Genomic DNA, 55,110 nt, shown 5'->3' on the forward strand with positions numbered 1-55,110 from the left:
CGTAATCATGGGAGGTATGTGAGATGGATATACCGATACTTTCCCTGCTCATCCTGATTCCCCTGATCGGAGCCATCGCGACTCTGTTCATGGGCGGTGAGAGGCAGAAATACGCGAAGTACGTGGCCGGAGTGTTCTCCGCCATCACGCTGATCCTCTCGCTCTACATCATGTTCGCAACGGACATGGGAGAGCTGTCCGAGTCCTACGCTTGGATCGACACGAGCTACATCGTGATCAACTTCGCACTCGAAGTCGACGGTCTCAGCATCCTGATGGTCTTCCTGACCGCTCTGCTGACTCTGCTGGTGGTCGTCTTCTCCGCAGAGGAGAAGGACAGGCCCAACTACTTCCACACCCTGGTCATGGCAATGGAAGTCGGACTCATGGGAGTCTACCTGGCGGCGGACTACTTCCTGTTCTACGTCATGTGGGAGATCACCCTGATCCCGATGTACTTCATGATCTCGTGGTACGGAGGTCCCAGGAGGCACTATGCCGCCATCAAGTTCCTGATCTACACGCACGTCGCGTCTCTGGTCATGCTGATCGGTATCTTCGCCATGGGATTCGAAGCCGGAACCATGAACGGAGGAGTCGTGGACTTCTCCTTCGACACAATCAACAGTCTGATGCCGCAGACCTCCGAGGCCTTCCAGGCGATCGTCTTCGCCCTGATGTTCTTCGGATTCATGGTCAAGATGCCTTCAGTTCCCTTCCACACATGGCTGCCCGACGCACACGTCGAGGCACCCACAGGAGGTTCCGTCCTTCTGGCCGGTGTCATGCTTAAGATGGGATCCTACGGTATCATCCGCGTCTGCCTCGAGGCCTTCCCTCTGGGAGCCGAGTACTGGCAGTGGCTGATCATCGCGATCGGACTGATCTCCATGGTCTACGGAGCCTACGCCTGTATCGCGCAGACCGATCTCAAGAAGATGGTGGCGTTCTCGTCCATCAGCCACATGGGAATGGTCATGCTCGGTATCGGATGCCTCTCCGACATCGGAATCACGTTCGCCATCTTCCAGATGTTCGCTCACGGACTGATCAGTGCAATGCTGTTCATGGTGTGCGGATTCACCGGACACGCTGTCGGAACCAGAGAGATGCCCCTCCTCGGCGGTCTCGCCGGAAGGATGCCCATGTACGCGACATTCATGATGATCGCATTCATGGCCTCTCTCGGACTGCCCGGTCTCGTCGGATTCTGGGGAGAGTTCCCTCTCGTCTACGGATTCTACGAGTTCATCCAGGCCAACGACATGCTCTGGCTCATCCTGTTCTGCCTGCTGACGCTCATGCTGACCGCAGGTTACTACATCTGGGCCATGCAGAGGACCCTGTTCGGACCCGAGACCACCAAGATCGACCTCGAGCACGTCCACGATGTCAGCAAGTGCGAGGCTGTCGCCCTTGCCGTCCTCGTCGTCCTCGTCGCCCTCTATGGAGTCTGGCCCGACGCCGCCCTCTTGTTCATCGACCCCTACGTCGATGGACTCGTGGCTTCCCTTGCGGAGGTGATCTGATGGTTGACATAACCGGAATCTTCGGAGATTACGCGGCCTTCGCGCCCATAATCATCCTGGCAATCAGCGCCCTGCTGCTTCCCGCAGTGCAGTTCATCGGAAAGAGGCGCACAGCTACCTGGGCCTTCGCCCTGGTGCTGACCGTCATCTCGATGATCGTCAACGGAATCATGCTCACCGACAACTTCGTCGGTGACGCCATGGGCCTGTACGAGTACAACGCGTACACAGGTCTGATGATCCTGCTGTTCCAGATCGTCCTGTTCCTGGCCGTGCTGGTCTCCAACGCCAGCACCGAGACGACCAGGATCCACGTCGGAGCCTACTACGCTCTGCTGACCGGAGCGACCATCGGTATGATGTTCGTTGCCGGATCCTCCGACCTGCTGACCATCTTCGTGGGAGTCGAGCTCACAAGTATCTCGTCCTACGCCCTGGTCACCATGAAGAGGAAGGATGGAAGGGCTGCCGAGGCCGGTGTGAAGTACGTGATCATCGGAGGAATGTCCACTGCTCTGACCATCTACGGTATTTCCATGCTGTATGGTCTGACCGGAACCACCGACATCTCCGCCATCGCCGAGACCACCCAGCTGACCGGAATGAACTGGATGTTCGCAATCGCGCTCATCTGTATGATCGCCGGTTACGGATTCAAGATCGCAGCGGTGCCCTTCCACATGTGGGCACCCGATGTGTACGAGGGAGCCGCCTCCCCCATCTCCATGTTCCTGGCAACTGGATCGAAGAAGATGGGTCTGGGCGTCTTCTTCCAGATCTTCCTGGTGATGTTCGTCGCAGGCAGCGCAACTGCCCAGATCGCCGGTGAGGAGGTCCAGTACCTCTTCGCCATCATCGCCGCGTTCACCATGACCGTCGGTAACATCGTGGCGATCGCCCAGAACAACATCAAGAGGATGCTGGCCTACTCGTCCATCGCTCAGGCAGGATACATCCTGATCGTCATGGCCGTCATGTCCGAGTACGCACTCAGCGCCGGTCTGTTCCACATGTTCACCCACGTGTTCATGAAGGGCGGAGCGTTCCTCATCGTCGGTGCACTCATCTGCGCCGGAATCGGTGAGAAGATCTCCGACTACAAGGGACTGGCAAAGAGGGCCCCGTTCATGGCAGCCGCGATGATGCTGTTCCTGTTCTCGCTGGCCGGAATCCCGCCTCTGGCAGGATTTACCTCGAAGTTCTTCCTGTTCTCCTCCGCCATCGGCGGTGTGGACGGAGTGACTTCCCAGTGGGTCTGGCTGGCCTTCATCGCCATCCTCAACTCGGCCATCTCGCTGTACTACTACGCGAGGGTCGTCAAGGCGATGTACATCGAGAAGGGACCCAGCACCGAGAAGATCAAGGTGCCCAAGATCTTCACTGTCGCCATCGCGATCTGTGTGATCTTCGTCATCGTTCTGGGAGTCTACCCCCAGCTGATCTTCGACTTCTGCGAGACGGCTGCGGCCGCCCTGCTGGGCTGAGAACGATCCAACAAACCTCTTCCCGAAACCTCTTCCCAAACGCTTTCCTTCTCTTCTTCGGATGTGCCAGCGGGCCCATGATATGTTTTAAGTACCGAATGATTATGACAAACCGATGTCTGAGCCGTGGCACTCCTGTATAGACGGGGAACTCGAGAAAGTCGAGGAAATCATGATGAGAGACCTCGAGTCCGAGAATCCCGAACTCACCGAGATGTGTCAGTACGTCGTAGCGTCGGGAGGCAAGCGCCTCAGGCCTGCGCTCTGCATACTCAGCTACGGTGCCGTTGGCGGCGAGGACATGATCACGCCGATCAAGGTCGGTGCCGCTTTCGAGATTATCCACAGTGCCACTCTCATCCACGACGACATAAACGACCAGGGTGAGATCAGGCGCGGCAGGAAGACCCTGCACAAGGAGTACACCATAAGCAAGGCGATTATCGCCGGCGACTACATGTTCGCCATGGGTTTCCGTCTTCTCGCCGCAGAGGCACCTCAGATCGTCTACTACATCGTGGATGCCTCAGCTGCCATGGGTGCGGGCGAGTTCGTCCAGAAGGACTTCGAGCATGCATCCAAGGTCAAGGAGGAGGACTACATCACCATCATCACCGGCAAGACCGCCAAGCTGTTCGAGGCGGCATCCAAGTCCGGTGTCGCCGTCGCCAACGCGGACAGCTCCATGCTGGAGGCCCTTGGGGACTTCTCGTTCAACATAGGTCTTGCTTTCCAGATAGTGGATGACACCCTCGATGTAACAGGGGATCCGCACAGCACAGGCAAGGCGGTGGGGACTGACCTCATCGAGGGAAAACCCACACTCCCTGTGATCTACGCGATGCAGGACAAGGTGCACGGTCCGAGGCTCGTCGAGCTCTTCGAGAAGGTCGACGTCACCATGGACGACGTCAGGGAGGCCCTGGAGCTCATACGTGCGACCGATTCGGTGAAGAGGTGTCTTGCCAGAGCTGAGGAGTATGTCGACCAGGCCATCAGATGTCTCGACCCGGTCCCTGACTCGATCTACAAGAACTCCCTTCTCAGTCTCGCCCACTACATAGTGAGCAGGGACAGGTGATTCCATGGACAGAACAGACGTAGACGTCCTGGTGGTAGGCTCCGGACCCGCCGGAAGCACCACAGCCAGATATGCCGCCATGGGCGGAGCGAGCGTGATGTTCATAGAGAGGCGTCCGGAAGTGGGCGTCCCTGTCAGATGCGGTGAGTTCATGCCGTCCATCGAGGAGATCAAGGGCATGTTCCCGAACTACGTGGATGAGGACTCCCTCTTCGACATCCCCCAGGAACTCCGCTGTCTGGAGACCCACGGCATAAAGCTCGTCGATCCCAAGGGCAAGATCACGCTCCTGGACCATGAGGGCTACACCACGGACAGGGACCGTTTCGACCAGTATCTGGCGAAGATCGCCGTGGAGGAGGGGGCCATCCTGGAGAGGAACTGCCTGTTCAAGGGGATCGAGAACGGTGTCGCCAAGACCAGCCAGGGAGACGTCAGGTACAAGGTGATTGTCGGTGCCGACGGTCCTGGGTCCCGTGTGGCCAGGAGTCTGGGGCTTCCCAGGAACCAGAACCCGTATCCCGCGGTCACCGCACAGGTCAAGGGGGATTTCGAGCCCTACCTCTACATGTTCTTCGGAGACGTCGCACCCGGAGCGTACAGCTGGATCATACCCAAGGACGGGCGCGCCAACATCGGTGTGGGGTTCTCCCCCAAGTTCTCCAACGGCAGCCTGTCCGAGTACTTCGACAGGTTTGCGGAGAAGCGCGGATTCAAGGTTGACATGAAGCTGGAGGGCAAGTATGTCCCCAGCGAGGGTCCCATAGCCAGGACGGTGTCCGGCAACGGGATGGTCGTCGGAGATGCAGCCGGACAGGTCATCTCTGTCAACGGAGGCGGGATACCGCTCGCGATGATCGCCGGGCGCATCTGCGGAAAGGTGGCGGCATCCAACATAGGATCCGGGAGCCCTCTGGCTGATTACGAGACGCAGTGGAGACATGTGCTGGAGAAGCCTCTGAAGACCGCGGCGTTCAACAAGAAGCTCGCCGACACGTTCGCCTTCAGGTCCGAGAAGAGCACGGTCATGTGCATGAACATCCTCGGTCAGAGGAGGATGGGCAACCTCATACGCTGCAAGCGCATCTTCCCGTGATGAAGTCCGCGATAGCTGTCTGTGATGCGAGGATGCCGTCGTCATTTCAGAAGCAGTCGACAGCGGATGTGCGATTGCATTTTGCAACAGTGTTGTCAGGATGTCATTTGCGCCTGCATGCCCTCATCTGCGAGCCACAGATGGGGCATTCGGCCATCTTCTCCTTGTACCACTTCTTGCAGCCGATGCACTGATAGTTCCACTTGACCACTTTCTGTATACCATTCATGCCGACTGGTCTGAAGCCTATGCCCATGATGCGCGCTACGTTCTGGATCGAGTAGTCGTCCGACCATATCGTCCCATCGACGTCGAGGGCGAGCGCCAGCACCGTCATATCGACAGGGGAGAGTCTTCCGAGGTCGCCGCTCTTCCTGGCAGCCTCCTCGACCCTGACCAGGGACTCCTTGGAGCAGTCGGAGACGCGCACCATGTCTCCCCAGAGCGCCAGGCGGGGGTCCTCGTACTTCTCGAGCTCCCTGATGACTCCTGGCGGGCAGACATGCTCCTCATCTGGGAGGGCGTCCATGGAGAAGAATGCGGAGCTGTCGAGGACCAACATGGGAGGTGGATGACGGTACACTTTGATAACCGATGCGGAGGAATCCGATAGGTATTTCACGGATGGTTGCTTCGACCAACCATGTTCAAGGGAGGTACCGCGCTTCTCATCGCGACGATGATCCTGGGTGTCCTGATGGACGGGATAGACGGCAGCATCGTCAACGTGGCGCTCCCTTCGATCGCCCACGGGTTCGGCACCGACACGAGCGTCGTGTCCTGGGTGACGATCAGCTATTTCCTGATGCTCGCCGGGCTACTCCTGCCGTTCGGCAGGATCGCCGACGCGGGGCACATCCGCAAGGTGTTCCTGCTGGGATTCGTCGTCTTCACAGCGGGATCCACCGCCTGCGCCCTGTCCCCTTCCCTCTCGCTTCTCATAGCATCGAGGGTCGTTCAGGGCATCGGGGCGGCAGCCCTGGCCGCCGTGGCACCGATGATATGCGTCAAACTGCTGCCCTCGGAACATCTGGGGAGGTCCCTGGGGATAATGTCCGTGGCATCCGCGCTCGGTTTCGCCCTGGGCCCCGCACTGGGCGGGTTCCTGGTCGGGATGCTGTCATGGCACTGGATATTCCTAATAAACATCCCGATTGGCGTACTGGGGGTCGTCCTCGGTCACCTGTCGCTTCCCAGGGAGGAGACCAGCAAGGTCACAGTGGATCTGAAGGGGACGTTCCTCCTGTTCTCGGGAGTCGGATCGGGCGTAATAGCACTGGAGCGCGTCTCGTATCCCGACGAGAGGATGGTGTGCGTCGTCTTCGCAGTGCTGGCCGTCGTCCTGCTGGCGCTGTTCGCTCTGGAGAGTCTGAGGTCCAGGAACCCGCTTTTTGATGTCAGGTTGTTCAAGATACGCGACCTGGACTTGACTCTCCTCTCATACACCCTGATCAACCTGGTGTACATGGGGGTGCTCTACATCCTGCCCTTCTACATGGATCTGGAGCTCGGGATGACATCTATGCAGAGCGGAGTGATGCTCCTCCTGCCGTCGGTGGTGTCCCTGATACTGAACGTGCCGGTGGGCAACTACTCGGACAAGCATGGGCGCAGGACGTTCGCGATCATCGCGACGGTGTTCGGCATAGCCTACAGCGCGGTCCTGTATGTGATAGAGCCCGAGATGGGTGTGGTGCCGCTGGTCGTGGTCGCCCTCGGCATGGGTCTGGTCTGGGGGTTCTGCGGGGCCGCATCCTCGGGTCGCATAGTGGATTCGCTCGAGCCCAAGGACAAGGCGATCGGGTCCTCTCTGATGACGTTCTTCATGTACATCGGAAGCACGGTGGGGACTGCTCTCTTCGCATCGCTCCTGACATCGGGCGCGGGTGCCGGAGGGGTCCCGATAGAGGACCTGACGTCCGAGGCCTTCATGTCAGGGATGTCCTTCGCGATGCTGTGGGCCGTGATCCTTTCTGTGGTGTCGATGGTTGCGGCGTATGCGGTGGACGAGAGGAAGAGGGAGGCGGCGAACAGGGCGCCTGACAGCTGATACGCGACACAGCGGGCGTCGGGACGTCAACAACAATTATACGTCCAATCCGTCATTCCACACCAGGTGTACCCATGGATGCGATCGGAGTCATCGTCATAATGTTCACGGGACTCTGGCTCTTCCTTCCCGCCATGGTTCCGAACTCCGCGGCTGTAATCTTCGGAGGGAAGACCAAGATCGATTTCGGGAAGTCCTGGAGGGGCAAGAGGATCTTCGGTGACGGGAAGTCCTGGAGAGGATTCTTCGGAGGTGCCCTGTCTGGCATCGTGTTCGGACTGGTCCTGATAGCCATATCGTCCATCTGGGATCCTGTGGACTACTGGGGATACGGACCGTTCTGGGACAACGTCGGCGTCCTCGCATGCCTTGCGTTCGGTGCGGTCCTGGGAGACCTGGGCGGAGCCTTCATAAAGCGCCGTCTGGGCATGGAGAGGGGGCAGAAGGCCCCTGTCCTGGACCAGTACGACTTCGTGATAGGGGCGTTCCTCGTGACCGCGCTGTTCTATCCGGACTGGGTCTACGCCAACTACATCGAGGGCTGGCACATAGCCGCCCTGATCTTCATCATAGTGATCATGTTCGCCATACACAGGGTGGTGAACATCATCGGTTACAGGATGGGGCTCAAGAAGGAGCCCTGGTGATTCCATGAGCGAACTCTCAGAAGCGTTGAAATCATGCGGCGCACTGCAGTTCGGCGAGTTCACACTCGCCTCTGGTGCGAAGAGCGACTACTACATCGACATCAAGAAGGCCAGCACGAACCCCGAGGTGCTGCGTCTCATCGCCAGGCTCATGGCGCAGAAGATGCGCGACGAGGGCATAGAGGCGGACAGAATCGCGGGCGTCGTCCTAGGATCCGTCCCTCTGGCAACAGCACTGGCACTCGAGACGGGCATCCCGTATGTCATGATCCGCAAGGAGAAGAAGGACCACGGAACCGGCAAGCTCATAGAGGGCGACCTCAACGCCGGGGACAGGGTCCTCGTCGTCGAGGACGTTATCACCACCGCCGGCTCCAGCATCAAGGCCATCGGCACCCTCCGCGAAGCGGGCGCCGAGGTGCGCCACGTCATCTCGGTCATCGATCGCGAGGGAGGCGGCGCCGAGAACCTCGCCGAGGCCGGAGTGGACTTCCGTCCGCTGGTTAAGGCCTCCGAACTGGTGAAGAGATGAGGCCCGATCCCGACTGCAGGCTATGCGACCTGCACAGGGGCCGCACGAACATCGTCCTGCCGGACGGCAACCCGTCCCACGGGATCGTGTTCGTGGGAGAGGGCCCTGGCGAGTTTGAGGACCTGGAGGGCCGCCCCTTCGTCGGACGCTCAGGGAAGATCCTGGACGGCATGATGAAGGAGGCGGGGTTCGACAGGACCAAGGTGATGATCACCAACACCGTGAAGTGCAGGCCCCCCAACAACAGGGATCCGATGCCGGAGGAGATGGCGGCGTGCCGTCCGTTCCTGGAGTCGGAGCTCTACGATGCCAGGCTGGTCGTCGGACTGGGGAAGTCAGCCTGTCGCGACCTGATGGGCTACGACGGTCCGATGTCCGAGATCGTGAACATCCCTATGACGATAAGGATCCGGGACAGGGAGATCGTGTTCATACCCACGTACCATCCCGCGGCGACGATATACAACAAGGACTCCCGCGCCGCCCTCCAGGAGACGATGCGTGTCGTCGCGGAGTGGCTCAAATGAGGTTCGGCGGCTTCATGATAGACATGGACGGCACCGTCTACAAGGGCGGCGTGCCGATCCCCGGGGCGAGGGAGTTCGTGTCCTTTCTCAGGGAGAGGGGGATCCCGTTCGTCTTCCTTACCAACAACTCGTCCCACGGTAGGTCGTTCTACCTCGAGAAGCTCACCCGTCTCGGTTTCGACGTGAACCTCGACAACATCCTGACTTCGACGATCGCGACCATCAGGTACCTCCTGACAGAGCGTCCCGGCAGGACCGTGTATCCGGTCGCCGTCCCCGCGGTCGTCGAGGAGCTGCGCGCGGCTGGAATCCCGTTGACGGAGGATGACCCAGACATCGTGGTTCTCACGTTCGACACCACCATAACGTACGAGAAGATCAACAAGGCCTTCCACTTCCTCAACTCGGGGGCGGAGCTCATAGCGACCCATCCGGACGACGTCTGTCCGACCGAGGACTCGTACGACATAGACATCGGGCCGTTCATCAGGATGTTCGAGCAGATGTGCCAGACCAAGGCGACCGTCATCGGCAAGCCCAACAGGCTGATGCTAGAGATGGCAGCAGGAGAGCTCGGGGTTGCCCCCGAGGACACGGTCATGGTCGGCGACAGGCTCACAACGGACATCGAGATGGCCGTCAGTGCGGGCACGCAGTCCATACTGGTGCTCTCGGGGGAGACCGACAGGGAGATGCTCTCGAGATGGGGCAAGAACCCTACGGCGGTCGTCGAATCCGTCGCGGACATCCCCGGCATGGTCGACGGCACGATCTGAAAAACGGCGGGTCCGGATGCGTCTGGCATCCCCCGCCCTTTAAATAAGCGCACGACATACTATTTTAAGTCGTGCGCGCGCCCGAGGTTTGAAGGGGCCTCGGCCAGCGACCGGACAGCACGGCGATGGGATGCAGGGGCGGTGCCCCAGAGGTGTAACGTTTGCATTTGAAAGCGGTCGAGATGGAGAACTTCAAGTCGTTCGGCGGCAAACTGGTGGTGCCGTTGATGGAAGGCTACACAGCTGTCACGGGGCCGAACGGCTCCGGAAAGTCGAACATAACCGATGCGATTCTTTTCGTCCTCGGTCCGAAGAGCTCCAAGGCCGTCCGTGCCGGCAAGCTCACCGACCTGATCTTCGACGGCGGCAAGTCCAAGGGGAAGGCGTCGTTCACGAAGGTCTCTCTGGTCTTCGACAACACGGACCGTCTCATGCCGTGGGACGACGACACCGTCAGGCTCACACGTTACGTCAAACTGTCCGACAACGGCACCGACTACAGCTCGTACTTCTACGTCAACGACCGCAAGTCGACCATGACCGAGTTCGACAGCCTCCTCACCAAGGCGAGGATCAGCGCCGACGGCTACAACCTGGTCCAGCAGGGCGATGTGACCCGCATAGTGCAGATGGGCGCCATCGAGAGGAGGCGCATCATAGACGCCATATCGGGGATAGCGAGCTTCGACGCCGACATCGAGAAGGCCAGGACGGAGAGGCAGGAGGCCGAGACCAACCTGGACAGGATAGGCATCGTCGTGGAGGAGCTCACGCACCAGGTCGACCGTCTGGCTAGGGACCGCGAGGATGCCAGGGCGTACCTGGAGGCGCAGGCGGCCTTGGAGATGGCCAAGGCGCAGTACTCACACAGGAAGCTCCAGATGGAGCAGGCCAAGCAGCAGGGCGTGGCGGACCAGATGTCGAAGCTGGAGTCCCGCATTGACTCCGACAGGGCTGCCAAGGCCGAACTGGAGTCGCAGCGTGCCGACAGGGAGGCGCAGATCTCCGAGAAGGAGGAGGAGATCGCGTCGAAGGTCGGGCCCGAGTACAGGGAGCTGAAGGCCAAGATCGAGCAGGCCAAGATCGACCTCGCCACCAGGAAGGACCGCCGTGAGGCGGCCGAGGCCGACATGGAGGAGCAGAACGGGTTCAAGGCCAGCTTCGAGGAGTCGATCTCGAGGAACAACGCCGAGGTGGTGATGCTGAGGCAGAACCGCGAGGACCTCCTGGTGAAGATGGCTGAGGCCGAGTCCAGGATGGAGGCGGCCAGGAAGGAGGAGGCGGAGGTCTCCGCCGCCATCGCCGACACCGGCGGCGAGCAGAAGGAGCTCCAGAGCGAGCTCGAGAGGGTGGAGGCGGACTTCGATGCATGCTCCGCCGAGCTCAGGTCGTCGCAGGGCAGGCTGGCAAAGGCGGAGGCGGCCTCGGAGGAGGCCCACACCGCGTTCGCGAACCTGGACGAGAGGATACAGAGCATCGATTTCGAGATCAAGGACGCCAAATGGAGCCTGGAGCAGGTGAAGGCCGAGGCCGGTCCGAGCACGGAGGACTTCGGCAACAGGATCCTGGACGCCAAGCGCAGGGAGTCCGAGCTGGAGAAGCAGGAGACCGAACTCGTGTCCGCCTACAGGAGGATTGATGCGGAGTACAACGCCCTCCAGGCGGAGAAGAAGGTTTCCGAGAGGATGAACCGCGGCAGCGCCGCCGTCGAGGCGATCCTGTCGCTGAGGAACCGCGGCGAGATGAGGGGGATACACGGCACCATCCAGGAGCTTGCGACCGTGGACAAGGGCTTCGAGACCGCTCTCTCGGTTGCAGCCGGCGGGAAGATGCAGGCGGTGGTCGTGGACAACGACCAGGTCGCCGCGGACGCCATCGCCTACCTGAAGAAGGAGAAGCTGGGGCGCGTGACGTTCCTCCCGCTGACCAAGATGATGGGCGGCAAGCCCAGGGCGAAGGCGATCATGAGCGTCAAGGACTCCGAGGGATACGCCATAGACCTCATCGACTTCGACCAGAAGTACTACAACGCGTTCTGGTACGTCCTCGGAGACACACTGGTCGTCAGGGACATGGACACCGCCCGCCGCATCATGGGCGGGATCAGGATCGTCACCATGGGCGGGGAGCTCATCGAGGCATCTGGAGCCATGGTCGGAGGAAACCTGAGCCAGCAGAACATGCTGAAGTTCGGCGCAGCCTCCGAGGACAAGCTCGCCGAGGTGGGCGAGAAGCTCAGGAAGGCGGGGGACGCCCTGGAGGACGTCCGTCAGAGGCTCAGGCAGGTGCGCGACGAGATCCGCGGCATAGACGACGAGATGAGGAAGGCGTCCGCGTCGGGCATGGAGCAGAGGGAGCAGATGGCCCAGCTCAAGGGCAGGGTCGCCGAGCTCGAGAAGACACGCTCCTCCGCATCCGCGGAGATGAATGCCGCAAGACAGAGGGTGTCGGATGCAGACGCGGAGCTCGAATCCGCCAGGACGGCGTTCGGGGACGTCTCCGAGAGGCTGTCCGCGCTCACGGACTCGAGGGCGAAGATCAAGTCCCGCATGGCGGAGATCGCCCCTGTGGACCTGCAGAACAGGATCCAGGCCGTGAGGGACAGGATGTACAAGCTCAGGGAGTCCATCTCGGACTATAAGCTCCAGCTCGGCGGCATAGACACGGAGGTCGCGGGATACGGCAAGCAGAACGAGTCCCTCCAGGTGCAGCTGGACTCGGTGAACCGCGCCATAGAGGATGATGCGCGCGTCATCGAGGACAACAAGGCGCTGATGGAGAGGGCCAGGATAGACCTGGACGCGCTCCGCGCCATCGAATCGGAGATGGAGGGCGGCATAGAGGACCTGCGCAACCAGAAGGACGCGCTGGTGGCCGACAAGTACCGTCTCGACTCCGAGATCAGGGAGAGGTCGAAGGACATGGAGAACTCCGCCGCGGCACTCGAATCCTTCAGGGCCCAGGAGATCCAGCTCGCACAGTCGGTCGAGGCACTGAAGGCGGAGGTCGAGGCGATAACGATCGAGGTCGCCACGCCGATACCCTCGGAGGAGGAGATCAGACGCACGATAAGGGCCCAGGAGTCCATCATGGCGAAGCTGGGCAACGTGAACCTCCGCGCCATCCAGGAGTACGACGAGCGCAAGGCCCGTCTCGACGGCCTAAACGCCGAGGTGGAGAGCCTCAACCGCCACATCAGGGAGCTCACCGACCTGATGTCCAACCTGACGTCCAAGAAGAAGGGGCTGTTCATGCAGTCCTACAACGCGGTGAACGAGAACTTCAAATCGATATACGCCCAGCTCTCCGGAGGGGGAGAGGCGTTCATGGGCCTGGAGGACGAGGACGACCCGTTCTCCGGAGGCCTGATGATAAACGCGAAGCCGAGGAACGGCAAGCTGCTGAAGCTGGAGGCGCTCTCCGGTGGGGAGAAGTCCCTCACGGCCCTGTCGTTCATCTTCGCCATCCAGGAGCACCAGCCGTCGCCGTTCTACGTGCTGGACGAGGTGGACATGTTTCTGGACTCCATAAACGCGGAGATGGTGGCCCGCAGGGTCAAGGAGAGCTCCGCGAAGGCACAGTTCATACAGGTGTCCCTGAGGAAGGTCACGCTGGCCCTGGCCGACCACCTCATCGGGGTCACAAGGCCGCCCAGCGGCATAAGCAGGGTCATAATGCAGCCCGACCTGGCAGAGGTCTCCCGTTACGAGGAGGAGGCCCTCAGGAAGCAGAAGGAGGCGCAGTGAGATGGATGGGAATGTTAGTATAGAGGAGCTGGAGCAGCATCTGCTGTTCCACAAGGCGCTCGCGGACGACGAGGAGTCGCTGAGGCGCCTGGGAGGATACATGGACATCCTCTCGCGGGCGGAGTCCGGCGAGAGGCTCCAGGATCCGGTGGACGAGTCCATAAGGGCGGTGTTCAGCCTGGTCCTGGAGAACGGCATGGACCCGTGGGAGATCGACCTGTCGCAGTTCGTCAGGATGTACGAGGCCAAGGTCTCGTCGGACAGCTTCGACATGATCGTCGCGGGGAAGCTCCTGCTGATGGCATGGAGGATCCTCAGGATGCAGTCTGAGTCGACCAGGGAGAGGAGCGAGCCTCCGGCGGAGCCGGTCTTCGAGGAGGTCGACGACAGCTTCTTCTACGACGACGAGCCGATGTACGTGCCCGAGGTGTCCTTCAGGGAGGCCTACCAGAGGGAGCCGGTCAGACCGGTGACCATGTACGAGCTCATCGACGCCTTCGAGGACGCCAGGAAGGAGATCGAGATCCAGAGGGAGAGGGAGCGCGTACGCGCGGAGCTCAAGGCGAAGGAGCCGAAGACCTTCCAGAACAAGGCGCACGAGGAGGACGACGAGCAGGACATCGAGGCCGTGTGGAAGAGGATCGAGAAGCTCGGCACAGGGCAGATCAGCATCCGCGACCTCTACACGGGCAGCCTGGACGAGAACCTGACGGTGTTCGTGTCGGTGCTCCACCTCGTGAGGGACGGACGTCTGGCCGTCTGGCAGGACGACCTCCCGTACGGCGAGATTTACATCGAGATCAAGACCGAGTGGACCTCCGGGACCATCGAGGACTCCCCGGAGGGGAGGATCCCCGAGGCGGTGATCTGAGTTGGACGCCAAGCGCGCGGCAGAGGCCGCGCTGTTCTCCAGTGCGGAGGGTCTGAGGATATCGGAGATCTCGGCGAGGACCGGGATCCCGGAGGAGGACATCCGCACAGCCGTTATGGATCTCCGCAGGGAGTACGACGAGCGCGACTCGGCCATCATGATCTCCAAGGTTGGCAGCGAGTACAGGATGATGCTCCGCACGGAGTACTCCGACTTCACCGGCAGGTTCGCCAAGGCGGAGATGCCGGCGGGCGTGATGAGGACGCTCTCTACCATAGCGTACAACCAGCCCGTGCTGCAGTCCGCGCTGCTGAAGACACGCGGGCCGCGCACCTACGACGACGTCCACAGACTCATCGAGATGGGGTTCGTCTCCGGGAAGAAGTCCGGCCAGACGCTGGAGCTCACGACCACCAACAAGTTCTCCGAGTACTTCGGCATCGGCTCCACCAGGAAGTCCGATATCAGGGCCTGGATAGAGGCCCAGGCGAAGAACTCCCCGCAGGGCCAGGACGAGTGACCCGCAGGTCCCGGCGGACATCCCATCCCCGCCGGCGACCGTTGTGTTTACGTATTGTTGTTTGGTATGCGATTACACGCATATTGTTGAATGACAATCATACATCCGAAATCTGATCCTGCACATTTGTCGGTTCCAGAAACCCATGTCCGGACGTAGAGGCATCCCGTTTCCGACGGGAGACGGAGGTCTGCGGAGCCTTCCCTGGTGTTTATATAAGCCGTTTTTCCGCGATGTATGTGTCCATGGATGTTCGTGTATTATCATTACGGGTATGTTCGGATACCAAATCTATATAACAAAAGAACTGGCTCCGATGAACGATAGATATGGTTATGCCAGTAGCCCTGCTCGAGAACTCTCTGGACAAGCGCATATCCCTCCTGCTGAAAGACGGGAGGTCCCTCGAGGGGAGGCTCGTCGGGTTCGACGAGTACATGAACATGGTTCTCGAGGACACCATGGAGTCAGGGGCCGAGGGTTCGGACGGTAGGCGTCTCGGAAAGGTCGTCCTGCGTGGAAGCAACGTCGTAAGCATAGCGATTCTCTGATGGCGGTGCTCCCTTGTCTCTTCTGAACAGGATCGACGAGCTTTCCGGAAGTTCAAAAGTCCGCAGGGCATGGTTCGCGTTCGCATGCGCCGTGTTCGTGGTCGTCATAGCGATACCGTCCATATTCGTCGTCACCCACATGTTCACGGACTGGGGTCTCGTGGACCAGGTCCTGAATGACGAGGGCATTAGGAACACGGTCATCAGTGCTGTCGCCAACTCGTTCAGCATAGCGCTTATCGTCACCGTCATAGACATCCTCGTCGGACTGCCGATGGCCTGGATCATGGTCCGCAAGGACTTCAAGGGCAAGAAGTGGCTGGACACGTTGCTGGACATGCCTCTGGCGTTCCCTACCGCCGTCATCGGGATATCCGTCGTCATGTTCTGGATATCCCCTGAGGGCATCAACATCCCCGGCCTGGGTCTCAGCCTGTCCCCGTACATGCTGGTGATCCTCCTGCACATCATCTTCACATACCCGTACATGGTGCGCTCGCTTTCCGCCATACTCGAGCAGATCGAGCCCAACTACGAGACCGCCGCGATGACTCTCGGAGCGTCCAGGTGGACCGCCGTCCGCACGATAACCATCCCCCTGTTCAGGGCAGGACTGGCCACGGGATTCATCCTCTGTTTCGCAAGGTCCCTCTCGGAGACAGGCGGAACATACATCGCGCTCACGATGATGGGCGTCCAGACATCGTTCTTCACAGGTCCGTCCTTCATCAGTTTCCTGAAGAGTGACGAGAGCTGGTACACGGATGACCAGATGATGGGCGCGCAGATCCTCATCAGTGTGATAATGATCGTGCTGGCGCTCATACTGCTGGTGGTCGTCAGGAAGCTCATCGCCAAGTTCCGCTTCCCGATGAACAAGGTCTGGCCCGACCTGGGGAGGAAGGTCAGCAGGGGGGCGCTCCCCAAGGCCAAGGATTTCCTGACCATCGCGTTCCTCATCGTGGTCGTCCTTCTCCCGACGTTCTACATATTCCTGTATCTGACGCAGCCGATCCCTACGATAGACTACGGACAGCTGTTCGGATCGATAGGGACGTCGTTCCTGGTGGCCGGCATAGCCGTGGCCATCGACATAGTGATAGGCGTCCCGATGGCCATGTACATCGCCAGGCACAGGGAGGGCAAGCTCGGGCAGCTGTTGGACGGCCTGGTGAACGTGCCGCTGATCATCCCGACAACCGCCCTGGGATTCTCGCTGTTCCTGTTCTGGGGCAGTCTCGGTCTGGACAGCTCATTCGACCTCGTCCTGGTTATCCTCGGACACATCTCGTTCACGTACCCGCTGGTGGTCAGGAACCTGATAGGTTCGATCGAGGAGGTGGATCCGGCCTACGAGGAGGTGTCGATGACCCTCGGCGCGAAGCCGTTCCAGGCGTTCAGGAAGGTCCTGTTCCCGATAATCAAGTCGGCGGTCATCGCCGGAGGCATCCTGGCGTTCACCAGGAGTCTGGGCGAGACAGGTGCGACCACATCCATCAGCGACACTGTCAACACCGTCCCCATCTACATCACGCATCTGGTCGAGGACGGCCTCTACACGGAGGCGGCCATGTGCTCCATAGTCCTCATCCTGATATGCTTCATCATAATGTTCGGCCTCAGGGCGATAACCGGAAGGAGGTCGAGACGCGATGCCTGAGATCGTCCTGGACAACCTGTGCAAGAGCTTCGACGGTGTGGTCGCGGCCAACGGTCTCTCGCTGACGATAGCCGACGGGGAGTACGTCTGCATCCTGGGCCCCACGGGGGCCGGGAAGACCACCTGCATGAGGATGGTCTGCGGCCTCACCCATCCGGACTCCGGGAAGGTGTTCCTCGACGGCAGGGACGTCACAGAGGACTCCGTGGACTCGCGCAACGCCACGATGCTTTCCCAGACCTATGCGCTGTTCCCCCATCTGAACGTGTACGACAACGTCATGTTCGCACCGCGGATCAAGGGGTGGCCGGAGGACAGCTCCAAGCAGATCGTGAGGAGCATGCTGCACATGGTCCACCTGGAGCAGAAGGCGGACTGGAGGCCCGACGAACTCTCAGGAGGACAGCAGCAGCGCATAGCGCTGGCGAGGGCGCTCGCGTCAGGTTCGAAGATACTCCTGCTGGACGAGCCCCTGAGGGCTCTTGACGCGCGCCTCAGGATCAACCTCCGCAAGGAGCTCAGGTCCCTCGCCAAGGAGATGAAGCTCACATGCATACACGTCACCCACGACCAGGACGAGGCCCTGGAGATGGCCGACAAGATCGCGGTTATACGCAAGGGCCGCATCATACAGTTCGGAACCCCCAGGGATGTGTTCGAGAACCCGGCCACGCCCTTCGTGGCGAACTTCGTCGGCCGCTCCAACACGCTCGTTGGGAGGGTCGTCTCGTCCGGCGTACAGACCGTCGTGGAGGTCGCTCCCGGAGTCAGGGTGCTCGCACGCGGTTCGGACCTCCGGGAGGGGTCGGAGGCCGTGGTATCGGTGAAGACCGGTTTCACCAGGCTGTCCAAAACATCCGAGGATCCGGAGGTGTCAGGATACATGGTCGGCGTCGTCGAGCGTGTCCTCTACGAGGGCGTGACGATCACGGTCGAGATCGGTGTCGACGGTATCGGGCTGATCTCCGCCAGCCTGCCCAACAGGAAGTACGACGACTACTCCGTCGGGGACCGTGTGGGGATCTCATGGGCTCCTCAGAAGGCCTCCGTGTTCCCCATGCCCCCGGAGGGGCTCGAGGAGGAGATGAGGTTGGATTGACATGGCAAGGATAAAGCTCGAACATGTATCGATGAGGTTCGGCGACTTCTACGCCGTGAGGGACATCAACCTCGACATAAACAACGGTGAGTACGTGACGATCCTAGGCCCCTCGGGATGCGGCAAGACCACCCTGATCAAGGTCATATCCGGAATCTGGACTCCGACGGAGGGCAAGGTCTTCGTCGACGGCATGGACGTCACGAACGTCCCGCTGGAGGACAGGGATGTGGGATACGTGTTCCAGAACATCGCCCTGTTCCCGCACATGACCCTCAAGGAGAACGTGGCGTACAGCCCCAGGGTCAAGGACCAGGGGGAGGAGGCGATGGAGTCCCTCTCCACCGAGTACCTCGGTCTCGTCAACATGCTTTCGCGTGCCGGCATGCTCCCCAAGGAGATCTCCGGAGGGGAGCAGCAGAAAGTCGCCATAGCAAGGGCCCTGGCCTCCGGCTCGAAGATGCTCATGCTGGACGAACCTCTGTCCGCTCTGGATGCGCGTGTCCGTGTGGAGCTCAGGTACGAGCTGCGCAGACTGGTCAAGAAGCTCGGCATCACGGTCCTGCATATCACCCACGACCAGGAGGAGGCTATGTCGGTGTCGGACCGCATCGTGCTGATGCGTTACGGCTCTGTGGCGGAGGTGGGGACCCCCCTGGAACTCTACAGGCACCCCAAATCTGTATTCGCGGCCAACTTCGTTGGCGAGACGAACCTGCTCGAATGCACGGTGTCGGAGAAGGGCAAGAACGGGAAGACCCGTGTGAAGCTCAGGGGCGGGCAGGAGGTCAGAACCTCCAAGACAGATTTCAACGTGGGCGACCCGGTAGTGATATCGGTCCGTCCGGAGCACGTTTACACAGCGAACGACGGTCTCAGGGCAGAGGTCAGGTCCGTGGTCTTCATGGGCACCTACTGGAGGGTCCGCACCATGGCGGAGAGCCGTGATTTCGTCGATTTCAATGTATCCGCAGACGAGGACGTCCCGGAGGAGGGCGATGTCGTCTATCTTGTTTTCAATAAGAAGGCCGTCGTAGTATTCGAGAGGCCGAGCGGCGGAATAGAGGAGGAGATTAAACTTGAGTGAGGATGCGAAGGGACTTCTGGGATGGTTCGGCAAGAGGAAGGAGGATGTGATCCAGAACGGGATGCGCGCGCACGCGCTGTCGGTTCTGGACTGCGTCACGGAACTGGGGGCCGCCATGCGCTGCATGGAGAACGGGGATGGCCAGGCCGCCCTGAAGGCGATCGAGAGGCTGTACGCCTCGGAGCACGAGGCGGACGCCCTGGAGGACAGCCTGTGCAATCAGATGAGCATAGGGGAGCTCGGCCCTCAGGAGAGGGAGGACTTCATGCACTTCGTCAAGAAGACGGACAGCATAGCCAACTGGTGCAAGGAGGCCGCCATCCACCTGCAGCTGGTCCTGGACACAGGGGCTGCGATACCGATCAACGTATGGGGCATGTTCTCGTCCACGGTGTCGGACCTGGAGTCAGAGGTCAACGGCCTGATGAACGCCATCAAGGTCCTGGGGACCGACGGGGTGGGTATCGACGAGTGCATCCAGGGGGTCAAGGACCAGGAGCGCAGGATCGATGCGGCATACATGTCCGTGATGAAGGAGATCCTGACAGCCGACATGGACCACAAGGCGGTCATACTCTCACTGAGGATGCTGGATTCGCTCGAGGAGGCAGCCGACACCTGCAAGGGCTGCGCCGACACGATAAACATCCTTTTTTACGCGAAGAGGGTTTGACCGTCCGATGACACTCTTCGGGATCAACGGCGTGAGAGGCACTGCCAACAGGGACCTCAGTCCCGAGAAGGCCCTCCAGATCGGCAAGGCCATCGGGAGGACGTACGGCAGGAGGATAGCCCTGGCCACGGACGCCCGCGATTCCGCGGACATGCTGAAGAGTGCGGTGTCGGCAGGCATAATGTCGGTCGGATGCGACATCGTCGACCTGGGCATTCTCCCGACGCCGACTCTCCAGTACTACGTCAAGACACACGACGACATCACGGGGGGCGTCGTCATCACGGCGTCCCACAATCCCCCGGACTACAACGGTTTCAAGTTCATCCGCGAGGACGGGATCGAGGCGACGCGTGCGGAGGAGCAGACGATCGAGAGTTTCTGTTCCACCGACATCGCCCCTGCGGAGTGGTCGGAGATCGGGGAGATGACCAAGGGCACTGGAGCCATCATCGAACACGTGGATGCCGTCGTCTCCCATGTGGATGCCGATGCGATCCGTGCCGCGAAGCTGACGGTCTGTATCGACTGCGCGAACGGTGCCACATGCATCGCGACCCCACTGCTTCTGAAGAAGCTCAATGTCAAGGCCTTCACCATCAATGCCGACCCCCAGAGCGAGAGTCCCGGTCGCAGCAGCGAGCCGACGGAGGAGAACATCGCTCCGCTGATGGCTCTGACCGCACAGGTCGGGGCGGATCTGGGTGCCGCCCATGATGGGGACGGGGACCGCACGATCTTCGTCACCGAGAAGGGGGACTACGTCATAGGCGATGTGAGTCTGGCACTGATTGCCAAGGCCATGCTCCAGGAGCACAAGGGCAAGGTCATCACGCCCGTCAGCTCCTCGGCCATAGTCGAGGATGTGGTGGAGGGCAACGGCGGTCTTCTGAAGTACACCGCTGTCGGTTCTCATGTGGTCGTCAAGAAGATGGAGGAGAACATGGCCGTCTTCGGAGGGGAGGAGAACGGGAGCATGGTCTTCCCGGAGATCCAGCTCTGCAGAGACGGTCTCATGACCCTCGCCAAGATGCTGGAATGCGTCGCCAAGAACGGCCCTCTCTCGGAGCAGATGTCCGCCTTCGAGAGGTACCATAACGTAAAGCGCAACGTCCCGTGTCCAGACGCCATGAAGTCCAAGCTTCTGGACCACTTCTCCGATGGGGTCGCGGGTAACCGTGTCGAGACCGTGGACGGTCTGAAGATCTACTTCGACGACGGATGGATCCTTCTCAGGCCCTCGACGACGGAGGAGCTCTTCAGGATATATTCGGAGTCCAAGGACGAGGCGATAGCCCAGAGCAGGGCCGAAGAGTACGAGTCCGAGGCTCTGTCATTCCTCGGTTCCTCGTGACGGTCCGTCTCAGTTCCTGAGGTTCTTGGCGTGGACCGCCATGACCTCGTTGATGTACCTCGCGGCGAGAATGGATGTGATCCCTGCGGGGTCGGCGGGGGGACACACCTCGACGACGTCGAACCCGGCGAGTCTGTCACCGATGGCGTTGATGACCTTCTTCACATCCATGGGCATGAGCCCGAACGGTTCCGGTGTGCCGGTGCCCGGCGCATAGGCGGGATCGATTCCATCGATGTCCAGAGTCAGGTAGATGCGCTCGTTCTTGATGCTTTCGAGGGCCTTGCCGATGGCCCACTCGATGCCTCTGTCCATGATGTCGTAGGAGCTTATGAACGGAACCACATCGTCCCTGTCCAGTTCCTCCTCCCCTATCGCCCTGGCGCCCAGGACGAAGACGTTCTCCAGCCCGAGGTGCTCGGCAGCCCTGCGGGTTATGCAGGCGTGGCTGTTGGGTGTCCCGAGGTACTCGTCTCTGGAGTCGAGATGGGCGTCTATCGAGATGAGCGCGATGTCGTCCTTCTCGAAGTTCCTGATGATGGGGATGTTGACGGAGTGCTCTCCTCCGATGGCAATCGTGAACTTGCCGTCCCTTATCGCTGGACCCACGGCGAAGTCGACCTCCGCGAACATGTCCTCGGGGAGGACGAAGTCATCGCAGTTGCCGTAGTCGCAGACCTCGAGATGGGGCTGGTGGATCCCATGCTCGAAATGGATCTCCTCAAAATTGTAGGAGGCCCGCCTAATGGCGGTCGGGGCCTCCCTGGCGCCTGCCTTGAAGCAGGCGGTGTGGTCGTACGGGATGCCGAAGATGACGACATCCGCGTCGTTGTAGTCAGCTTCGGCACCGGCGTAGCCTATCCCGTACGACATTGGTTTCAGACCTCACATGATCTTGTATCTGCCCATCGCGACGATGTACAGGAGCTCGGCTCCCTCCTCGACGGGCTGCTCGTGGTCGGGGTTGATCTCGATGGGGATCTGCTCGAAGGTCTCGAGGTCCATGATGAGGGCCTCGTTGCCCGTGATGGAAAGGACCTGACCCTTCCTCTTGTCGATCATGGGGACCTGCACCTTGGTGCTCACGGGTCCCACGATGGACTTCTTGGCTCCGGTGAAGATGCTGACGGCGTCGATGTTCGCCTTGGCGGATCCATGCTTTCCGGGCTTGGAAGTCGTGATCTTGATGATTTTGCAGGGTTCGTCGTCGACGTTGACGTACCTTCCCTCTTTCAGCTCTCTGATCTCTTTCATCTCCCACATAGGCACTACCTTCTTTATTGGATGTATTCCCGACACTCACGGCCGGAAGTTCACTCCCCCGAGGGAAGTGTTGATGCGCAGGTCGAACTCAGTTGCAGACCTCATGCTATCTGGCAACCCCATCGGCCCCTTAATTATATTAATTTAATCGAAGAAGCCCGTCGCAGGACTGTGCCAGCATCAGTGCTGGCGGCCTCTGCCGCCCTTGCCTCTGCGGGCCTTCTTGGACTTCTGGGGCTTCTTAGGGGGGTCCGGGTAGCGCCTCTTGATGTCCTCCACGCGTCTCATGAACTCGTCGTTGAGTCTGTCGCCGGCGAAATCTCCGTGGTACTGGTCGATCTTCGCGGCTATCAGGACCTTGCCGGCGAGGGCGCGCGCGATCTTGCCGCGCTGCCAGTACGGCGACCTGTGGACCTCGGGATGCTGGTATATCACACCGTGCTTGGGCCCCTTCTTCCCGGACTTGAGGTGCCTGAACATGGCTTTCTCCGCGCCCAGCAGCTGGACGGTGGACGACGGCAGCGATGCCAGCCTCTCCAGACCTCCTGCGAGGGACACTATCCTGGCCGCCAGCGGGGCCCCGAGAACGGCGCACATGTTGGGGCAGGTCTCCTCGACGATGCCCTGGATGTACTCCTCTGTCCTCTCCTTGTCGTCATACAGGCGGCTGAGCGTGTCGGCCAGGTCCCTGATTGCTCCGATGTCCGCCGGGTCCATGTCGGCCCCTATCGATTCGATCTCTATCCCCAGTTCCTCGATGACGCCCTCCCTCTCGCCGTTCATTGCGATGAGCTGGGCGTATCTGGCGTCGCGAGCGTAGTCGGCGAGCTCCGGGAAGTGCATGCCGTACCACTCGTGGAGCCTCTCGTTGTAGAGGTTGATGGTCGCTATCTGGTCGTCCAGGCTCCTGATGGCCTGGACGAGGCTTCTGTCGCGTGGGATGGGCTCGGACGTCCTCAGCTTCCCCAGGCCGATCATGACCTCGTGCATGAACTCCCCGTCGTAGCCGAACCTCTCCGGCGTGATGGACGAGGAATCGAACATCTCGGGCTTGCCGAGCTCCGACTGTCTGCGGTCGGCGACGGCCAGTTTGCCGTCGACGGTGGCGGCCAGCTCGCGCTCCTCGTCGAGGAGGGATCCCCTCTGGACCGAAGCAAGCTTCTCGGCCACCGCATGCGGGTCCTTCGGCATCAGGCGCTTGTCCAGGATCTTCCCGGACTTCTCGTCGCAGAGGAACACCCCGAACCATTTGGTCACGAGTATCGTCACGGGATCACATCCTGGACAGCTTCTCGACCTCGTCCGCAGGGAGGTCCTGTGCGTCTCCGACCATGAGCTGGAGCCTCGCCTGGAACTCGAGTTCCTCCATCCTATTGTACGCCTCCTCGAGCGTTCTGCCCTGGGTGAGTGCGCCGTGCCTCTCCATGAGCATCGCCTTCGCGTGCCCTTCTGCGGCCACCGCGTCTACCAGCTCCTGCGAGCCGGGTGTGTAGTAGGCGATCATGGGGACGTGTCCCAGCAGCATCGCGCCCTCGGGCGTGAGGTTGCATCTGATCGGTTCGTTCCTGACGGCCAACGCGACGCAGTTGAGCGGATGGCAGTGGACGACGGCCCCGGTTTCCGGGTTCATCCTGTACAGAGCCAGATGGAACCTGTGCTCGATGGACGGCTTCCCCTCCGAGAGTACTTCCCCGTCGATGGACACCTTCACCATGTCCTCGGGCTCCAGGAGACCCTTGTTCCTGCCGGACGGGGTTATTATGACCTCCCTCTCGTTGATGCGCACGCTCATGTTGCCTCCCGCGGATACGGTCAGGCTCCTGTCGTAGAGCATCCTGCAGAAGTCCGCCAGCTGCTCCCTGGCGTATCTCTCGTTCATCTCAGTCCCTCATCAGGTGTATCTCGTCGGGTCTGAGTATCCCCTTCTCGGTGATGAAGCCGGTGACGAGCTCCGCGGGGGTGACGTCGAACGCGGGGTTGAGAGCCTGCGACTTCTCCGGAGCGATCCTGACGCCGTTCATCATCGTGACCTCCTCCTGGGATCTCTGCTCGATGACTATCTCGTCACCGCTCTTCATCGAGAGGTCGAATGTGGAGATCGGTGCTGCGACGAAGAACGGGATGCCGAAGTGCTTGGCCACGATGGCCTTGTCGAAGGTGCCGATCTTGTTGGCGAAGTCGCCGTTCGAGGCAATCCTGTCGGCACCGGTGATGATCATGTCCACTCCCTGGCTCATGTAATATGCCGAGGCGCCGTCGGGGATGATCCTGTGATCTATGCCCTCCTGCGCCAGCTCCCATGCGGTCAGCTGCATGCCCTGGAGGCGGGGACGGGTCTCGGACACGTACACGAAGAAGTCCACACCGCGGGAGTGCGCGTCCCTCATGGGCGCCAGGGCCGTGCCGACGTCGACCGTCGCCAGGGCGCCCGCGTTGCAGTGGGTCATGAGCTTCATGCCGTCCTTCACCAGCTGCCCCCCGTACTTCCCGATGGCAGTGCACTTGTCGACCATCATCTGGGCGTAACCGTCGGCCGTCTCCACGGGGTCGGCGCCATCCTTCAGCCTGGCGTACATGTAGTCGACGGCGTAGAAGAGGTCGAATGCCGTGGGTCTGGCCGCCTTGATGTCCTTCGCGGCCTTGTCGAGGTCGCAGCCCTTCAGAGCGGCGATGCACATGCCGTATGCCGCGGTGGCACCTATGGACGGCGCTCCGCGCGTCGTCATGTTCCTGATGGCCTCTGCCACGTCGAGGTAATCGTCGAAACCGACGATGACGATCCCTCCGGGGAGCTTCCTCTGGTCGATCATCATCACCCTACCGTCCTCGAACCACACGGCACGGATGTCCTTCTGCACACCATTGATCGTGGCTTTCATAATGTCACCTTGTCACGGCCATGCAGTCCATAGCTTTAAAACAGCGACGTCACCGGGACGTTTGTCCCGGATGCGGTCTGGCTTCGGGACGCTCTAAGCTTCTTCGCGGAACCCTTTATTATCTGAATAGGATATCCCTCCGATTGAATTGACCGACGGCCCGCTAACCGATTTCGAACTGTACTATACGAAAAACGGACTCGTTCAGGTGTCCAACGACGTAAGGCGCAGGATACTTCACGAGCTGACGGACAAGAATCTTTCTCTGACCGACCTGTCCAAGATCACGGGTAAGGCGCAGTCAACGTTGTCGGTTCATCTGGACAAGATGGTTTCGGAGGGTCTCATCGCCGCACGCGACGATCCGGACGACAGCCGCAGGAAGATCAATTCGCTCGTGTCGGTCATGCTGGCGTATTCAAAGCCTCCTTCAGACGAGGCGATGACGATGGCGCTCAACTCCCTGACGGACGTCGCGGACGATCCCGTTAAGACGCGCGACACTCTCGCCAGGTTCATGTTCCTCGGATTCGACGCCATGGGCCTCTCGGTCGGTCCAATGGCATCGATGCTCGGATCCATCCACGCCATGGCGCTCGGTGGGCTGCTGTCCGGCGATACGATCGAGGACACGGTCGCCAACGCTCGCGACTACTACAAGAAGATGGGGTTCGGGGATGCCAGCGTGTTCTCGCTGAAGCCGTTGACCATCATCATAAAAGACGACGTGCCGTTCACAGAGGATTCTGCCAAGTCGCTCGGCTACTACGCGTCCGGGTTCTTCAGCAAGGTTCTGGAGGATGCCACGGGCAGGACCTACGATATGGTGTCCAACGAGGTCTTTGGCTCCGACTACAACTATTTCCGCTTCGTCCTGGAGCCCGTCGCCAAGAGCACGATCGTCTGATCTTTCAGCGTCTGGGCTCGAAAGTCAGCAGCGCCCCGTTGCCGAGGGTCTCGACGTTGCGGAGCTCCAGCCTGACGCCACCGGGGATGACCCATCCGTCGCCGTCGCAAGGGGTGGGAGCCTCGGAGCCGCCAATGATCAGCCCGCCCACGAAAACCGTGTAGCGGTCCACGAGCCCAGCTCTGAAGAACGTAGCTATGGTGCGGCCCCCTCCCTCCACCAGGATGTTCTCGATGCCCATCTCCTCTGCAAGCTCCTCCAGGACGGCCTCCAGGTCGATGGTGTCCTTCCCCTTCCTGATGATCTCCTCGCAGTCCCACTCGCGGTCGCAGTCCTCGAGGGTGACCATTATGGTCGGCGCTCTCTCGTCCAGGATCTGCGCCTCGTCGGGAGTCCTGCCGTGTGGGTCCAGAACGATGCGTATGGGGTTGGTGTCGTAGTCAAGGTCCTTGAGGGTCAGGTGCGGGTCATCCGAGACGACCGTTCCCACGCCCACGAGTATGGCGTCGTACTTCCTGCGCAGGTTCTTCGCACGGGATTTGTCCTCGTCGGACGATATGGCCACCTGGGTGCGGTCGCATCCGGCGATCTTCCCGTCCGCGGACATGGCGCAGTTGACATGCACGAACGGTCTCATTCCCTCGCCCCCGGTGTGACGCTGAACCTGTAGACGTTGTCCTTCCTCTCGACGCCGAACTTGACGTCCAGGAACGATTCCAGGGTGTCCATCTGGCTGAGGAGGTGCTTGCTGATCCTGGACACGGAGAAGCTGCTGCAGTCGTCCGCCATCGCCATGTATGGCAGGAGCTGGTCGGCGGTGTGGACGTCCATCGTGGATCCGCTCTCCATCTCCCTTATCAGGTCGACGGCAGCGTCCTTCCCGCACTTGTCCGGGGGATGGCCCCTGGACGACAGGGCGTTGCTCCCCAGCATGCCGTTCTCGTACTCCGCGACGAGAACCAGTCCGGCGCCCTGGGAGCCGCCGTCCGTCCTCTGGAGCTCGATCTCCACGTCAGCATAGGGCATGAGGGCCTCCTTGCAGCTCTTTATCATCTCCTGCGGGACCCAGTCGGACAGGCGTTGGCAGAAGCACACGCCTCTCACGGCAACGAGGTCCCCGAGGGCCTCCTGGTTCAGAGGCTTTATCGTGCCGATGGGGTCGAGTGTTGCGATGACGCGTCCGCCCCCCTGGGGATAGAACCCCCTGTCGATGATCTTGGCGTCCGCGACGATGTTCATGCGGCTCATCATCGGGAAAAGCAGGGTCTGATAGTAATCGATGGGCGGGGCCCACATTACGTTCGTGCCCCCGCATATGTCGACGGTCAGCCTCTGGGTGTGGTTGCGTGCCGCGAGCAGCATCGCCTGCAGGACGAGACTGATGCTTCCGGCGGAGCTGATGTTGACATCGATGTTGTAGATCTGCTCGTCACCCGGGACGAAGAAGAGGTCGCCGGATCCGATCTTGCAGCCCTCGACCTCGGACCCCGTCATGCGGGCCACCGCGTTGACCGCGGCAACATGCTGTCTCGACAGTCCGTTCGTGGGCCTGTTCTCCCTGATGCGGGTGAGGTGGACCGGGATGCCTGTGACGGTGGACATCGCCACCGTGGTGCGGACCATCTGGCCGCCTCCCTCTCCGCGGGATCCGTCGATTTCGAGCATGTCCATGGTCGGTACATGGGCGACGTGATTAAAAACAATGCCATGAGGATGATGAAAAAGATGGTAGCGAGGGGTCGATTTGAACGACCGGTCTCCGGGTTATGAGCCCGACGGGATATCCTGGCTACCCCACCTCGCTGTAATCGACTCTAAACAAGGGGTAGTATAAATAACTATGTGGGATGCAGGCTCTGCCAGGCATCCCGTTTAGTATCAGAAGAGCTTCTTCAGGAACATCAGATCGTCGATCTTGCCCTTCACGGCGATCTTCTTGAGGACGTAGGCGCGCATGGGCCTGAGCGTCCCGTCGATGAGTCCCTGCAGGTTCTCGGGGGTGGTGGTGACGGTCACGTCCGCGTCCTCGAGGAGTCCGGGCTCGAAGTAGTAGATCTTGGCGTCCTTGAGTTTCAGGCTGTAGGACTCGGTTCCGAGGTCGAGGTTGAAGCTTTTGGTCAGGGGCTCTATCTCCTTCCTGATGTTCTCGTCCTTCTCCATCTTCCTGTGGAACCTGTCGATGACTTCCTGGATCTCCTGCTGCATGCTCATGTCTTTCACCAGTCGCTGATCTTCGTGTTAGCTCTTGCGGACAGCATCTGTCTGACGGGCTCCCAGGAGCACCTCACATGCGGGGGCGCCCTTCCGTTGTCCCTGATCCATGCCGCGATGAAGTCCATCGTGTAATGGTCGCTGGGGTATCCGCTTCCGATGTTCGTGCCGAATTCAGCGCGGATGTCGTCCATCATCCTGTCCCTCGTGACCTTGGCCACGATCGAAGCAGCTGATACTACAGGGTAGGTGTCATCCGCTTTATGCTTTGCTATAATTTCCACATCGGGCACTAAAGCACCCAGCCTCCTCGAGAAGGAAGCCTCGTTCACGTCGGGGCAGTCGGCGTACACCGTGGCCCCCATGCCCTTCACGGCCTCCGCGAACATGTTCAGCTCGACATCGTTGAGGGACATCTCCTTGCGGCGGGCGTCCACGTCCGCGGCGGTGGCGATCACGGTTCTCCAATCCGCCACCGATGTGATCTCGTCGTACATCCTCTCGCGGGTCCTCGGGGTCAGCTTCTTGGAGTCCTTGACCCCGATGGCAGTAAGCGGCTCGTCTGTCTCGATGAAGACCGCGCCGACGACCAGGGGCCCCATGACCGATCCCCTGCCAGCCTCATCCACTCCGCAGTGCATGTCCCATCAACCGAATCAGTTGTAGATATAGCTTATTTAAGTCGATGTCGTATTTGGACGAACCATGGCTTTGAAATGCGACTTGCAATACGGCAGAGGCGATGCCGGATACAAGCTCACACGTGTAGGCGTCAAAGGCGTCCGCAAACCCGTGCTCGTCCACAGGGAGGGCAGGGACGGGACCCTCAACAACGCCCTGAACTGCTCCATCGACATCTTCGTGGACCTCCCCGCGGACCAGAAGGGGTCCCACATGTCCAGGAACGTGGAGGTCCTCAACGAGGTCGTCGAGGAGAGCCTCAGGAACCCGATCACCGCCATCGAGGACATGGCCGCGGACATATGCAGGAAGCTCCTCGTCCACCACGAGTACGCCATGACGGCGGACGTCAGCATCTCTTCGGAGTATTTCCGCAGCTGCAAGACGCCCCTCGGAAAGGACACTTTCGAGATGTTCACGCTTCTCGCCGGAGGCCACATAGTCCGCGACGGTCCGCTCACCAAGACCGTCGGGGTCAAGGTCACAGGTATGACGGCGTGCCCCTGCGCACAGCAGACCGTCACCGAGATGCTGGAGTACAGCGGCGACATGCCCGTCATGTCCCACAACCAGAGGAACGTCTGCACGATCCTGATGACCATGCCCGAGGATGTGACCATCGAGGCCGACGAGCTCATCGACATCGCCCAGGACTCTTTCTCGTCCCCCACGTTCGAGCTTCTCAAGAGGCCCGACGAGGGACAGGTGGTCATCAACGCCCACAGGAACACCAAGTTCGTCGAGGATGTCGTCAGGGGCGTCCTCGAAAGAATCGTCAAGAGGTTCACCGAGCTTCCGGACGAGGTGTTCATCGACGTCATCAGCGACTCCGAGGAGTCCATCCACAAGCACGACGCCTTCGCGGAGAGGGTGGCGACGCTCGGGGAGCTCCGTCAGGAGAACCTGTGAGGCCACGTCTAGAATAAACTCATCGGGATCCCGGGGCGTGACGACACGCCCCGGCCCCCATTCATTTTTTGAAAAGGGTCATCTGGCCGCGGGAGGAAGCTCTGAAAGCTCCTCCGGGCTGTACTTTCTCAGGTTCTTCTGCATCACGGAGATGTCGCAGACGTACACGTCCTCGGGGCACTCCAGGTCGTCCAGGCATCCGACCCAGTAGACGACGAGTCCGGGGCCGAACAGCTTGGTGTAGGGGACGAGCTGCTTCCTGGAGTTGAACCTGAACTCGGTGTTGTCTCCGAAGGACGCCTTGCTCTCGACCCAGTAGATGGTCTTCCCCTCGTACTCCACGGGCTGGTCGAGGAGGCAGTCGGGGGTCTTGGTGAACTCGGTGTCCCTGAGGTCGTTCTCGGTCCTGTAGGTCACGCCCTGGCCGTCGAGCCATTCATGGAGCAGTCCCTCACCCCACAGTCCGCGCTCCCTCTGGCGGTCGTTCGCCGCCGGGGAGTAGACGATGTCCTGTTCCACAGCCTCCCTGACCTCGTCGGCGGTCTCCTCGGACTCGAGCAGGTCGGGGTCGCGGATGTAGCTCCAGAACTCCTTCTTGGTAGCTCCGTCCTCGAGGAAAATGAACATCGCGGTCAGGATCGGGGGGAACTTGTACTTCTTCGAAAGGCCCATGATGGACGTGCCCTTGCGCCACTCCTTCAGCATCTTCGCGGAGTTCTGCTTCACGACGTAGAAGCGCTTCTTGACCTCCCTGGTGGTCTTCTGGGTGAACAGACTATCCAGCATGCGCATGTCGTACTCCGACGAAAGCCTCCTGACGTCATCTGCGGTGCGGAGGCTGTTGTAGAGCTCCTTGTACTCCTCGTACTTCACGGTATCACATGTGCCTGCAAAGGTCCTCCACCGCCGATATGACGACGTCCTTGACCATGGACGTCGGCGGGCAGTAGGCGTTCTCGGAGCGCATCAGGAAGTCCTCGGCGGTCATCCCGTTGACGATGGCGGATGTGAGCCAGTCTATGCGGCCGGTCGCCTCCTCTCCGGCGATGATCTGCGCCCCGACGATCCTGTGGGTTGTCCTGTCGGCGATGACCTTGACCCTCAGCTCCTTCCCTCCGGGGTAGTATCTGGCGCGGGTGAGGCCGCATGCGCTCCCGGTGACGGTGTCGATGCCGTACCACGAGGCCAGTCCGAGGGACAGCCCTGTTCCGGCGATCTGCTTGTCGCCGATGACGCTGACCCACGGGCTCGCGACGGGACCGAAGAGCATCTTGTCCCCTCCCGCGGCGTTGTTTCCAGCCACACGGCCCTGCCTGACCGCTGTGGAGCCGAGCTGGCTCATGGTGGCGCCTGGCATGACGGCGGACTGGCACTGGACGAGGTCCCCGGCGACGTATACGTCCGGCACGAGCCTGCCCCTCCTGTACGCGTTGAGGGTGGGCGCTGCGACTAGCGCGTTGAGCTGGCCAACGTCCAGTCCGAGGGCCTTGGGGATGTCGAGGTTGGCACGGACCCCCGTGGCGAATATCATGAGGCCGCAGGGGTACTCCTGTCCGGCAGCAGTCACGCTGCTGACCCTTCCCTCTCCGTTCACAGCCTGGATCGGGGCCTTCATTACGAACCTGATGCCCTTGGACTCGAGGTGCTCCTGGATCTCGTCGGCCATGTCCTTGTCGGCGATGCGGGGGATGACCTGGTCCATCATCTCTATGACCGTGACGTCCTTGCCCATCTCCCTCAGGGCGACCGCGAGCTCGAGGCCTATGACGCCGGCACCGCCGATCACGACGCTGTCGACGTCCTTCAACGCGGACTGGATGTTCTTTCCGTCCCTCACGGTCCTGATGACGAAGACGTTGTCCAGGTCGGTGCCGGGTATGGGCGGGACGAACACCCTGCCTCCCGTGGCGATCACCAGGGAGTCGTAGGGATACGTCTGTCCTCCTGCGGTGACAGTCTTGCCGTCCCCGTCGACGGAATCGACCCTCGTTCCCGTGAGCACCTTTATCCCGCGCTCCTTCTCGTAGAACTCGGGGGTGTGCATGACGATCTCGTCCCATCCGCTCCTGCCCTCTATCCCCCAGGGGATGGCGCAGGGCGAATAGGCGATGTCCTCGTCCTCTGTGAAAACAGTGATCTGCGCGTCAGAGGATGCCTCTCTGGCTGCCGAGGCGGCGGACATTCCGGCCGCACCCGAACCTATGACGATAATTCTCCTTGCCATGTGGCTTACCTGCATTCCCGTATGTCGTCTTTCTAAAAACACTTGCGACGATTGGACGCGCGCGCACGTGAGCGGGCGGACGTCGCGAATCCCGGCATCTGGCACATTTGTTGCCATGACCGAGGGCCCTGTGTGGCGGGTGGAAGGATTAAATCCCTGTCCAGGATAATGGATGCATGATGAAGGAGAAGAGGTCGCCTTCCCAGCTGGAGGCACTTTGGAAGGAGAGCGACATGTCGAACGGTCGCAAGGTCGACGCCATGGTCGTGATCCTGCGCACAAACGGATGCTGCTGGGTCAGGCACGGAGGTTGCACGATGTGCGGCTACCGCGAGGCATCGCTGACCGACGTGACCGAGGACGACCTTCTGAAGCAGCTCGAACAGGCGCTGTCCAAGTACAAGGGCGAGCCGTTCGTCAAGATATACACATCGGGCAGCTTCCTGGACGACAACGAGGTGCCGCCGGAGATCAGGAGACGCTTCTTCGAGGCGTTCTCGGACTGCGAGCGCATCCTGTTCGAGAGCCGTCCCGAGTTCATAACGCCGGAGTCCCTGGCGGACGTCCCGAAGACGGTCACCATAGCCCTGGGTCTGGAGAGCTCAGACCCAGATGTGCTGGAGCGCTCGGTCCACAAGGGGTTCACCCCTGAGGACATACGCAGGGCCGGGACCCTGATCAAGGAGAACGGGCTCATGGTGAGGACGTATCTGCTGCTCAAGCCCCCCTTCATGACCGAGGACATGGCGATAGAGGACGCAGTGAGGTCCGCGAGGTTCGCCGACGAGTTCTCGGACGAGATCTCCGTCAATCCCCTGAACGTGCAGAGGGGGACGTACGTGGAGCGGCTGTGGAAGAGGGGCGAGTTCAGGTCGCCCTGGATATGGTCGCTTATGGAGGTGTTCAGACAGCTGTCTGGCACTGTGCATTCGAGGCTCATGTCGTCGCCCTCGGGAGGAGGTGCGGCGAGGGGCGTTCACAACTGCGGCGAGTGCGACCGCAGGGCCCTCGACGCGGTCGAGAGGTTCAGCTACACGCAGGACCTCGGGGACCTGGACGTCGAGTGCGGCTGCAGGGAGAAGTGGCTGGCGTACAGGGAGTCGGAGGGGATCCTGGGGTCCCCAGCGGACCTGGACCGCGACTTCGAAAACGATTTGATTCTAAGGATGTGAGAGCGTGGAGTACGACATCAAGAGAGGCTGGTTCAAGAACATCGAGGGCGACCTGCTCGAGCAGATGATGGCCCAGGTCTTCGGCAACGTGAAGAAGGAGGGCGACCTGCTGGTGTCCACCTACGGCGTCCTGGACAGGATCGAGGTCAAGATCCTCGCCAAGGACAAGCTGGACATAGCCACGGTCAACAAGGAGGGCGCCGCCGCCAGCGACGAGGCCATCCTCGACAGCAAGAGGCGCCTCAACGAGTTCGCCGAGAAGGCCACGGGATTCGACGCGAAGGCTCGTATGAAGAGGGCCCAGAAGAAGGCGAAGGAAGGCACCCTCTGAGGGCAGTCCGCCGGAACCGAGGCAAACCGTTTCCCTCCTTTCTTATTATAAGGGCGCGAGGGGTTAGGTTTATATACAACACCCCTATACAACCCCCTTAGATTGGACATAATAGTGTTCGACCAGACGCATCGGGCAATGCGAATGCAACCCATGTCTGCCCCGTCTCCTTCGGGTTTCTGGGGGCGAATACGGCGTCACGGTCGGAGCATTAAGACGTTCGTCTGATAAAACGCGAGGTTAGCGAAGAGACCCTCGCAGGTATGTGTAAAATATGCCGCAAAGGAGACGTCCTAAGAGAGGATCTAGGGCATTCGGCCCTAGGAAGAGAGCACAGTCGCAGACACCCAGGCTCGACTCGTGGCCCGAGATCAACGGAACACCCAAGATCCAGGGCTTCGCCGGCTACAAGGCCGGAATGACCCACGCGTTCATCGTGGACAAGAGGGCCAAGAGCACGACCTCCGGAATGGAGATCCAGGTGCCCGTGACCGTTGTCGAAGTACCCCCCATGAAAATCGCAGCCGTCAGGTTCTACGAGAGCAGCATCGTCGGTCTCAAGACCGCCGGTGAGGTCTGGGCCAAAGGCCTGGACCCCCTCCTGGAGAGGCGCCTGAGCGTCCCCAAGAACCACGACGAGGCCACTTTTGCCAGATACGACGGACTGGACATCGAGGATGTCCGCGTCATCGCCTACACCCAGCCCAAGATGGTCTCCGGAGTCCCCAAGAAGGTCCCCGACCTCATGGAGCTCAGGATCGGCGGAGGAACCATTGAGGAGAGGGTCGCCTACGCCAAGCAGATCCTCGGAACCGAGGTCAACTTCACCGACTTCGTCGCCGAGGGCGCCCTCACCGACGTCATCGCCGTCACCAAGGGTAAGGGATTCCAGGGTGTAACGAAGCGCTGGGGTGTCAAGCTCCTGTCCCACAGGAACAGCAAGCACCGCCGCGGAATCGGTAACCTCGGACCCAAGAGGCCCGGATACGTCAGGTCCACAGTTCCTGGATCCGGACAGATGGGATACCACCAGAGGACCGAGTTCAACAAGAAGATCATCAAAGTCGGCACCGAGGGTTCCGAAGTCACTCCCAGGGGAGGATTCCTCAACTACGGAGAGGTCAGGAACACCTACGTCCTGGTCCACGGATCCGTTCCCGGCCCCACCAAGAGGCTGATCAGGTTCAGGGACGCCACCAGGATGCCCAAGAAGGCCGACAACGAGGCCGTCGACGTCACCTACGTCTCGACCGAGTCCAAGCAGGGGGCATGAGAATGGCACAGACTAATGTTTACTCTGTAAAGGGAGGAGTCTCCGGCACAGTGGATGTCCCCGCTGCCTTCGAGACCCCCTATAGGCCCGACATCATCAAGAAGGCGGTCCTCGCAGCCGCCGCCAACAGCAGGCAGCCCTACGGACCCGCCGCAAGGTCCGGAATGAGGCACTCCGTCAGCACCTGGGGCAAGGGAAGGGGAACCGCCCGTGTCCAGAGGGTCCACGACGGAAGGAAAGCCACCGAGTCGCCCAACAACGTCTCCGGAAGGAGGGCCCACCCGCCACGCCCCGAGAGGAACTGGGCACAGAAAGTCAACAAGAAAGAGCTCAAGATCGCCCGCCAGTCCGCTCTGGCAGCCACCGCCTGCGCCGAGTGCGTCAGGGCCCGCGGCCACCAGTTCGACGACTCCGTCTCCTTCCCCATCGTGGTCGAGGACGACATGGTGTCCCTGAAGGCCACCTCCGAGGTCGTCGAGCTCTTCGAGAAGATCGGAATCGGATACGACCTCGAGCGCGCCAAAGAGGGACGCAAGATCCGCGCCGGAAGGGGAACCATGAGGAACAGGAAGTACCGCACCCCCGTCTCCGTGCTCATCGTCGTCGCCGACGACGAGAGGAACGCTCCCATCTTCAAGAGCGCATCCAACCTCCCCGGTGTCACCGTCGAGGAGGTCAAGACCCTGAACACGAGCATCCTCGCTCCCGGAGGAGACGCTGGAAGGCTCACCGTCTACACCAAATCCGCCATCGACGCAATAGGAGGCTGGACTCAATGAAGCAGAGCGACGTTCTCATCAGGCCGTACGTCACCGAGAAATCGATGAACCACATGTCCGGCACGCCGACCCAGAAGTACAAGGACGGCAACAAGATCGAGTTCATCGTCCACAGGAACGCTGACAAGCACACCATCAAGATTGTCTTCGAGGAGCGCTTCGAGGTCAAGGTCGAGAAGGTCTGGGTCAGGATCCAGAAAGACGGAAAGCACGCCATCATCAAACTGGCCGACGGCTACTCCGCAGAGGATGTCGGATCCAGGGTCGGAGTATTCTGAAGGTGAGTGAACATGGGTAAGAGATTGATCACACAGAGGAGGGGCAGCGGAACATCCCTGTACCGCTCTCCCAGCCACAGGCACGTGGACGATGTGAGGCTCCCGGCCATGTCCGAGGGAACCGCAGTCATCAAGGACCTGATCCAGGCCCCCGGAAGGACCTGCCCCCTCGCGGTCCTCGACCTGAACGGAAGGACCGACTACCAGCTCGCAGTCGAGGGCACCAAGGTCGGCCAGACCATCGTCATCGGCGGCACGGACGTCGTCGCCGGAAACATCACCAAGCTGTCCAACATCCCCGAGGGAACCCTCGTCCACAACGTCGAGGCCAGGCCCGGGGACGGAGGTAAGTTCGTCAAGACTGCCGGATCCTCCGGAACCGTCGTCTCCAGGGGAGACAAGGTCATGGTCCTGATGCCCTCCGGAGCAATCAAGGAGTTCAGCCCCGACTGCCGCGCCGCCATCGGTGTCGTCGCAGGCGGAGGAAGGGGAGACAAGCCCCTCGCGAAAGCCGGAAAGAACGTGCACACCCTGAGGTCCAGGTCCACAGCGGCATTCAAGACCAAGGGAGTCGCGATGAACCCCGTCGACCACCCCCACGGTGGTGGAAGCCACGCCCACGTTGGAGGACCGAACTGTCAGAAGAGGACCGCATCGCCCGGTCAGAAGGTGGGTTTCCTGCCTCCTAAGAAGAAAATAAAGAAGTGATTGCAATGGCAAAGAAGATTATTGCAGGATCGGCAAAGGCCTCGAGGAGGAAATCCAGGAAGAAGGCGTCGGCAATCCAGGCGAGGAGGAAGAAGGAGTTCCTCTTCCGTGGATTCACGATGGAAGAGCTCCTCGCCATGCCTTTCGAAGAGTTCCTCGGACTCCTCTCCTCGAGGGCCAGGAGGACGTACACCCGCGGTCTGAACTACGAGCAGCAGCTCCTGTTCGACAAACTGAAGGCCGCAGAGCCCGGCGAGGTCATCAGGACCCACCGCAGGGACCTGCCCATCATCCCCCAGTTCGTCGGCAAGACCGTGAGCATCTACAACGGCCACGAGTTCAAGGACGTAGAGATCAAGCCCGAGATGATCGGATGCTTCCTCGGAGAGTTCGTGCTCACCAGGAAAGCCCCGCAGCACTCCGGACCCGGAGTCGGTGCGACCAGGTCGTCCAAGTTCATGCCGCTGAAGTGAGGTGTCTAACATGGTTTCAGGATACACAGCAACAGCGGACCCGGACACCACAGCGAAGGCCCTTGGAAAGGAGATGCCCGTCTCCCCCAAGTTCGCCCGCGAGGTTGCCTGCATGATCCGCGGAATGAAGGTCGAGACCGCCCAGAAAGCTCTGGAGGAGGTCATCGCGAAGACAAGGCCCGTTCCCCTCAGGAGATACAACAAGCGTGTCTCCCACAAGCCCGGAGTAGGTCCCGGAAGGTACCCCGTGAAGGCCGCCAAGGCCATCCTCGGAGTCCTCAACAGCGCCGCATCCAACGCGGAGTACAAGGGACTCGATGTGTCCAACATGGCCATCGCCACAATCTCCGTCTCCAGGGGACGCGTCATCCCCGGGCACATGCCCAGGGCCCACGGACGCGCCACCGAGTGGAACCAGGACACCGTGAACGTCGAGGTCATCATCCAGGAGGTCGAGTGAAATGGCATCAGAGAGGAAATTCGTAGCTGAGAACATCCGCAGGGTGCTCCTCAAGGAGTACCTGATGAAGGAGGTCAGCCGTGCGGGATTCGGAGGACTGGACGTCCAGAGGACCCCCATGGGAACCCGTGTCATCCTCACCACCGAGAGGCCCGGGCTCGTCATCGGAAGGCGCGGACAGACCATCAAGAACCTGACCGCAGTCATCGAGGACCGCTTCGGATTCGAGAACCCCCAGATCGAGGTCCAGGAAGTCGAGAACGCGAGCCTCAACGCGCAGATCATGGCAGAGAAGCTGGCCTTCTCCCTCGAGAGGGGCTGGCACTTCCGCAGAGCCGGCCACTCCACCGTCCGCAGGATCATGGACGCCGGAGCCCGCGGATGCCACATCATCGTCGCCGGAAAGCTCACCGGACAGAGGCACAGGACCGAGAAGTTCAAGGAGGGCTACATCAAGTTCTGCGGAGAGCCGAAAGCCAACTTCGTCGACCACGGATACGCCGTGGCCAAACTGAAGATGGGAGTCATCGGAGTCACCGTGGAGATCATGGCCAAGGACGCCAAGCTCCCCGCCGACATCACCGTGCTCAACAAGACCGAGGCCGCCGCACTCCTGCCCGACCTGTTCGCCGCCCCCGCCCCCGAGGCACCCGCCGCGGAGCCCGAGGCACCTGCAGAGGAGGTTCAGTGAGATGGCCGCACTCAAGACCGCAGACATCAGGAACATGAGCGTCGAGGAGCGCAACCAGAAACTGAAAGAGCTCCGCGACGAGCTGATGCACGAGAGGGGAGTCTCCGCCATGGGCGGTGCCCCCTCGAGCCCCGGCGCAATCCGCGCCCTCAGGCTCAACATCGCACGCATCCTGACCGTCCAGAAGGAGGAGGAAGAGATCTGATGGCCGAGATCTGCCCAGTATGCGGATTGCCCAAGGAGCTGTGCATGTGCGAGGAGATCGCACGCGAGCAGCAGACGGTGAGGATCTCGATTGACAGCCGCAGATACGGCAAGACCGTTACCGTGATCGACGGTATCGATGAGAACGACATCGACATCGGCGATCTTGCAAAGCAGCTGAAGAACAAGTGCGCCGCCGGCGGAACATGCAAGGACGGACGCATCGAACTCCAGGGCGACCACAAGAAAAGGGTCAAGACTGTCCTGGAGGAAATGGGATTCCGCACCGAGGTCAGATGAGAGACAATCGCTTCGTCAGAACTGAACTCATTGGATTGGACGTGGAAGTGCTGTCTGAGCCATTCTCCGGCGTGTCCGGAAAGGTGGTCGACGAGACGAAAAACACGTTCACCATCGAATCGGCCGGAACTGAGAGAATGGTACCCAAACCAGGCAATGTGTTCAGGTTCGCATACGAAGGCAGAACCATCGACATCAGTGGATCAGAGATAATGCACCGACCAGAGGACAGAATCAAGAAGGTTAGGTGAAGAAATGACAGCAGAAATCAGAGACATCGGAATCGACGTCGCCTCCCCCAAGATGGAGTGCAATGACCCCAACTGCCCGTTCCACGGCAGCCTCCCCGTCAGGGGACAGGTCATCGACGGCGTCGTCGCGACGGTCAAAATGAAGAACACCGTCGTTGTTGAGCGCAACTATCTGAAATACCAGCAGAAGTACGAGAGATACGAGAAGAGGAGCAACAGGTACTCCGCCCACGCCTCCCCCTGCCTCGGCCTGAAAGTCGGGGACAAGGTCAGGATCGCCGAGTGCCGCCCGCTCTCCAAGACCGTGTCCTTCGTCGTGATCGAGAAGGTGGAGTGAGATGAAGGGAATCGCTGGAAACCAGACCAGGGGTCTGCAGAACGGATCCAGGCTCACCGTCATCGACAACACCGGAGCCAAAGAGATCGAGATCATCACCGTCCCCGGATACCACGGCGTCGCCAGGAGGGTCCCCTCCGCAGGCGTCGGAGACCTCGTCATCGCTTCCGTCAAGAAGGGAACCCCCCAGATGAGGAGGCAGATCGTCTTCGCCGTCATCGTCCGCCAGAGGCGCCCCATGAGGAGGCCCGACGGAACCATGGTCTACTTCGAGGACAACGCCGCGGTCATCACCACAGAGACTGGTGAGACCAAAGGAACAGACATCAAGGGACCCGTCGCCAGGGAGGCCGCCGAGAGGTGGCCCCGTGTGTCCGCGACCGCGTCCACCATCGTGTGAGGTGTGAGGTATGGCAGCAAGCAGCAAAGCAAGGGTTCAGAGGAAGAACCAGGCCAACGCGTCCGCCCACGTCAAGAGGAAGATGCTGTCCGCCCACCTGAGCGACGAGCTCCGCGCCAAATACGGAGTCCGCACCGCCAGGGTCTGCAAAGGCGACACAGTCATCGTCGTCCGCGGAAACGAGGACATCAGGAACATCGAGGGAAAGGTCCTCGAGGTCTACACCAAGACCGGTCGCGTCTCCATCGAGGGGATCACGATCAACCAGGCCGACGGAACCGCCACCGAGCGTCCCATCCACGCATCCAACCTCGTCATCACCAAGCTGAACACCGAGGATGCCTGGAGGGTCGATTCCCTGTCCAAGAACAAGGAGGCTAAAGAATGAGCGACCACATGAAGAGACTGGCAGCACCCAGGACCTGGCCTCTGAAGAGGAAGGTCAGCATCTGGGTCACCAAACAGTCCGCCGGTGCCCACAGCATCGAGGACTCCATGTCCGCCGTCACAGTCCTCAGGGACATGGTCGGCGCCTGCGACACAGCCAGAGAGGCTAAGAGGATCATCGGAAACCGTGAGATGTTCGTCGACGGCAAGGCGGTCAAGAACCCCAAGGCCCCCGTCGGATTCATGGACGTCATCACCATCCCCAAGATGAACCTGGCCTACCGCATGCTCCTCACCGACAAGGGCAAGCTGACCCTCGTCCCCATCGACGAGGCCGAGGCCGCATGGGAGCTGTGCAAGATCGAGAACAAGACCGTCGTCAAAGGCGGCAAGATCCAGCTGAACCTCAGCGGCGGCAGGAACATCGTCCTCGACAAGAACGACTACAAGTGCGGTGACTCCCTGAAGGTCGCCTTCGACGGCCAGAAGGTCATGGAGCACTACCCCCTGCAGGACGGCTCCGTCGTCTTCATCAAAGAGGGATCCCAGGCCGGAGCGGTCAAGACCGTGAAGAGCCTCGAGACCGTCCGTGGATCGGCTTCCAACCTGGTCATGTTCACCGACGGCTCCGAGACCGTCGCCAGGAACTGCTTCGTCATCGGCACCCAGACCGCAGCCATCAAACTCCCGGAGGCTTCCGAATGAACGCCATGAGGGATGTCCACGTGGACAAGGTCGTCGTCAACATCGGTGTCGGCGAGGCCGGTGAGAGGCTGGTCAAGGCCCAGAAGGTCCTCGAGATGGTCACCGGACAGAAGTCCGTCGAGACGATCTCCAAGACCGTCAACAGGGACCTGGGTATCCGTAAGGGGATGCCCCTCGGATGCAAGGTCACCCTCCGCGGGGAGACCGCCGAGGAGTTCCTGAACAAGGCCCTCTCCATCAGGGAGAGGCGCGTCCCCGAGTACTCCTTCGACAAGGAGGGCAACATGTCCTTCGGTATCTCCGACTACACCGACTTCGAGGGAATGAAGTACGACCCCGAGATCGGTATCTTCGGAATGGACATCAACGTCGTCCTGAGGAGGCCCGGAAACAGGATCACCCAGAGGGCGCTCCTCAAGAGGAGGGTCCCCAAGAAGCACCGCGTCGACCGCGACGAGGCGATCCAGTACATGAAAGACAAATTTGAGGTTGAGGTGGTCCAATGAAGCCCAAGAAGCAGTTCGGAAGGTCTGTCGGATGCACACGCTGCGGACGCAGGAGAGGAATCATAAGGAGGTACGGGATGCACCTGTGCCGCCAGTGCTTCAGGGATATGGCCCCGGAACTCGGATTCAAGAAGTATTCGTGAGGTGTCATAAATGCAGAGCGATCCACTCAACGACGCCATGTGCGTCATCAAAAACGCAGCACTCAACGGTAAGAGCGAGTGCATGATCCAGCCCTCATCCAAACTGATCGGCCGTGTGCTGAAGGTCATGCAGGACCGCGGCTACATCAGCCAGTTCGAGTACGTCGAGGACGGAAAGGCAGGCAAGTTCCGCGTCATGCTGGACGGGGCCATAAACAACTGCGGTGTGATCAAGCCCAGGTACTCCGTCAAAGTGGCGGATGTCGAGAAGTTCGAGGCGAGGTTCCTCCCCGCCCAGGACTTCGGACTCCTGATCATGTCCACCACAGCAGGTGTCATCACCCAGGACCGCGCCAAAGAGCTCGGCATCGGTGGCAAACTGCTGGCATATGTATACTGAGGAATAAAGATGACAATAGCAGGGAAAATCGAAAGCACCATCGCTATCCCCGGCGGTGTGACCGTGTCCTTCGACGGCAACGTCATGAAGGTCAACGGACCCAGGGGAGAACTTAGCAGAAACTTCGCGCACCCTGGCATAGATATTGCCGTCGGAGAAGGAGAAGTCAGCGTCAGCTGCGAGTACCCGAGGATCAAGGACAAGGCAATGGTCGGAACCTACGTCGCCCACATCAACAACATGATCAAAGGCGTCACCGTCGGTTTCACCTACCACCTGAAAATCGTGTTCTCCCACTTCCCGATGAAAGTCACCGTCAAAGGCGACCGCGTGGAGATCAACAACTACATGGGAGGACACGCCCCCCGCTACGCCAACATCATGAAGGGTTGCACCGTCAAGGTCAACGGACAGGATGTCACGGTGGAGGGCAACGACATCGAGGCCTGCGGCCAGACCGCCGCCAACCTCGAGAGGGCCACATCCAGGCTCGGATTCGACAAGAGGACGTTCCAGGACGGAATCTACATCGTCCAGAAATCGCACAAGGTGAAAGAATGACCGTGAAAGCACTCACAGACCTCCAGGGTCTGAAGGACAAGAACGTCGAGGAGCTGAAGGCCATCGGCATCAACAACGTCGCGGAACTCGCCGAGGCGATCAACGACGATGAGAAGGTCAAGGAGGTCATCAAGTCCCTGTCCGGAGTCGGTCCCAAGACCGTCAACGGATGGAAGGCCGCGCTCGCCGACGCAGACGTCGAGGAGGCTCCCGCAGAGGAGGCCGCTTCCGAGGTCGTCGAGGCCGCCGCAGGACAGTACGTCGTCAAAGCCAAGCCCGAGCTGGACGAGGCAACGACCGACGCTCTCGCCAAGAGGGCCATGATCTCCGGAAGGAGGCCCGCCTTCAAGAGGCAGGAGTGGTTCAGATACTCCAAGCTCGGCGAGAAGTGGAGGAAGCCCAAGGGTATCCACTCCAAGATGAAGAGACAGCTCAAGAGGCGCCCCCCGATGGTCGACATCGGATTCAGGGGACCCGTCGCGGCTAGGGACCTGCACCCCTCGGGATTCGAGGAGGTCCTCGTCTACAACGTCGACGGACTCGAGGGCATCGACCCCAAGAAGCAGGCGGTCCGCATCGGCGGAACCGTCGGAACCAAGAAGAGGATCGCAATCGAGGACAGGGCCGACGAGCTCGGTATCAGGGTCCTCAACAGGATGGTGTGACCATGGCAGACCTGAGAAACCAGAGAAGGATGGCCGCAGAGATCCTGAAATGCGGCGAGAACAGGGTCTGGATGAACCCCGACAGGCTCGACGAGGTCGAGGACTGTATCACCCGCGCGGACATCCGCACGGCTATCGACTCCGGACTCATCAAGGCTAAGGCCAAGAACGGCACCTCCAGGGCTAGGACCAGGTACGTCGCCGGCCAGAAGGCCAGCGGAAAGAGGAAGGGACCCGGATCCAGGAAGGGAACCGCCAACGCACGTGTCCGCGACAAGGAGCGCTGGATGGCCACCATCAGGCCCATCCGCGACGAGCTGAAGACCCTGAGGGACGAGGGCAGGATCACACCCTCCGTCTACAGGCTCTACTACAGGAAGGCCAAGGGAGGCATGTTCAAGTCCCGCAGGCACCTCAAACAGCACATGGTCGCAGCCGGCCACCTGAACGAGGAGGAGATCTGATGGCAACCGGACCTAGATACAAAGTAGCATTCCGCAGGAGAAGAGAGAACCGCACCGACTACTACGCCCGCCGCAGGCTCCTTTCGGGCCAGGAGGCAAGGGCCGTCGTCAGGAGGTCCAACAAGAACGTCACCATCCAGATTGCCGAGTTCGGCATGGAGGGAGACAGCATCCTCGCCGCGGCTTCCACCAGGGAGCTGAAGGCCATGGGATGGAACCACTCCTGCTCGTCCATACCCGCCGCATACCTGGTCGGGTACCTGGCCGGTAAGAGAGCGATTAATGCAGGAATCGAGTACGCAGTCCTCGACATCGGCATGCAGAAGGTCCAGCACGGCGGAGTCCTCTTCGCCACTGTGGCCGGAATGTGCGACGCCGGTCTCGAGGTTCCCCACGGTGAGGACGTCCTCCCCGACGAGGACAGGATCCTCGGAAAGCACATCGATGAAGGCATCGAGGCTGATTTGAACAGCCTCAAAGAGAAGATGGAGGCTGAGTGAAATGGCTGACTGGGTTCCCAAGACAAGGCTCGGACAGATGGTCCTCAACGGAGAGATCACCACCATGAGCGACGCCCTGGCCACGAAGCTGCCCCTCCGCGAGCCCGAGATCGTGGACATCCTCCTCCCCGACCTGAAAGACGAGGTCATCGACCTCAACATGGTCCAGAGGATGACCGACTCCGGAAGGAGGGTCAGGTTCGCCGTGACATGCATCGTCGGAAACGGCGACGGATTCATCGGCATCGGCAGGGCCAAGGGAAAAGAGGTCGGACCTTCTATCAAGAAGGCTATCGACAACGCGAAACTGAACATGATCGAGATCAAGAGGGGATGCGGATCCTGGCAGTGCGGATGCGGCCAGGCTCACAGCCTGCCCTTCGAGGTCGCCGGATCCACAGGATCCGTCACCGTCACCCTGAAGCCCGCACCCCGCGGTGTCTCCCTGGCAGTCGGTGATGTGGCCAAGAGCCTCCTGACACTCGCCGGCGTCCGTGACGCATGGGGTTTCGCCAGAGGAAACACAAAGACCAAGGTCAACTACGCCATGGCAACGTTCGAAGCGCTTAAGATGACTTCCCGCATGAGGGTCACCGACGAGCAGGCCCAGAGCCTGAACATCGTCTCCGGACCCACCGGAATCACCTACGCCGAGACCGACGTCGACCAGGAGGAGTGAGAATGGCATACGCTGTTATCCGTGTACGTGGACAGCCCGACGTGAACCGCGACATCGAGTTCACCATGGGACTCCTCGGACTCAACAGAGTCAACCATTGCGTCGTCGTCCCCGAGAACGCGTCCACCAAGGGCATGCTCCAGGTCATCAAGGACTACTGCACCTGGGGAGAGGTGAACCAGGAGACCCTGGCCGCCATGATCCGCGCCCGCGGTAAACTCGCCGGGGACAGGGACATCACCGACGACTACCTCAAGGAGAAGTCGGAGTTCGCCTCCGTCGACGACATGGCCAAGGCCATTATCGAGAACGACTACAAGATGAGGGATGTCGAGGCCGCCAAGCCCGTCTTCCGCCTGCACCCGCCCGTGAAGGGATACGAGGGCAACAAGCGCTCGTACCAGAACGGCGGAGCACTCGGATACAGGGGAGAGGCCATCAACGACCTCATCAACAGGATGCTGTGAGGTGGAGAGATGCCAAGCAGAACCAAGAAATTCAGGGGATACAGGACCCACGGACGCGGAAAGAAATCCGGACGTGGAGCCGGTATCATCGGCGGTCACGGAAAGGCCGGATACGGCAAGACCGGAAAGATCGGGATGCTGAAATACGAGCCCGACTACTACGGCCGCCACGGCTTCAAGAGACCCCAGTGCATGGTCGAGGCCAACCGCACGATCAATGTCGGGGAGCTCTCGGAGCAGATCGAGAGGTTCGTCTCGATGGGCTTCGCCAAGAAGGAGGGGGACGCCTACAGCGTCGACCTCACCGAGGCGGGCATCGACAAACTGCTGGGAACCGGCAACATCGAGGTCGCAGTCAATGTGACCGTCGCCGAGGCCTCCGAGAAGGCCCGCGAGAAGGTTGCCGCCGCCGGCGGTTCAATTGTCGAGTGAAAGAATAAAGGAGAGGTAGATAGGGATGGAAGATACACCAAGCCTGTTGTACAAGATCAAGCCCTTGGCCGACAGGCTACCCTCCGTCAAACGTCCTGAGGGGCATGTCCACTTCAGGACCAAGATGATGTGGGTAATCGTCATATTGGTTCTCTACTTCGTAATGACCAATGTGTACCTGTATGGCTTGGACCAGTCCGAATCCCTGGACTTGTTCGCACAGTATAGGACCATCATGGCAGGAGCCTCGGGATCGCTGCTGCAGCTCGGTATCGGACCGATCGTCACAGCGTCGATCATCATGCAGCTCTTCGTCGGTGCGAAGATCATCAAACTAGACCTCTCCAAGCGTGAGGACAAGGCGTGCTATCAGTCTGTCCTCAAGCTTCTGGTCATCGTAATGATCGTCTTCGAGGCGATCCCCCAGGTCTTCGGGTACCTCGTCCCCTCCGCAGGGGCCGAGTCCCTCCTGGGCAGCGCGGGGGCCAAGCTGCTGCTGATAGTCCAGTTGTTCGCTGGTTCGTACATCATCTTCATGATGGACGAGGTGGTGTCCAAATGGGGTATCGGCAGTGGTATCTCGCTGTTCATCGCGGCGGGTGTGGCACAATCGCTGTTCACCGGAGCTCTGAACTGGAACCCGATAGACATGTCTGCGGACATGAGTTTGGAGAATCCGCCTGGCGGTACGATACCAAGAGCTCTCTACTACATCTTCACGCTGTCCCCTGAGGAGATGGCGAGCGGAGGATACGAGTCGCTGTTCCTGGGTCAACCCAACCCGATGATAGCACTCGTAGGAACGTTCGTGATCTTCCTGCTGGTGGCGTATCTGGAATCCACAAGGATCGAGCTGCCTCTGTCCCACGGAAACGCCCGTGGTGCGAGGGGAAGGTACCCGATCAAGCTGATGTACGCGAGCAATATCCCGGTCATCCTGATGTCCGCCCTGCTGGCCATCGTCAGCATGGTCACGCTGCTCCTGTACAGCAACGACTTCCTCAGCCAGATTCCCGGAATCGGCGGGAACTCGTCCATCGGGTACTTCGAGGAGGGATCCACGACGGCCGCGGGAGGTATCGCATGGTACCTGTCCGCACCGCAGGGTCTGACCGACTGGCTCATGCCGATACTAGATCCAGCACAGTACGGTAACGGACACAACGCGATACAGAACATAGCGCACGTCGCCATCTACTTCACGGTGATGGTGATGGGTTCGATCCTGTTCGCGAAGTTCTGGGTTGAAACGACCAACCTGGGACCGGAGTCCGTCGCCAACCAGATCCAGAGGAGTGGAATGCAGATCCCCGGATTCCGTCGTGACCCGCGTGTCCTGAAGCGCGTGCTCGAGAGGTACATCCCCACGATCACGATCCTGTCGGGAGCAATGGTCGGAGGTCTGGCGGCTTTCGCGGATATGGTGGGAACGACCGGAAACGCAAGCGGTACCGGAGTGCTGCTGTGTGTCGGTATCCTGATCCACTTCTACGAGGCCCTGGGCCGCGAGCAGATGATGGAGATGAATCCCGTCATGAGGGGATTCTTCGGATCGGAGTGATGAAAGATGCCTAACCCGGGCAGTCCAGAAAGCATGCAGCAGGTTCAGAACCAGGCACCGCCGATGTCTAGCAAGACGATGATCGGCATGTTCCTGGTCCTGATCATCATGATGGTGGTCATGCAGTTCAGGTCCCAGATCGGAGGGGCACTGGACTACGTCTTCCAGTACATCGCCTTCGACGGGCAGTACCCCGTACTGACCCTGATCATCGCGGGACTGGTCATGATCACCATCAGCACCATCGTCAGGAGTCTGATGTCGGACCCCATCGAGATGGCCAAGAACCAGCAGATCCAGAGCGACTTCAACAAGGAGTTCCGCCAGGCAAGGATGGAGAACAACCTGTTCAAGATGAAGAAGCTCCAGGAGATGCAGCCCCAGATCATGGCCATGTCCATGCAGGCCAGCACCCAGCAGATGAAGGTCATGCCGGTCACGATGATATTCCTGCTCCCCATGTACGCTTGGGTTTGGTACTTCATCAACCCCGCGGACGGAGCCATCCCCGGAGGAGACTACTTCGCGGCAGGAGAGGCGCTCGCCCACCTGCCGTGGTCCGCGAGCTTCGACCTCAACACGATGCTCGTGGGATTCTTCCCCGCATGGATCATCATCTACACCATGGTCAGCATGCCCATAGGACAGATCGAGAACAGACTGCTCAGGTACTACTTCCTGAGGAAGCACCTCAGGCAGCTGGACCTTGAGGTCAAGAGAGCTGAGATCGAATGAGAATAACCATAAGCGGTCCGCCCGGTTCGGGAAAGACGACCGCCTGCAGCAAGCTCTCGGAGGCACTCGGCCTGGAGGCCGTCGTCTTCGGGAAGATCTTCCGCGAGCTTGCTGCAGAGAAAAACCTTACTTTGGGTGAGCTCGGTGCGATAGCCGAGAAGGATCCGTCGATTGACAAGATGATCGACTCCAGGATCCTGGAGATCGCCAGATCCCACCCGGACATCATTCTGGAATCCAGGCTGTCGGCGTACATGCTGACACGCAACGGAATACCCGCCTTCAGGATCCTTCTGGAGGCGAGCCCCGAGATCCGCATGGCGAGGGTCGGTGTGCGCGAGGGTGAGACGCTGGAGGAGGCAACCGCCAAGACCATGGAGCGTCAGAACTCAGAGGCGAAGAGGTACATGATGTACTACGGCATCGACATCCAGGACCGCAGCGTCTACGACCTCGTCATCAACACCGACGACATGACCCCTGATGAGGTCCTGGAGACGATCCTCGAGGGAGTCCGTGGTTGGAATGCTGACTAAGGATCCCAAGGCAATCCCTGACAAGTGGGGCAAGAGGCCGTCGGACCGTACCATAGGCGAGCTTCTGCAGGGCGGAGTCATAATCCTCGACAAGCCGTCGGGGCCCACGTCCCATCAGGCAACGGCCTGGGTCCGCGATGCGCTGAAGTGCGACCGTGTCGGCCACGGGGGCACGCTGGACCCGTATGTCAGCGGAGTGCTGCCGATCACCCTAGGCAAGGCGGTCCGTCTCACCGACGTCGTCCTCTCGTCCGACAAGGAGTACATCTGCCTGATGCGTCTCCATGCCGACCGTCCCGAGAAGAGGGTGAGGGAGGTCATCTTGAGGTTCGTGGGGAAGATCTACCAGTTGCCGCCTGTGAGGTCCGCCGTCAAGAGGCAGGTCAGGATCAGGACCATACACGAGATCGAGATCCTGGACATAAGCGGCAGGGACGTCCTTTTCAGAGTTCGTTGCGATGCCGGTACATACGTCAGGACGCTCTGCGTCGACATCGGCGATCTCCTGGGATGCGGGGCGAACATGGTGGAGCTCAGGCGCACCCGTTCCGGCAAGATGACGGAGGATCGGGCGCACAGCCTGCAGGACATGCGCGACGCATACATTTTCTGGCAGCAGAACGGTCGCGGGGAATGGCTGAGAAGCATGCTTCTGCCGATGGAGGTCCTCGTGGAGCCTCTCCCCAAGGTGATCGTGAAGGCCACGGCTGTCGACGCCGTGTGTCACGGTGCGGACCTCAACGTCCAGGGCGTCCACATGCTCGACGAGGACATTAGGAAGAACGCGCTCGTGGCCATGATGACCGCCCGCGGGGAGCTCATAGCCCTGGGCAGGATGTCGATGTCCACGCCCAAGGTCATGTCCGCGACGACCGGCAGAGCCGTCGAGACGACCAGGGTCTTCATGGAGCCGGGTCACTATCCGAGGATGTGGAGGTACTCCACAGACCTGGAGGAGCTCTCCGTAGAGCCAGCGTTCCCGGAGTGAGAAGATTTCTTTAAGGCACAGGGGCATTACCCCGCATTGGTGATCCGATGTCCTTGTTCGAGAAGAGGGAGCAGGTTTACGGACCCGAGGTTGTCTCGGTGGGTGATTTGGATCTTACGGTCGACGGTGGCTACCGTAATGTGGTGACCATCCCGCTGGACGTGAAGCCCAAGAGGATGCTCACTGTCCGCGTCTCCTCCGACTTCCCGGTGGACGTCGTCGTAGCCAACGAGAAGGGGGCGGCCGTCGGCCACAAGGAGGGCGTCAGAGATGCCACCCTGGGCCCGTACAGCACTGGAAAACTGAAGAGCATGGGCATATTCCTCGGGCTCTACCCCGGGGACAAGGCCAAGGTCAACGTCGAGGCCTGGATGGAGAAGGAGTGATGGCACCGAAAGTGGATCTCTCGGGGATCGGCAGGGCTCTGTCATTCAAGGACGCGGACAGGGTCGCAGTGTACCTGTTTCTCATCCTGCTGGCCGCGTCCGTCGTGGCAGCTGTGGCCGTCGCCTCTTTCACCGACCACAGCTCTTTCGAGGTGTTCCCCGTTCTGACGCTGCCGTTCACGGCCGTCGGTCTTCTGAGCTATCTGTACCGCAGGCACTGGATCCCGTTCATCGTCATCGTCCTGATATGTGTAATCCTCTACGTCGTGAGTCCGACGGCCGGCATCATCGCAGTCTATCTGCTGGTGTGCACCCGCGGAATAGCCGTGATGGCGTCCATACTGCAGAAGCGTGCCCTCCCCACGGTGCTCGACGGCATCGGCCGTTCGCGGCTGGCCGGGAGGAGGTCTGCCGGTGAACGTCTGGCACAGTTCGTGTTCGGCATCCCGTCCAACATCGACACGAGGGTGTTGAGGGTGGAGCCCGCCGTCAGGAGGAGGGGCCTTCCCTGGTCCGACCTGCTTGGCACGATGAGGGTCGCGCTGGTGCCGTGCCTTCTGATGTGGGCCGGGTTGTTCACCCTGTTCGTCTTCCATTTCTCCGTCGCTGTCGCCTACACGAGCGTGTTCACGGTCGTCGTCTACATCGCCGCCTTCGCACTGCCCTGGCTCATACTGAGGTCTCTCGATGTCCGCGTGGGCTCCGAGGGCGGGGGGATGCCTGTTTACGAGGGCCTCCTGGGGACGTGCACCCGCATGTCCGTGGCCCTGTTCGTCATGCTCCTCGTCGCTGCGGCTGCGCTATACACCGGGGTCAACACGTTCTGGTACATCCTCGCCTCCGCCGTCATGGCGGTCGGTGTGATCGGCGTGTCCACTGCCTTCTATCTTCTGGAGTATGAGCACGGGACGGTGGAGGCCGTGATGTCCGATGACCTGGTCCGCGGATGCGTCGCGGAGGGGAGGTCCGGCGCCGGTGCTCGTCTCATTGACGATGTCCCCGGTACGCCGGAGGGGAGCAGGGAAGCTCCCGGTCAGAGGTACTGATTGCTGAAGTAGGGGTTCATCCTGCCGGGACCGTCGAGTCCCTGTATGATGGGCTTGAAGACCTCGCCAGACGACATGCCGGGGGTCTTGTTCTTGCCGATGATCTCCGGCTCGTGCCAGTTGGTGATGATGACCTGGTACTTCTGCCTGACCCCTTCGACCTCGATGCACGGGCTCTCGGAGTTCTTCAGGATGTCGAGGGCGACGTCCGCCAAATCCTGAATCTCCTCGGGGGTGATCTCGTCTGCTAGTCTGATGAAGAAGGTGTGCTCCTCGGTGGTCCCGTTGAGCATGTATGTGACCTCGGACTTCCCGACGATCTCCCTGAACTTCTCGGCCTTCTCGCCTTCGCCGGAAAGCTCCAGCATGCGCTTCTTCCAAACGTCCGGGATCTCCACGTAAAGGGCGTCCTGCCCGAGTATCTTCCACATGCAGGCGTCATCGTCGCTCCCTTAGTAAAAAGTTGGCTTGGAACGCACGTGCGCGCGCGCCAATAAGTTAAAGACGACTCCGACATACGGGCGGATGGGTACTAGACATGCCGGAAGATTTCAAAGTCACCCCCTGGGAGGTCACCGGGGAAATAGACTACGACCTGCTGCAGCAGAGGTTCGGGACCACCCCGATCGACGACGCCCTACTGGAGAGGCTCGCCGGGTACGGGGACCTGCATTACATGCTGAGGCGCGGCATATTCTACTCGCACAGGGACATGATCCCCCTTCTCGACGAGTACGACAAGGGTAACAGGTTCGTCCTCTACACCGGGAGGGGCCCTTCCGGGAACACCCACCTGGGACACATCATGCCGTGGATCTTCAACAAGTGGGTCCAGGACACATTCGGTGTGGACATGCTGTTCCAGCTCACCGACGACGAGAAGTTCCTGTTCAAGGACCTCACCCTGGAGGAGACCGGGCGCATGGCGTACGAGAACGCCCTCGACTTCATCGCCCTTGGGTTCGATCCGAAGAAGACGAGGATCATAGTCAACACGAAGAACGTGGACAAGCTGTACCCCGTCGCCCTGAAGGTGGCGAAGAAGGTCACGTTCTCCACAGCGAAGGCCGTGTTCGGTTTCGAGAACTCCACGAACATCGGCTCGATATTCTACACCACGATGCAGTCCGTGCCGGCGTTCCTGCCCACGGACGAGGCCGGGAAGCAGGTCCCGGTCCTCATCCCCTGCGGCATCGACCAGGACCCCCACTTCAGGGTCACCAGGGACGTCGCACCCGGTCTCGGATACCCCAAGCCCTCGCTCATCTACTGCAAGATGTGCCCTGGACTGGCCGGAGGGGACAAGATGTCGTCCTCGGACGAGAACGCCACCATATTCACCACCGACACTCCCAAGGCGGTCAAGAAGAAGGTCGGAAGGGCGTTCACGGGCGGATGCGTCTCCGTGGAGGAGCAGAGGCAGAAGGGCGGGAACCCGGAGGTCTGCTCCGTCTTCAAGTACAACTACTTCCTCTTCGAGCATGACGACGGCAAGATCAACGAGCTCGCCGAGAAGTGCCGCAAGGGGGAGATCCTCTGCGGTGAGTGCAAGATGTGCCTCACCGAGAGGATAAACGTCTTCCTGGAACAGCACCAGGACAAGAGGGAGAAGGCGAAGGACGTCGTGGCGGACATGACCTACGACGGATTCGAATGGTGATTCCCATGGGCATCGAGGAAATTCTTGAGGGACTTAGCTACAACGAGAAGAGGCTGCTCCTGGCCTTGAACGGGAGGGGAGGAACCGCCTCCCCGGCGGAACTCATAGCGGACGGGGCGTTCAGCCTCGAGGTGGAGGTCATGGGGGCCGCGTCCTGGCTCGAATCCAAGGGTCTGGCGAAGCTGTCCGAGAGCTCGGAGAGGTTCTACGTTCTGGCGGACACGTCCGTCGTCGACGGGCTTCCCGAGAGGGTAGCCGTGAACCTGATCTCCGAGGCGGGCGGCTCCATGGACATGGACGCCCTCGCCCAGGCCATGTCCGGCGGCATGGACAAGGTCGCCGTCGGATGGCTCAAGAGGAAGGGTCTCGCCGACATCGTCAAGGACGGCGACAGGAAGAACCTGGTGCTCACCGACAAGGGGAGGGCCGTCCTGGGCGAGAGGATGCCCGACGAGGAGCTCATCCAGAGGATGTCCTCTGGGCCGGTCCCGGAGGCCGATGCGGACCCGAAGGTCGTGAAGGACCTGAAGGGCCGTCAGGGCATGATCGCGGAGAAGGTCGTCACGGCCAGGTCCGTCTCGCTCACCGACCTCGGTAAGGAGGCCGCGTCCTCGGGCATCGAGCTGAAGCCCCAGATCACCGACATCACCGACCGCATAATCCAGAGCGGCGAGTGGAGGGACGCCGAGTTCAGGAAGTATGACATCCAGACCTTCGCGCCCTCGGTCTACGCTGCGAAGAAGCACATGCTCTCCAGGCTCGAGGCCCAGGTCAGCAGGATCTTCACCGAGATGGGATTCACCGAGATGTCCTCCGAGTACGTCCAGCCCTCCTTCTGGAACATGGACGTCCTCTACACGCCTCAGGACCATCCGGCGAGGGACCTCCAGGACACTTTCTACCTGGAGCATCCCGCGAGCATCCACATCGACGACGAGGAGATGGTCGAGACCATCAGGAACATCCACGAGAACGGCGGCGACACCGGATCCACGGGATGGGGAGGTCACTGGTCCAGGGAGAAGGCCGAGGCGGCGATCCTCAGGACGCACAGTACCGTCAGCAGCATCAAGTTCATCGCGGAGCACCCGGACGCCCCGCAGAAGGCGTTCTCCATCTCCAGGATATTCAGGAAGGAGTCCATCGACTCGACACACCTGCCGGAGTTCACCCAGATCGAGGGGATCATCATCGACGAGAACGCGAACTTCGACATGCTCATCTCGCTCATCCGCGAGTTCTACTCCAGGATGGGGTTCGACCAGATCCGCATCAGGCCCGCATACTTCCCGTACACCGAGCCGTCCCTGGAGCTGGAGGTCTTCTTCAACGGCAAGTGGATGGAGCTCGGTGGCGCCGGCATATTCAGGCCGGAGGTCGTCGCGCCGTTCGGGGTCAAGTATCCAGTCCTCGCATGGGGATTCGGCTTCGAGAGGCTCGCCATGCTCAAGTGGGACATAAAGGACATCAGGGACCTGTACATCTCAGATATGGACACCCTGAAGACCAACGCCGTCCTCTGAGGACACCACGTCCACGCGGTTCCTGAGCATCTCCGTCACACCGGGGTCCTTGGCCGAGCAGTACGCGGCCTCCAGCAGATGCAGCGCGAGTTCCGGGTTCCCTAGCGACAGGTACGACTCCGCCTCCCAGCGGAGGGCCTCGTCCAGCCTGAACAGGCATCCGGACTCGGTCATGCAGCGCCTCGCCTTCCTCAGGTAGACGACAGCCTCGGCGTGCCTGTCGTTCGCCGCCATGCACTTCCCGAGGACGAGCGCGGTCCTAACATCCGCACAGTAGACGTCCAGCGCACGCTCGAGGGCCGCCGACCTCCTCCCCTCGGCCAGGAGGATCTCCGCCATCATCGCCCCCTTCAGACAGACGCTGTCGTCGCTGATGCGTCCGGCGGCCGACCTAGCCTTGTCAAGCATCCCGAGTCTCAGGTAGGAGAAGGCTGCCACCTCCGCCAGGTCGTCCATGCCGGGGTTGCGCGATATGAGGTCGAGCGCGTCAACCGTCCCGGGGTCGGGCGAGTCCATTATGGCGTACCTGTTGCTGCCGGCAAGCTTCGCGGCCTCGCGGATGCGCTCTGCGCCCACAAGATGCAGGATCCTCTCGTCCAGGGGGCCGCTGTTGTCCGCGCACCAGTCAGCCGCGACGCTGTGCCATCTCCTGAGTGTCTCCGCGTCCGCTCTGCCGGTGTACAGCTTCCTCGTCCTCCTCCTGATGGAGACGAATCCGCTGGGGTCCACCGGGAGCAGCGGCACAGACCTTC

At 60.6% G+C, this 55,110-nt stretch carries 66 protein-coding genes, 1 tRNA gene and 2 pseudogenes (2 of these 69 cut by a window edge); 54 read left to right on the top strand and 15 right to left on the bottom strand.

Annotated elements, in window-relative coordinates:
• The 5 genes from JS82_01155 to JS82_01175 form a co-directional block, all read left to right on the top strand.
• Positions 1-22, top strand: the 3' end of a protein-coding gene (locus tag JS82_01155; protein ID QHK16816.1) for an NADH-quinone oxidoreductase subunit L. Its footprint begins 2,015 nt before the window's first position; 22 of the gene's 2,037 nt are visible here — the last part of the coding sequence; the start codon falls outside the window, past its left edge; its stop codon occupies positions 20-22.
• A 1-nt stretch (position 23) separates the two neighbouring features.
• Entirely contained in the window at positions 24-1,529 is a 1,506-nt protein-coding gene (locus tag JS82_01160) for an NADH-quinone oxidoreductase subunit M (GenBank protein ID QHK16817.1), read from the top strand.
• Complete coding sequence (gene nuoN / locus JS82_01165) at positions 1,529-3,013, top strand: NADH-quinone oxidoreductase subunit NuoN (protein ID QHK16818.1); 1,485 nt, start codon at positions 1,529-1,531, stop codon at positions 3,011-3,013. Before JS82_01160 ends, nuoN begins: the two co-directional genes overlap by 1 nt.
• Positions 3,014-3,185: 172 nt before the next feature.
• A complete protein-coding gene (locus JS82_01170) occupies positions 3,186-4,094 on the top strand; it encodes a polyprenyl synthetase family protein (GenBank protein QHK18353.1) in 909 nt (302 codons plus the stop codon).
• A 4-nt stretch (positions 4,095-4,098) separates the two neighbouring features.
• The gene (locus tag JS82_01175; GenBank protein ID QHK16819.1) at positions 4,099-5,190 is read left to right on the top strand and encodes a geranylgeranyl reductase family protein; all 1,092 of its coding nucleotides are present in this window, start codon (positions 4,099-4,101) and stop codon (positions 5,188-5,190) included.
• 103 nt (positions 5,191-5,293) lie between these two features.
• Here JS82_01175 and JS82_01180 read toward each other — a convergent pair whose 3' ends face one another.
• A complete protein-coding gene (locus tag JS82_01180) occupies positions 5,294-5,752 on the bottom strand; it encodes a nucleic acid-binding protein (GenBank protein QHK16820.1) in 459 nt (152 codons plus the stop codon).
• Between the two features lie 81 nt (positions 5,753-5,833).
• On the opposite strand from JS82_01180, the gene JS82_01185 reads away from it, so the two are divergent.
• The 14 genes and pseudogenes from JS82_01185 to glmM all read left to right on the top strand — a co-directional run bounded on the left by JS82_01185 (position 5,834) and on the right by glmM (position 21,283).
• The gene (locus tag JS82_01185; protein ID QHK16821.1) at positions 5,834-7,240 is read left to right on the top strand and encodes a DHA2 family efflux MFS transporter permease subunit; all 1,407 of its coding nucleotides are present in this window, start codon (positions 5,834-5,836) and stop codon (positions 7,238-7,240) included.
• Between the two features lie 74 nt (positions 7,241-7,314).
• Entirely contained in the window at positions 7,315-7,887 is a 573-nt protein-coding gene (locus JS82_01190; GenBank protein ID QHK16822.1) for a CDP-2,3-bis-(O-geranylgeranyl)-sn-glycerol synthase, read from the top strand.
• A 4-nt stretch (positions 7,888-7,891) separates the two neighbouring features.
• On the top strand, positions 7,892-8,419 hold the full coding sequence (locus tag JS82_01195) for an orotate phosphoribosyltransferase (GenBank protein ID QHK16823.1): 528 nt from the start codon (positions 7,892-7,894) through the stop codon (positions 8,417-8,419).
• Positions 8,416-8,946 carry a uracil-DNA glycosylase gene (locus JS82_01200; protein QHK16824.1) on the top strand — a complete coding sequence of 177 codons (531 nt, stop codon included), beginning with the start codon at positions 8,416-8,418 and terminating at the stop codon, positions 8,944-8,946. Before JS82_01195 ends, JS82_01200 begins: the two co-directional genes overlap by 4 nt.
• Positions 8,943-9,722 (top strand): HAD-IIA family hydrolase, encoded by a 780-nt coding sequence (locus tag JS82_01205; protein ID QHK16825.1) that lies wholly within the window; start codon positions 8,943-8,945, stop codon positions 9,720-9,722. Before JS82_01200 ends, JS82_01205 begins: the two co-directional genes overlap by 4 nt.
• A 161-nt stretch (positions 9,723-9,883) precedes the next feature.
• Entirely contained in the window at positions 9,884-13,468 is a 3,585-nt protein-coding gene (gene smc, locus JS82_01210) for a chromosome segregation protein SMC (protein QHK16826.1), read from the top strand.
• Position 13,469: 1 nt separating this feature from the next.
• A pseudogene (locus tag JS82_01215) lies at positions 13,470-14,273 on the top strand (chromosome segregation protein ScpA).
• A gap of 67 nt (positions 14,274-14,340) precedes the next feature.
• Positions 14,341-14,859: an SMC-Scp complex subunit ScpB gene (gene scpB / locus JS82_01220; GenBank protein ID QHK16827.1), complete on the top strand. Its 519-nt coding sequence runs from the start codon at positions 14,341-14,343 to the stop codon at positions 14,857-14,859.
• Between the two features lie 329 nt (positions 14,860-15,188).
• Positions 15,189-15,410, top strand: a complete 222-nt coding sequence (locus JS82_01225; GenBank protein ID QHK16828.1) for an RNA-binding protein — start codon at positions 15,189-15,191, stop codon at positions 15,408-15,410.
• Between the two features lie 13 nt (positions 15,411-15,423).
• A complete protein-coding gene (locus JS82_01230; protein ID QHK16829.1) occupies positions 15,424-17,070 on the top strand; it encodes an ABC transporter permease subunit in 1,647 nt (548 codons plus the stop codon).
• Positions 17,063-18,169, top strand: coding sequence for an ATP-binding cassette domain-containing protein (locus tag JS82_01235; protein ID QHK16830.1), 1,107 nt, complete (start codon positions 17,063-17,065; stop codon positions 18,167-18,169). Before JS82_01230 ends, JS82_01235 begins: the two co-directional genes overlap by 8 nt.
• Before the next feature lies 1 nt (position 18,170).
• Positions 18,171-19,256, top strand: coding sequence for an ATP-binding cassette domain-containing protein (locus tag JS82_01240; GenBank protein QHK16831.1), 1,086 nt, complete (start codon positions 18,171-18,173; stop codon positions 19,254-19,256).
• Positions 19,249-19,929: a DUF47 family protein gene (locus JS82_01245; GenBank protein ID QHK16832.1), complete on the top strand. Its 681-nt coding sequence runs from the start codon at positions 19,249-19,251 to the stop codon at positions 19,927-19,929. Before JS82_01240 ends, JS82_01245 begins: the two co-directional genes overlap by 8 nt.
• A gap of 7 nt (positions 19,930-19,936) precedes the next feature.
• The gene (glmM, locus tag JS82_01250) at positions 19,937-21,283 is read left to right on the top strand and encodes a phosphoglucosamine mutase (GenBank protein ID QHK16833.1); all 1,347 of its coding nucleotides are present in this window, start codon (positions 19,937-19,939) and stop codon (positions 21,281-21,283) included.
• Between the two features lie 9 nt (positions 21,284-21,292).
• On the opposite strand, the gene speB is transcribed toward glmM, so the two are convergent.
• From speB to mtnA, 5 genes are all read right to left on the bottom strand, one after another.
• Positions 21,293-22,156: an agmatinase gene (speB, locus tag JS82_01255; GenBank protein ID QHK16834.1), complete on the bottom strand. Its 864-nt coding sequence runs from the start codon at positions 22,154-22,156 to the stop codon at positions 21,293-21,295.
• Positions 22,157-22,168: 12 nt separating this feature from the next.
• Entirely contained in the window at positions 22,169-22,552 is a 384-nt protein-coding gene (locus tag JS82_01260) for a translation initiation factor IF-5A (protein QHK16835.1), read from the bottom strand.
• Between the two features lie 174 nt (positions 22,553-22,726).
• On the bottom strand, positions 22,727-23,815 hold the full coding sequence (locus JS82_01265; GenBank protein ID QHK16836.1) for a ribosomal biogenesis protein: 1,089 nt from the start codon (positions 23,813-23,815) through the stop codon (positions 22,727-22,729).
• A gap of 4 nt (positions 23,816-23,819) precedes the next feature.
• Complete coding sequence (locus JS82_01270) at positions 23,820-24,425, bottom strand: class II aldolase/adducin family protein (protein ID QHK16837.1); 606 nt, start codon at positions 24,423-24,425, stop codon at positions 23,820-23,822.
• Position 24,426: 1 nt separating this feature from the next.
• Entirely contained in the window at positions 24,427-25,425 is a 999-nt protein-coding gene (mtnA, locus tag JS82_01275; protein QHK16838.1) for an S-methyl-5-thioribose-1-phosphate isomerase, read from the bottom strand.
• A 208-nt stretch (positions 25,426-25,633) separates the two neighbouring features.
• On the opposite strand from mtnA, the gene JS82_01280 reads away from it, so the two are divergent.
• Positions 25,634-26,332, top strand: a complete 699-nt coding sequence (locus JS82_01280) for an ArsR family transcriptional regulator (GenBank protein ID QHK16839.1) — start codon at positions 25,634-25,636, stop codon at positions 26,330-26,332.
• Positions 26,333-26,336: 4 nt separating this feature from the next.
• On the opposite strand, the gene JS82_01285 is transcribed toward JS82_01280, so the two are convergent.
• The 5 genes from JS82_01285 to JS82_01305 form a co-directional block, all read right to left on the bottom strand.
• Entirely contained in the window at positions 26,337-26,969 is a 633-nt protein-coding gene (locus tag JS82_01285; protein ID QHK16840.1) for a diaminohydroxyphosphoribosylaminopyrimidine reductase, read from the bottom strand.
• Positions 26,966-27,997, bottom strand: a complete 1,032-nt coding sequence (locus tag JS82_01290) for an RNA 3'-terminal phosphate cyclase (GenBank protein QHK18354.1) — start codon at positions 27,995-27,997, stop codon at positions 26,966-26,968. The genes JS82_01285 and JS82_01290 overlap by 4 nt, the downstream gene beginning before the upstream one ends.
• A gap of 61 nt (positions 27,998-28,058) precedes the next feature.
• A tRNA-Met gene (locus JS82_01295) sits at positions 28,059-28,136 on the bottom strand.
• A 74-nt stretch (positions 28,137-28,210) separates the two neighbouring features.
• Positions 28,211-28,543: an SCP-2 sterol transfer family protein gene (locus tag JS82_01300; protein ID QHK16841.1), complete on the bottom strand. Its 333-nt coding sequence runs from the start codon at positions 28,541-28,543 to the stop codon at positions 28,211-28,213.
• A 5-nt stretch (positions 28,544-28,548) separates the two neighbouring features.
• The gene (locus JS82_01305) at positions 28,549-29,184 is read right to left on the bottom strand and encodes a ribonuclease HII (protein QHK16842.1); all 636 of its coding nucleotides are present in this window, start codon (positions 29,182-29,184) and stop codon (positions 28,549-28,551) included.
• Between the two features lie 70 nt (positions 29,185-29,254).
• Between JS82_01305 and JS82_01310 the strand changes: the two genes are divergently transcribed.
• On the top strand, positions 29,255-30,133 hold the full coding sequence (locus JS82_01310) for a GTP cyclohydrolase I FolE2 (GenBank protein QHK18355.1): 879 nt from the start codon (positions 29,255-29,257) through the stop codon (positions 30,131-30,133).
• A gap of 78 nt (positions 30,134-30,211) precedes the next feature.
• Here JS82_01310 and JS82_01315 read toward each other — a convergent pair whose 3' ends face one another.
• Both JS82_01315 and JS82_01320 read right to left on the bottom strand, forming a co-directional pair.
• Positions 30,212-31,006, bottom strand: a complete 795-nt coding sequence (locus JS82_01315; GenBank protein ID QHK16843.1) for a hypothetical protein — start codon at positions 31,004-31,006, stop codon at positions 30,212-30,214.
• Positions 31,007-31,010: 4 nt separating this feature from the next.
• Positions 31,011-32,357, bottom strand: a complete 1,347-nt coding sequence (locus tag JS82_01320) for an FAD-dependent oxidoreductase (GenBank protein ID QHK16844.1) — start codon at positions 32,355-32,357, stop codon at positions 31,011-31,013.
• Between the two features lie 179 nt (positions 32,358-32,536).
• Here JS82_01320 and JS82_01325 point away from each other — a divergent pair, with 179 nt between their 5' ends.
• The 31 genes and pseudogenes from JS82_01325 (at position 32,537) to JS82_01475 (ending at position 51,175) form a co-directional block, all read left to right on the top strand.
• Positions 32,537-33,529, top strand: a complete 993-nt coding sequence (locus JS82_01325; GenBank protein QHK18356.1) for a TIGR01210 family radical SAM protein — start codon at positions 32,537-32,539, stop codon at positions 33,527-33,529.
• A 4-nt stretch (positions 33,530-33,533) separates the two neighbouring features.
• Positions 33,534-33,860, top strand: a complete 327-nt coding sequence (locus tag JS82_01330) for a hypothetical protein (protein QHK16845.1) — start codon at positions 33,534-33,536, stop codon at positions 33,858-33,860.
• 274 nt (positions 33,861-34,134) lie between these two features.
• Positions 34,135-35,133, top strand: a complete 999-nt coding sequence (locus JS82_01335; protein QHK16846.1) for a 50S ribosomal protein L3 — start codon at positions 34,135-34,137, stop codon at positions 35,131-35,133.
• Between the two features lie 2 nt (positions 35,134-35,135).
• Positions 35,136-35,912, top strand: a complete 777-nt coding sequence (locus JS82_01340; protein QHK16847.1) for a 50S ribosomal protein L4 — start codon at positions 35,136-35,138, stop codon at positions 35,910-35,912.
• Complete coding sequence (gene rplW, locus JS82_01345) at positions 35,909-36,190, top strand: 50S ribosomal protein L23 (GenBank protein ID QHK16848.1); 282 nt, start codon at positions 35,909-35,911, stop codon at positions 36,188-36,190. The genes JS82_01340 and rplW overlap by 4 nt, the downstream gene beginning before the upstream one ends.
• A 12-nt stretch (positions 36,191-36,202) precedes the next feature.
• Positions 36,203-36,898, top strand: coding sequence for a 50S ribosomal protein L2 (locus JS82_01350; GenBank protein ID QHK16849.1), 696 nt, complete (start codon positions 36,203-36,205; stop codon positions 36,896-36,898).
• Between the two features lie 5 nt (positions 36,899-36,903).
• Positions 36,904-37,371: a 30S ribosomal protein S19 gene (locus tag JS82_01355; GenBank protein QHK16850.1), complete on the top strand. Its 468-nt coding sequence runs from the start codon at positions 36,904-36,906 to the stop codon at positions 37,369-37,371.
• 10 nt (positions 37,372-37,381) lie between these two features.
• The gene (locus JS82_01360; GenBank protein ID QHK16851.1) at positions 37,382-37,831 is read left to right on the top strand and encodes a 50S ribosomal protein L22; all 450 of its coding nucleotides are present in this window, start codon (positions 37,382-37,384) and stop codon (positions 37,829-37,831) included.
• Between the two features lies 1 nt (position 37,832).
• Positions 37,833-38,522, top strand: a complete 690-nt coding sequence (locus JS82_01365) for a 30S ribosomal protein S3 (protein ID QHK16852.1) — start codon at positions 37,833-37,835, stop codon at positions 38,520-38,522.
• A gap of 1 nt (position 38,523) precedes the next feature.
• Positions 38,524-38,727: a 50S ribosomal protein L29 gene (gene rpmC, locus JS82_01370; GenBank protein QHK16853.1), complete on the top strand. Its 204-nt coding sequence runs from the start codon at positions 38,524-38,526 to the stop codon at positions 38,725-38,727.
• Entirely contained in the window at positions 38,727-39,026 is a 300-nt protein-coding gene (gene yciH / locus JS82_01375) for a stress response translation initiation inhibitor YciH (GenBank protein ID QHK16854.1), read from the top strand. The genes rpmC and yciH overlap by 1 nt, the downstream gene beginning before the upstream one ends.
• Positions 39,023-39,277, top strand: coding sequence for a ribonuclease P protein subunit (locus tag JS82_01380; protein ID QHK16855.1), 255 nt, complete (start codon positions 39,023-39,025; stop codon positions 39,275-39,277). Before yciH ends, JS82_01380 begins: the two co-directional genes overlap by 4 nt.
• 4 nt (positions 39,278-39,281) lie before the next feature.
• Positions 39,282-39,614: a 30S ribosomal protein S17 gene (locus JS82_01385; GenBank protein QHK16856.1), complete on the top strand. Its 333-nt coding sequence runs from the start codon at positions 39,282-39,284 to the stop codon at positions 39,612-39,614.
• Position 39,615: 1 nt separating this feature from the next.
• On the top strand, positions 39,616-40,014 hold the full coding sequence (locus JS82_01390; protein ID QHK16857.1) for a 50S ribosomal protein L14: 399 nt from the start codon (positions 39,616-39,618) through the stop codon (positions 40,012-40,014).
• Positions 40,015-40,024: 10 nt separating this feature from the next.
• Positions 40,025-40,402 carry a 50S ribosomal protein L24 gene (locus JS82_01395; GenBank protein QHK16858.1) on the top strand — a complete coding sequence of 126 codons (378 nt, stop codon included), beginning with the start codon at positions 40,025-40,027 and terminating at the stop codon, positions 40,400-40,402.
• Positions 40,399-41,106, top strand: coding sequence for a 30S ribosomal protein S4e (locus JS82_01400; GenBank protein QHK16859.1), 708 nt, complete (start codon positions 40,399-40,401; stop codon positions 41,104-41,106). The genes JS82_01395 and JS82_01400 overlap by 4 nt, the downstream gene beginning before the upstream one ends.
• On the top strand, positions 41,103-41,612 hold the full coding sequence (locus JS82_01405; protein QHK16860.1) for a 50S ribosomal protein L5: 510 nt from the start codon (positions 41,103-41,105) through the stop codon (positions 41,610-41,612). The genes JS82_01400 and JS82_01405 overlap by 4 nt, the downstream gene beginning before the upstream one ends.
• Positions 41,609-41,755, top strand: a complete 147-nt coding sequence (locus JS82_01410) for a 30S ribosomal protein S14 (GenBank protein QHK16861.1) — start codon at positions 41,609-41,611, stop codon at positions 41,753-41,755. Before JS82_01405 ends, JS82_01410 begins: the two co-directional genes overlap by 4 nt.
• Positions 41,756-41,765: 10 nt before the next feature.
• Positions 41,766-42,155 carry a 30S ribosomal protein S8 gene (locus tag JS82_01415; GenBank protein QHK16862.1) on the top strand — a complete coding sequence of 130 codons (390 nt, stop codon included), beginning with the start codon at positions 41,766-41,768 and terminating at the stop codon, positions 42,153-42,155.
• A gap of 9 nt (positions 42,156-42,164) precedes the next feature.
• A complete protein-coding gene (locus JS82_01420; protein ID QHK16863.1) occupies positions 42,165-42,716 on the top strand; it encodes a 50S ribosomal protein L6 in 552 nt (183 codons plus the stop codon).
• The gene (locus JS82_01425; protein ID QHK16864.1) at positions 42,713-43,381 is read left to right on the top strand and encodes a 50S ribosomal protein L32e; all 669 of its coding nucleotides are present in this window, start codon (positions 42,713-42,715) and stop codon (positions 43,379-43,381) included. The genes JS82_01420 and JS82_01425 overlap by 4 nt, the downstream gene beginning before the upstream one ends.
• Before the next feature lie 2 nt (positions 43,382-43,383).
• A complete protein-coding gene (locus JS82_01430) occupies positions 43,384-43,845 on the top strand; it encodes a 50S ribosomal protein L19e (GenBank protein ID QHK16865.1) in 462 nt (153 codons plus the stop codon).
• Positions 43,845-44,345 (top strand): 50S ribosomal protein L18, encoded by a 501-nt coding sequence (locus JS82_01435; GenBank protein QHK16866.1) that lies wholly within the window; start codon positions 43,845-43,847, stop codon positions 44,343-44,345. Before JS82_01430 ends, JS82_01435 begins: the two co-directional genes overlap by 1 nt.
• Before the next feature lies 1 nt (position 44,346).
• Positions 44,347-45,024, top strand: coding sequence for a 30S ribosomal protein S5 (locus JS82_01440; protein ID QHK16867.1), 678 nt, complete (start codon positions 44,347-44,349; stop codon positions 45,022-45,024).
• A 2-nt stretch (positions 45,025-45,026) separates the two neighbouring features.
• The gene (locus JS82_01445) at positions 45,027-45,491 is read left to right on the top strand and encodes a 50S ribosomal protein L30 (GenBank protein ID QHK16868.1); all 465 of its coding nucleotides are present in this window, start codon (positions 45,027-45,029) and stop codon (positions 45,489-45,491) included.
• A 9-nt stretch (positions 45,492-45,500) separates the two neighbouring features.
• The gene (locus JS82_01450) at positions 45,501-45,923 is read left to right on the top strand and encodes a 50S ribosomal protein L15 (GenBank protein QHK16869.1); all 423 of its coding nucleotides are present in this window, start codon (positions 45,501-45,503) and stop codon (positions 45,921-45,923) included.
• Between the two features lie 25 nt (positions 45,924-45,948).
• Positions 45,949-47,484 carry a preprotein translocase subunit SecY gene (gene secY, locus JS82_01455; GenBank protein QHK16870.1) on the top strand — a complete coding sequence of 512 codons (1,536 nt, stop codon included), beginning with the start codon at positions 45,949-45,951 and terminating at the stop codon, positions 47,482-47,484.
• A gap of 63 nt (positions 47,485-47,547) precedes the next feature.
• Positions 47,548-48,219, top strand: coding sequence for a DUF106 domain-containing protein (locus tag JS82_01460; GenBank protein ID QHK18357.1), 672 nt, complete (start codon positions 47,548-47,550; stop codon positions 48,217-48,219).
• Positions 48,216-49,743, top strand: a pseudogene (locus JS82_01465) (RNA-guided pseudouridylation complex pseudouridine synthase subunit Cbf5). The gene JS82_01460 and the pseudogene JS82_01465 overlap by 4 nt, the downstream one beginning before the upstream one ends.
• Before the next feature lie 53 nt (positions 49,744-49,796).
• Entirely contained in the window at positions 49,797-50,129 is a 333-nt protein-coding gene (locus JS82_01470; protein ID QHK16871.1) for a hypothetical protein, read from the top strand.
• Complete coding sequence (locus JS82_01475) at positions 50,129-51,175, top strand: hypothetical protein (GenBank protein QHK16872.1); 1,047 nt, start codon at positions 50,129-50,131, stop codon at positions 51,173-51,175. The genes JS82_01470 and JS82_01475 overlap by 1 nt, the downstream gene beginning before the upstream one ends.
• Here JS82_01475 and JS82_01480 read toward each other — a convergent pair.
• Positions 51,163-51,606 carry a hypothetical protein gene (locus JS82_01480; protein QHK16873.1) on the bottom strand — a complete coding sequence of 148 codons (444 nt, stop codon included), beginning with the start codon at positions 51,604-51,606 and terminating at the stop codon, positions 51,163-51,165. The two genes, JS82_01475 and JS82_01480, sit on opposite strands and share 13 nt — an antisense overlap.
• A gap of 107 nt (positions 51,607-51,713) precedes the next feature.
• On the opposite strand from JS82_01480, the gene JS82_01485 reads away from it, so the two are divergent.
• Together JS82_01485 and JS82_01490 are read left to right on the top strand one after the other, a co-directional pair.
• On the top strand, positions 51,714-52,835 hold the full coding sequence (locus JS82_01485; protein ID QHK16874.1) for a tryptophan--tRNA ligase: 1,122 nt from the start codon (positions 51,714-51,716) through the stop codon (positions 52,833-52,835).
• A gap of 5 nt (positions 52,836-52,840) precedes the next feature.
• Entirely contained in the window at positions 52,841-54,358 is a 1,518-nt protein-coding gene (locus JS82_01490; protein ID QHK16875.1) for a phenylalanine--tRNA ligase subunit alpha, read from the top strand.
• Here the strand turns inward: JS82_01490 and JS82_01495 are convergent.
• On the bottom strand, positions 54,320-55,110 hold the 3' portion of the coding sequence (locus JS82_01495; GenBank protein QHK16876.1) for a hypothetical protein. Its footprint extends 430 nt past the window's final position; only the last 791 of its 1,221 coding nucleotides appear in the window; the start codon falls outside the window, past its right edge — the gene reads right to left on this strand; its stop codon occupies positions 54,320-54,322. The genes JS82_01490 and JS82_01495 overlap by 39 nt on opposite strands.

Source organism: Methanomassiliicoccaceae archaeon DOK, assembly GCA_009911715.1.
GTDB lineage: Archaea > Thermoplasmatota > Thermoplasmata > Methanomassiliicoccales > Methanomethylophilaceae > Methanoprimaticola.

Bases quoted from the DNA above. Each gene is read 5' to 3' on its own strand.
- JS82_01160 (QHK16817.1), top strand. From the start codon at position 24: ATGGATATACCGATACTTTCCCTGCTCATCCTGATTCCCCTGATCGGA.
- nuoN (QHK16818.1), top strand. From the start codon at position 1,529: ATGGTTGACATAACCGGAATCTTCGGAGATTACGCGGCCTTCGCGCCC.
- JS82_01170 (QHK18353.1), top strand. From the start codon at position 3,186: ATGATGAGAGACCTCGAGTCCGAGAATCCCGAACTCACCGAGATGTGT.
- JS82_01175 (QHK16819.1), top strand. From the start codon at position 4,099: ATGGACAGAACAGACGTAGACGTCCTGGTGGTAGGCTCCGGACCCGCC.
- JS82_01180 (QHK16820.1), bottom strand. From the start codon at position 5,752: ATGTTGGTCCTCGACAGCTCCGCATTCTTCTCCATGGACGCCCTCCCA.
- JS82_01185 (QHK16821.1), top strand. From the start codon at position 5,834: ATGTTCAAGGGAGGTACCGCGCTTCTCATCGCGACGATGATCCTGGGT.
- JS82_01190 (QHK16822.1), top strand. From the start codon at position 7,315: ATGGATGCGATCGGAGTCATCGTCATAATGTTCACGGGACTCTGGCTC.
- JS82_01195 (QHK16823.1), top strand. From the start codon at position 7,892: ATGAGCGAACTCTCAGAAGCGTTGAAATCATGCGGCGCACTGCAGTTC.
- JS82_01200 (QHK16824.1), top strand. From the start codon at position 8,416: ATGAGGCCCGATCCCGACTGCAGGCTATGCGACCTGCACAGGGGCCGC.
- JS82_01205 (QHK16825.1), top strand. From the start codon at position 8,943: ATGAGGTTCGGCGGCTTCATGATAGACATGGACGGCACCGTCTACAAG.
- JS82_01225 (QHK16828.1), top strand. From the start codon at position 15,189: ATGGTTATGCCAGTAGCCCTGCTCGAGAACTCTCTGGACAAGCGCATA.
- JS82_01235 (QHK16830.1), top strand. From the start codon at position 17,063: ATGCCTGAGATCGTCCTGGACAACCTGTGCAAGAGCTTCGACGGTGTG.
- JS82_01240 (QHK16831.1), top strand. From the start codon at position 18,171: ATGGCAAGGATAAAGCTCGAACATGTATCGATGAGGTTCGGCGACTTC.
- glmM (QHK16833.1), top strand. From the start codon at position 19,937: ATGACACTCTTCGGGATCAACGGCGTGAGAGGCACTGCCAACAGGGAC.
- speB (QHK16834.1), bottom strand. From the start codon at position 22,156: ATGTCGTACGGGATAGGCTACGCCGGTGCCGAAGCTGACTACAACGAC.
- JS82_01270 (QHK16837.1), bottom strand. From the start codon at position 24,425: ATGAACGAGAGATACGCCAGGGAGCAGCTGGCGGACTTCTGCAGGATG.
- mtnA (QHK16838.1), bottom strand. From the start codon at position 25,425: ATGAAAGCCACGATCAATGGTGTGCAGAAGGACATCCGTGCCGTGTGG.
- JS82_01285 (QHK16840.1), bottom strand. From the start codon at position 26,969: ATGAGACCGTTCGTGCATGTCAACTGCGCCATGTCCGCGGACGGGAAG.
- JS82_01290 (QHK18354.1), bottom strand. From the start codon at position 27,997: ATGCTCGAAATCGACGGATCCCGCGGAGAGGGAGGCGGCCAGATGGTC.
- JS82_01300 (QHK16841.1), bottom strand. From the start codon at position 28,543: ATGAGCATGCAGCAGGAGATCCAGGAAGTCATCGACAGGTTCCACAGG.
- JS82_01305 (QHK16842.1), bottom strand. From the start codon at position 29,184: ATGCACTGCGGAGTGGATGAGGCTGGCAGGGGATCGGTCATGGGGCCC.
- JS82_01320 (QHK16844.1), bottom strand. From the start codon at position 32,357: ATGGCAAGGAGAATTATCGTCATAGGTTCGGGTGCGGCCGGAATGTCC.
- JS82_01325 (QHK18356.1), top strand. From the start codon at position 32,537: ATGAAGGAGAAGAGGTCGCCTTCCCAGCTGGAGGCACTTTGGAAGGAG.
- JS82_01335 (QHK16846.1), top strand. From the start codon at position 34,135: ATGCCGCAAAGGAGACGTCCTAAGAGAGGATCTAGGGCATTCGGCCCT.
- JS82_01340 (QHK16847.1), top strand. From the start codon at position 35,136: ATGGCACAGACTAATGTTTACTCTGTAAAGGGAGGAGTCTCCGGCACA.
- rplW (QHK16848.1), top strand. From the start codon at position 35,909: ATGAAGCAGAGCGACGTTCTCATCAGGCCGTACGTCACCGAGAAATCG.
- JS82_01350 (QHK16849.1), top strand. From the start codon at position 36,203: ATGGGTAAGAGATTGATCACACAGAGGAGGGGCAGCGGAACATCCCTG.
- JS82_01355 (QHK16850.1), top strand. From the start codon at position 36,904: ATGGCAAAGAAGATTATTGCAGGATCGGCAAAGGCCTCGAGGAGGAAA.
- JS82_01360 (QHK16851.1), top strand. From the start codon at position 37,382: ATGGTTTCAGGATACACAGCAACAGCGGACCCGGACACCACAGCGAAG.
- JS82_01365 (QHK16852.1), top strand. From the start codon at position 37,833: ATGGCATCAGAGAGGAAATTCGTAGCTGAGAACATCCGCAGGGTGCTC.
- rpmC (QHK16853.1), top strand. From the start codon at position 38,524: ATGGCCGCACTCAAGACCGCAGACATCAGGAACATGAGCGTCGAGGAG.
- yciH (QHK16854.1), top strand. From the start codon at position 38,727: ATGGCCGAGATCTGCCCAGTATGCGGATTGCCCAAGGAGCTGTGCATG.
- JS82_01380 (QHK16855.1), top strand. From the start codon at position 39,023: ATGAGAGACAATCGCTTCGTCAGAACTGAACTCATTGGATTGGACGTG.
- JS82_01385 (QHK16856.1), top strand. From the start codon at position 39,282: ATGACAGCAGAAATCAGAGACATCGGAATCGACGTCGCCTCCCCCAAG.
- JS82_01390 (QHK16857.1), top strand. From the start codon at position 39,616: ATGAAGGGAATCGCTGGAAACCAGACCAGGGGTCTGCAGAACGGATCC.
- JS82_01395 (QHK16858.1), top strand. From the start codon at position 40,025: ATGGCAGCAAGCAGCAAAGCAAGGGTTCAGAGGAAGAACCAGGCCAAC.
- JS82_01400 (QHK16859.1), top strand. From the start codon at position 40,399: ATGAGCGACCACATGAAGAGACTGGCAGCACCCAGGACCTGGCCTCTG.
- JS82_01405 (QHK16860.1), top strand. From the start codon at position 41,103: ATGAACGCCATGAGGGATGTCCACGTGGACAAGGTCGTCGTCAACATC.
- JS82_01410 (QHK16861.1), top strand. From the start codon at position 41,609: ATGAAGCCCAAGAAGCAGTTCGGAAGGTCTGTCGGATGCACACGCTGC.
- JS82_01415 (QHK16862.1), top strand. From the start codon at position 41,766: ATGCAGAGCGATCCACTCAACGACGCCATGTGCGTCATCAAAAACGCA.
- JS82_01420 (QHK16863.1), top strand. From the start codon at position 42,165: ATGACAATAGCAGGGAAAATCGAAAGCACCATCGCTATCCCCGGCGGT.
- JS82_01425 (QHK16864.1), top strand. From the start codon at position 42,713: ATGACCGTGAAAGCACTCACAGACCTCCAGGGTCTGAAGGACAAGAAC.
- JS82_01430 (QHK16865.1), top strand. From the start codon at position 43,384: ATGGCAGACCTGAGAAACCAGAGAAGGATGGCCGCAGAGATCCTGAAA.
- JS82_01435 (QHK16866.1), top strand. From the start codon at position 43,845: ATGGCAACCGGACCTAGATACAAAGTAGCATTCCGCAGGAGAAGAGAG.
- JS82_01440 (QHK16867.1), top strand. From the start codon at position 44,347: ATGGCTGACTGGGTTCCCAAGACAAGGCTCGGACAGATGGTCCTCAAC.
- JS82_01445 (QHK16868.1), top strand. From the start codon at position 45,027: ATGGCATACGCTGTTATCCGTGTACGTGGACAGCCCGACGTGAACCGC.
- JS82_01450 (QHK16869.1), top strand. From the start codon at position 45,501: ATGCCAAGCAGAACCAAGAAATTCAGGGGATACAGGACCCACGGACGC.
- secY (QHK16870.1), top strand. From the start codon at position 45,949: ATGGAAGATACACCAAGCCTGTTGTACAAGATCAAGCCCTTGGCCGAC.
- JS82_01460 (QHK18357.1), top strand. From the start codon at position 47,548: ATGTCTAGCAAGACGATGATCGGCATGTTCCTGGTCCTGATCATCATG.
- JS82_01475 (QHK16872.1), top strand. From the start codon at position 50,129: ATGGCACCGAAAGTGGATCTCTCGGGGATCGGCAGGGCTCTGTCATTC.
- JS82_01480 (QHK16873.1), bottom strand. From the start codon at position 51,606: ATGTGGAAGATACTCGGGCAGGACGCCCTTTACGTGGAGATCCCGGAC.
- JS82_01485 (QHK16874.1), top strand. From the start codon at position 51,714: ATGCCGGAAGATTTCAAAGTCACCCCCTGGGAGGTCACCGGGGAAATA.
- JS82_01490 (QHK16875.1), top strand. From the start codon at position 52,841: ATGGGCATCGAGGAAATTCTTGAGGGACTTAGCTACAACGAGAAGAGG.